At 51.0% G+C, this 57671-nt stretch carries 55 protein-coding genes and 1 pseudogene; 21 read left to right on the top strand and 35 right to left on the bottom strand.

Annotation, left to right across the window (positions count from 1 at the left end; genetic code table 11):
- Nucleotides 1-43 precede the first annotated feature (43 nt).
- The 18 genes from BMX68_RS01925 to BMX68_RS01840 form a co-directional block, all read right to left on the bottom strand.
- The gene (locus BMX68_RS01925; RefSeq protein WP_017134317.1) at nt 44-1282 is read right to left on the bottom strand and encodes an OprD family porin; all 1239 of its coding nucleotides are present in this window, start codon (nt 1280-1282) and stop codon (nt 44-46) included.
- Between the two features lie 398 nt (nt 1283-1680).
- Entirely contained in the window at nt 1681-2640 is a 960-nt protein-coding gene (locus tag BMX68_RS01920; protein WP_017134318.1) for a LysR family transcriptional regulator, read from the bottom strand.
- 281 nt (nt 2641-2921) lie between these two features.
- The gene (locus BMX68_RS01915; protein WP_017134319.1) at nt 2922-3917 is read right to left on the bottom strand and encodes an amidohydrolase family protein; all 996 of its coding nucleotides are present in this window, start codon (nt 3915-3917) and stop codon (nt 2922-2924) included.
- Complete coding sequence (locus tag BMX68_RS01910; RefSeq protein WP_017134320.1) at nt 3914-4471, bottom strand: 3-hydroxyanthranilate 3,4-dioxygenase; 558 nt, start codon at nt 4469-4471, stop codon at nt 3914-3916. The genes BMX68_RS01915 and BMX68_RS01910 overlap by 4 nt, the downstream gene beginning before the upstream one ends.
- The gene (locus tag BMX68_RS01905) at nt 4471-4902 is read right to left on the bottom strand and encodes a RidA family protein (protein WP_017134321.1); all 432 of its coding nucleotides are present in this window, start codon (nt 4900-4902) and stop codon (nt 4471-4473) included. Before BMX68_RS01905 ends, BMX68_RS01910 begins: the two co-directional genes overlap by 1 nt.
- Nucleotides 4899-5678 carry a 2-keto-4-pentenoate hydratase gene (locus BMX68_RS01900; protein WP_017134322.1) on the bottom strand — a complete coding sequence of 260 codons (780 nt, stop codon included), beginning with the start codon at nt 5676-5678 and terminating at the stop codon, nt 4899-4901. The genes BMX68_RS01905 and BMX68_RS01900 overlap by 4 nt, the downstream gene beginning before the upstream one ends.
- Complete coding sequence (dmpG, locus tag BMX68_RS01895; RefSeq protein WP_208599960.1) at nt 5675-6709, bottom strand: 4-hydroxy-2-oxovalerate aldolase; 1035 nt, start codon at nt 6707-6709, stop codon at nt 5675-5677. The genes BMX68_RS01900 and dmpG overlap by 4 nt, the downstream gene beginning before the upstream one ends.
- Nucleotides 6696-7658: an acetaldehyde dehydrogenase (acetylating) gene (locus BMX68_RS01890; RefSeq protein WP_017134324.1), complete on the bottom strand. Its 963-nt coding sequence runs from the start codon at nt 7656-7658 to the stop codon at nt 6696-6698. Before BMX68_RS01890 ends, dmpG begins: the two co-directional genes overlap by 14 nt.
- 6 nt (nt 7659-7664) lie before the next feature.
- Complete coding sequence (locus tag BMX68_RS01885) at nt 7665-8456, bottom strand: 2-keto-4-pentenoate hydratase (protein ID WP_017134325.1); 792 nt, start codon at nt 8454-8456, stop codon at nt 7665-7667.
- Between the two features lie 10 nt (nt 8457-8466).
- Nucleotides 8467-8859 carry a RidA family protein gene (locus tag BMX68_RS01880; protein ID WP_060783876.1) on the bottom strand — a complete coding sequence of 131 codons (393 nt, stop codon included), beginning with the start codon at nt 8857-8859 and terminating at the stop codon, nt 8467-8469.
- Nucleotides 8860-8868: 9 nt separating this feature from the next.
- Nucleotides 8869-10371: a 2-hydroxymuconic semialdehyde dehydrogenase gene (locus BMX68_RS01875; protein ID WP_051000691.1), complete on the bottom strand. Its 1503-nt coding sequence runs from the start codon at nt 10369-10371 to the stop codon at nt 8869-8871.
- Nucleotides 10372-10628: 257 nt separating this feature from the next.
- The gene (locus tag BMX68_RS01870) at nt 10629-11339 is read right to left on the bottom strand and encodes an ABC transporter ATP-binding protein (protein ID WP_060783878.1); all 711 of its coding nucleotides are present in this window, start codon (nt 11337-11339) and stop codon (nt 10629-10631) included.
- Nucleotides 11336-12088: an ABC transporter ATP-binding protein gene (locus BMX68_RS01865; protein ID WP_017134330.1), complete on the bottom strand. Its 753-nt coding sequence runs from the start codon at nt 12086-12088 to the stop codon at nt 11336-11338. The genes BMX68_RS01870 and BMX68_RS01865 overlap by 4 nt, the downstream gene beginning before the upstream one ends.
- On the bottom strand, nt 12085-13038 hold the full coding sequence (locus BMX68_RS01860; protein WP_039792961.1) for a branched-chain amino acid ABC transporter permease: 954 nt from the start codon (nt 13036-13038) through the stop codon (nt 12085-12087). The genes BMX68_RS01865 and BMX68_RS01860 overlap by 4 nt, the downstream gene beginning before the upstream one ends.
- A 4-nt stretch (nt 13039-13042) precedes the next feature.
- Nucleotides 13043-13960 (bottom strand): branched-chain amino acid ABC transporter permease, encoded by a 918-nt coding sequence (locus BMX68_RS01855; RefSeq protein WP_026013460.1) that lies wholly within the window; start codon nt 13958-13960, stop codon nt 13043-13045.
- Entirely contained in the window at nt 13957-14562 is a 606-nt protein-coding gene (locus BMX68_RS01850; RefSeq protein WP_017134333.1) for an NADPH-dependent FMN reductase, read from the bottom strand. Before BMX68_RS01850 ends, BMX68_RS01855 begins: the two co-directional genes overlap by 4 nt.
- A 77-nt stretch (nt 14563-14639) precedes the next feature.
- Nucleotides 14640-15800 carry an ABC transporter substrate-binding protein gene (locus BMX68_RS01845; protein ID WP_074861807.1) on the bottom strand — a complete coding sequence of 387 codons (1161 nt, stop codon included), beginning with the start codon at nt 15798-15800 and terminating at the stop codon, nt 14640-14642.
- A 47-nt stretch (nt 15801-15847) separates the two neighbouring features.
- Nucleotides 15848-16393: a 4-hydroxylaminobenzoate lyase gene (locus BMX68_RS01840; RefSeq protein ID WP_017134335.1), complete on the bottom strand. Its 546-nt coding sequence runs from the start codon at nt 16391-16393 to the stop codon at nt 15848-15850.
- Between the two features lie 417 nt (nt 16394-16810).
- Between BMX68_RS01840 and BMX68_RS01835 the strand changes: the two genes are divergently transcribed.
- From BMX68_RS01835 to BMX68_RS26690, 3 genes and pseudogenes are all read left to right on the top strand, one after another.
- Nucleotides 16811-17461: a flavin reductase family protein gene (locus tag BMX68_RS01835; RefSeq protein ID WP_074861850.1), complete on the top strand. Its 651-nt coding sequence runs from the start codon at nt 16811-16813 to the stop codon at nt 17459-17461.
- A 358-nt stretch (nt 17462-17819) separates the two neighbouring features.
- Nucleotides 17820-18536, top strand: a pseudogene (locus BMX68_RS26695) (cache domain-containing protein); the annotation flags it as partial.
- Nucleotides 18534-19394, top strand: coding sequence for a methyl-accepting chemotaxis protein (locus BMX68_RS26690; RefSeq protein ID WP_439896036.1), 861 nt, complete (start codon nt 18534-18536; stop codon nt 19392-19394). The pseudogene BMX68_RS26695 and the gene BMX68_RS26690, both read left to right, overlap by 3 nt.
- Before the next feature lie 254 nt (nt 19395-19648).
- Here the strand turns inward: BMX68_RS26690 and BMX68_RS01825 are convergent, their stop codons facing one another.
- Together BMX68_RS01825 and BMX68_RS01820 are read right to left on the bottom strand one after the other, a co-directional pair.
- Nucleotides 19649-19933 carry a cytochrome c maturation protein CcmE domain-containing protein gene (locus BMX68_RS01825; protein ID WP_017134338.1) on the bottom strand — a complete coding sequence of 95 codons (285 nt, stop codon included), beginning with the start codon at nt 19931-19933 and terminating at the stop codon, nt 19649-19651.
- Nucleotides 19934-20475: 542 nt separating this feature from the next.
- Nucleotides 20476-20904 carry a c-type cytochrome gene (locus tag BMX68_RS01820; RefSeq protein WP_017134339.1) on the bottom strand — a complete coding sequence of 143 codons (429 nt, stop codon included), beginning with the start codon at nt 20902-20904 and terminating at the stop codon, nt 20476-20478.
- A gap of 375 nt (nt 20905-21279) precedes the next feature.
- Between BMX68_RS01820 and BMX68_RS01815 the strand changes: the two genes are divergently transcribed.
- The 3 genes from BMX68_RS01815 to BMX68_RS26195 all read left to right on the top strand — a co-directional run bounded on the left by BMX68_RS01815 (nt 21280) and on the right by BMX68_RS26195 (nt 23889).
- Nucleotides 21280-21891: a cytochrome P460 family protein gene (locus BMX68_RS01815; protein WP_074861804.1), complete on the top strand. Its 612-nt coding sequence runs from the start codon at nt 21280-21282 to the stop codon at nt 21889-21891.
- A 410-nt stretch (nt 21892-22301) separates the two neighbouring features.
- Nucleotides 22302-22976 (top strand): peroxiredoxin-like family protein, encoded by a 675-nt coding sequence (locus tag BMX68_RS01810; protein ID WP_060783881.1) that lies wholly within the window; start codon nt 22302-22304, stop codon nt 22974-22976.
- A 34-nt stretch (nt 22977-23010) separates the two neighbouring features.
- Complete coding sequence (locus BMX68_RS26195; protein ID WP_244159599.1) at nt 23011-23889, top strand: helix-turn-helix domain-containing protein; 879 nt, start codon at nt 23011-23013, stop codon at nt 23887-23889.
- Between the two features lie 77 nt (nt 23890-23966).
- On the opposite strand, the gene BMX68_RS01800 is transcribed toward BMX68_RS26195, so the two are convergent.
- Complete coding sequence (locus BMX68_RS01800; protein WP_017134341.1) at nt 23967-24500, bottom strand: carboxymuconolactone decarboxylase family protein; 534 nt, start codon at nt 24498-24500, stop codon at nt 23967-23969.
- 118 nt (nt 24501-24618) lie between these two features.
- On the opposite strand from BMX68_RS01800, the gene BMX68_RS01795 reads away from it, so the two are divergent.
- Together BMX68_RS01795 and BMX68_RS01790 are read left to right on the top strand one after the other, a co-directional pair.
- Nucleotides 24619-25593, top strand: a complete 975-nt coding sequence (locus tag BMX68_RS01795) for an AraC family transcriptional regulator (protein ID WP_017134342.1) — start codon at nt 24619-24621, stop codon at nt 25591-25593.
- 710 nt (nt 25594-26303) lie between these two features.
- Complete coding sequence (locus BMX68_RS01790; protein ID WP_060783882.1) at nt 26304-26840, top strand: YkgB family protein; 537 nt, start codon at nt 26304-26306, stop codon at nt 26838-26840.
- 63 nt (nt 26841-26903) lie between these two features.
- On the opposite strand, the gene BMX68_RS01785 is transcribed toward BMX68_RS01790, so the two are convergent.
- Nucleotides 26904-27818 carry a LysR family transcriptional regulator gene (locus BMX68_RS01785; RefSeq protein WP_039792942.1) on the bottom strand — a complete coding sequence of 305 codons (915 nt, stop codon included), beginning with the start codon at nt 27816-27818 and terminating at the stop codon, nt 26904-26906.
- Nucleotides 27819-28136: 318 nt separating this feature from the next.
- On the opposite strand from BMX68_RS01785, the gene BMX68_RS01780 reads away from it, so the two are divergent.
- The 4 genes from BMX68_RS01780 (at nt 28137) to BMX68_RS01760 (ending at nt 32437) form a co-directional block, all read left to right on the top strand.
- On the top strand, nt 28137-28703 hold the full coding sequence (locus BMX68_RS01780; RefSeq protein WP_039792943.1) for a carboxymuconolactone decarboxylase family protein: 567 nt from the start codon (nt 28137-28139) through the stop codon (nt 28701-28703).
- 482 nt (nt 28704-29185) lie between these two features.
- Nucleotides 29186-30073, top strand: coding sequence for a helix-turn-helix domain-containing protein (locus BMX68_RS26190; RefSeq protein WP_244159600.1), 888 nt, complete (start codon nt 29186-29188; stop codon nt 30071-30073).
- A gap of 166 nt (nt 30074-30239) precedes the next feature.
- Nucleotides 30240-30869, top strand: coding sequence for a cytochrome P460 family protein (locus tag BMX68_RS01765; protein WP_082712668.1), 630 nt, complete (start codon nt 30240-30242; stop codon nt 30867-30869).
- Nucleotides 30870-31468: 599 nt separating this feature from the next.
- Complete coding sequence (locus tag BMX68_RS01760; RefSeq protein WP_081503079.1) at nt 31469-32437, top strand: YeeE/YedE thiosulfate transporter family protein; 969 nt, start codon at nt 31469-31471, stop codon at nt 32435-32437.
- A gap of 96 nt (nt 32438-32533) precedes the next feature.
- On the opposite strand, the gene secB is transcribed toward BMX68_RS01760, so the two are convergent.
- From secB to BMX68_RS01740, 4 genes are all read right to left on the bottom strand, one after another.
- Nucleotides 32534-32986 carry a protein-export chaperone SecB gene (gene secB / locus BMX68_RS01755; protein ID WP_017134347.1) on the bottom strand — a complete coding sequence of 151 codons (453 nt, stop codon included), beginning with the start codon at nt 32984-32986 and terminating at the stop codon, nt 32534-32536.
- Nucleotides 32987-33106: 120 nt separating this feature from the next.
- Nucleotides 33107-33607 (bottom strand): acetone carboxylase subunit gamma, encoded by a 501-nt coding sequence (locus BMX68_RS01750; protein WP_017134348.1) that lies wholly within the window; start codon nt 33605-33607, stop codon nt 33107-33109.
- A gap of 75 nt (nt 33608-33682) precedes the next feature.
- Nucleotides 33683-35920 (bottom strand): hydantoinase B/oxoprolinase family protein, encoded by a 2238-nt coding sequence (locus BMX68_RS01745; protein WP_248672873.1) that lies wholly within the window; start codon nt 35918-35920, stop codon nt 33683-33685.
- A 121-nt stretch (nt 35921-36041) separates the two neighbouring features.
- A complete protein-coding gene (locus BMX68_RS01740; RefSeq protein ID WP_017134350.1) occupies nt 36042-38183 on the bottom strand; it encodes a hydantoinase/oxoprolinase family protein in 2142 nt (713 codons plus the stop codon).
- 387 nt (nt 38184-38570) lie between these two features.
- On the opposite strand from BMX68_RS01740, the gene BMX68_RS01735 reads away from it, so the two are divergent.
- Together BMX68_RS01735 and BMX68_RS01730 are read left to right on the top strand one after the other, a co-directional pair.
- Nucleotides 38571-40538, top strand: a complete 1968-nt coding sequence (locus BMX68_RS01735) for a sigma-54-dependent Fis family transcriptional regulator (protein WP_017134351.1) — start codon at nt 38571-38573, stop codon at nt 40536-40538.
- Nucleotides 40539-41159: 621 nt separating this feature from the next.
- Nucleotides 41160-42881 carry a methyl-accepting chemotaxis protein gene (locus tag BMX68_RS01730; RefSeq protein ID WP_017134352.1) on the top strand — a complete coding sequence of 574 codons (1722 nt, stop codon included), beginning with the start codon at nt 41160-41162 and terminating at the stop codon, nt 42879-42881.
- A gap of 83 nt (nt 42882-42964) precedes the next feature.
- Here the strand turns inward: BMX68_RS01730 and BMX68_RS01725 are convergent, their stop codons facing one another.
- The 5 genes from BMX68_RS01725 to BMX68_RS26110 all read right to left on the bottom strand — a co-directional run bounded on the left by BMX68_RS01725 (nt 42965) and on the right by BMX68_RS26110 (nt 46358).
- Nucleotides 42965-43435: a pyridoxamine 5'-phosphate oxidase family protein gene (locus BMX68_RS01725; RefSeq protein ID WP_017134353.1), complete on the bottom strand. Its 471-nt coding sequence runs from the start codon at nt 43433-43435 to the stop codon at nt 42965-42967.
- Nucleotides 43428-44054 carry an FMN-dependent NADH-azoreductase gene (locus tag BMX68_RS01720; RefSeq protein WP_017134354.1) on the bottom strand — a complete coding sequence of 209 codons (627 nt, stop codon included), beginning with the start codon at nt 44052-44054 and terminating at the stop codon, nt 43428-43430. Before BMX68_RS01720 ends, BMX68_RS01725 begins: the two co-directional genes overlap by 8 nt.
- Before the next feature lie 317 nt (nt 44055-44371).
- Nucleotides 44372-44917, bottom strand: a complete 546-nt coding sequence (locus BMX68_RS01715) for a carboxymuconolactone decarboxylase family protein (RefSeq protein WP_026013463.1) — start codon at nt 44915-44917, stop codon at nt 44372-44374.
- A 34-nt stretch (nt 44918-44951) separates the two neighbouring features.
- Nucleotides 44952-45569, bottom strand: coding sequence for a nitroreductase family protein (locus BMX68_RS01710; RefSeq protein ID WP_017134356.1), 618 nt, complete (start codon nt 45567-45569; stop codon nt 44952-44954).
- A gap of 591 nt (nt 45570-46160) precedes the next feature.
- Entirely contained in the window at nt 46161-46358 is a 198-nt protein-coding gene (locus tag BMX68_RS26110) for a hypothetical protein (RefSeq protein ID WP_211208531.1), read from the bottom strand.
- A gap of 41 nt (nt 46359-46399) precedes the next feature.
- On the opposite strand from BMX68_RS26110, the gene pdxR reads away from it, so the two are divergent.
- Nucleotides 46400-47881: a MocR-like pyridoxine biosynthesis transcription factor PdxR gene (gene pdxR, locus BMX68_RS01705; RefSeq protein WP_369678875.1), complete on the top strand. Its 1482-nt coding sequence runs from the start codon at nt 46400-46402 to the stop codon at nt 47879-47881.
- 21 nt (nt 47882-47902) lie between these two features.
- Here the strand turns inward: pdxR and BMX68_RS01700 are convergent, their stop codons facing one another.
- A complete protein-coding gene (locus BMX68_RS01700; RefSeq protein WP_244159601.1) occupies nt 47903-48652 on the bottom strand; it encodes an IclR family transcriptional regulator domain-containing protein in 750 nt (249 codons plus the stop codon).
- Between the two features lie 173 nt (nt 48653-48825).
- On the opposite strand from BMX68_RS01700, the gene BMX68_RS01695 reads away from it, so the two are divergent.
- The 6 genes from BMX68_RS01695 (at nt 48826) to BMX68_RS01670 (ending at nt 55637) form a co-directional block, all read left to right on the top strand.
- Nucleotides 48826-50085, top strand: coding sequence for an aromatic ring-hydroxylating dioxygenase subunit alpha (locus tag BMX68_RS01695; RefSeq protein WP_017134359.1), 1260 nt, complete (start codon nt 48826-48828; stop codon nt 50083-50085).
- A gap of 14 nt (nt 50086-50099) precedes the next feature.
- Nucleotides 50100-50570, top strand: a complete 471-nt coding sequence (locus BMX68_RS01690) for an aromatic-ring-hydroxylating dioxygenase subunit beta (RefSeq protein WP_017134360.1) — start codon at nt 50100-50102, stop codon at nt 50568-50570.
- On the top strand, nt 50567-51565 hold the full coding sequence (locus BMX68_RS01685; protein WP_017134361.1) for a PdxA family dehydrogenase: 999 nt from the start codon (nt 50567-50569) through the stop codon (nt 51563-51565). Before BMX68_RS01690 ends, BMX68_RS01685 begins: the two co-directional genes overlap by 4 nt.
- Nucleotides 51562-52572, top strand: a complete 1011-nt coding sequence (locus tag BMX68_RS01680) for a 2Fe-2S iron-sulfur cluster-binding protein (protein ID WP_017134362.1) — start codon at nt 51562-51564, stop codon at nt 52570-52572. Before BMX68_RS01685 ends, BMX68_RS01680 begins: the two co-directional genes overlap by 4 nt.
- A 67-nt stretch (nt 52573-52639) precedes the next feature.
- Nucleotides 52640-53977 (top strand): MFS transporter, encoded by a 1338-nt coding sequence (locus BMX68_RS01675; protein WP_017134363.1) that lies wholly within the window; start codon nt 52640-52642, stop codon nt 53975-53977.
- A 226-nt stretch (nt 53978-54203) separates the two neighbouring features.
- Entirely contained in the window at nt 54204-55637 is a 1434-nt protein-coding gene (locus BMX68_RS01670; RefSeq protein ID WP_026013466.1) for an alginate export family protein, read from the top strand.
- A gap of 175 nt (nt 55638-55812) precedes the next feature.
- Here BMX68_RS01670 and BMX68_RS25270 read toward each other — a convergent pair whose 3' ends face one another.
- The 3 genes from BMX68_RS25270 to BMX68_RS01655 form a co-directional block, all read right to left on the bottom strand.
- Complete coding sequence (locus BMX68_RS25270) at nt 55813-55995, bottom strand: hypothetical protein (protein WP_143063218.1); 183 nt, start codon at nt 55993-55995, stop codon at nt 55813-55815.
- A 179-nt stretch (nt 55996-56174) separates the two neighbouring features.
- Nucleotides 56175-56657 carry a hypothetical protein gene (locus BMX68_RS01660; protein WP_017134365.1) on the bottom strand — a complete coding sequence of 161 codons (483 nt, stop codon included), beginning with the start codon at nt 56655-56657 and terminating at the stop codon, nt 56175-56177.
- Nucleotides 56658-56786: 129 nt separating this feature from the next.
- Nucleotides 56787-57323 carry a carboxymuconolactone decarboxylase family protein gene (locus tag BMX68_RS01655; protein ID WP_017134366.1) on the bottom strand — a complete coding sequence of 179 codons (537 nt, stop codon included), beginning with the start codon at nt 57321-57323 and terminating at the stop codon, nt 56787-56789.
- Nucleotides 57324-57671: the final 348 nt, after the last annotated feature.

Genomic DNA, 57671 nt, shown 5'->3' with positions numbered 1-57671 from the left:
AAAACGGCTGTGTCAACAGCCGTTTTTTAGTATCAGCGATGAATCAAAAGATACTTAGAGGATATTCAATTATGAGTCGAACTTCGTCAATCTTGCCACCGCGGTCGGAGCTTCGGTAGCTCGCATTTCGCAAACGGAAACTGAGATTCTTAGTTGTCCCCTCTTGCACCACGTATTTGGTATCAATGTCCCGCTCCCACGCATGGCCGTTGTTCGTCGCCGCCGTGTCGAAGCCATATCCTTTTACATAACGAGTCATGAATGACAAACCGGGAACCCCATAAGATGCCAGGTTCAAATCATAACGTGCTTGCCAAGATTTCTCATCTTGATAGTTAAAATCGCTATACTGCACAGAGTTAGCAACATATACGGTACTCAAGCCATCGATGCCGTAAGCATAATCACCACGCCCGGATACCTGTTGGCGAGAAATCATAAAACGATGTGCACCTAAAGTATAAGCAGCTGCCAAACTCCAGATGCGGTTATTCAGCTCACCAGCCCGCTCATCACCAACACTATTGGAGTCATAAATATTAAAATCAAAGTTAAAAGATTGGACTTTAGTCAGCGGCAAATTATAGTTCAAATTACCGTAGTATTTACGCCAATAATCATCGACCTTTTGATAAAATAAACTACTGGACCACTGATCGTTAAACTTGTAGACACCACCCAGGTAATCGAGACTAGTCAGCCTGGCGCTATCCGTCTTACTATCATTACGATTATTGAGACCGGTGAAATGCCCGGTCGACAAGGTCAGATTTTTTATTTCATTACTAGTTACTGCCAAACCCGTTGCTGATTCTGGTAACAAGCGTGCGTCCGATGTCGACAAAATTGGCAGTGACATAAACTGGTTGCCGTATTTCAATACACTGTTTGAAAACTGCACTTTAAGCGCGCCACCCAATTTTGAATATTCGTCTTTCGCTCCGTCTTTATCTTGCTCCAACAACCCGGTTCCACCACCCTTGCGGCCATCACCCGTATCTAGCTTCAAACCGAGTTGGCCGATCACATCGACACCAAAACCGACCGTCCCCTGAGTGAAGCCTGACTGATAAGTGCCGATAAAGCCCTGACCCCACTCCTCCCCATAACTCTGCGGAGCCTTAGATTGTCGAAAGTCTCGATTCATGTACATATTTCGAACATTGATTACTGCCTTTGAATCCTCGACAAATCCCTTCGCATCCGATTGCTGGCTGGCGAATCCCGACTCAACGGGCATTACCAACATCAAAGCGACTACGTGTATTATTTTTATGCGCATAGTGTGCTCCATTAAAAGCCAATACTCAGCTTCGATGGCGGAGTTAATTATTATTGTGATACGCGCAGCAAAAGCCGCTCGCCCACAACTACTAGTTATTATTGTGAAGCTGTTTGACGCATGGACCTAATTCAGAAAGCAGCTCAACATTACCGCAACAGCCCTGATTACGGGCGCCGCAGCCAGGCCAAGTAATTCTTAAATAGATACACAGCACCTTTTTATAACATTCAAATTTCAAGAGCCAATCATTATATCACCATCGACTATTACCATTAGCAATACCCAGCAACATCGAAAAACAGATTGGCAACATCAAAATTAAAAGCGCGGAGAGCAGCGATAGCGAGTAGGCTCGCTATCGCTCCGAGGGGAAGAAATTTTATGTGGTGATGGCGCTACTCAAAAATTTCTTTAGACGATTCACGCAAGCATTTGATAAAATTTTTACACGCAGGATTGACATCTTTATCAGCCCGTATTGAAAACCCGACCTCACCAAAATTAGCCGTCGTCGTCATATCCAGAATAACCAACAAACCTGTTTTTACAAATTGCAGTGCCGCCGCTCGAGGCATCAATGCAATCATGTCGGTCTCCAACAGCAATCCTATGTTGGTCAAAATAGAAAGAGAATTAACATGATGAGCCGGAAAGCCTAAGCCGGAGTCGCGGAAAAATTTCTCCACGGCATTGTACGAAGGCGATTCATGAAGGGGAAAAATCCACTCTTCATCCATCAATTCGCCTATGTTCAACCCTTTTCGCTCTGCCAAGACGTGCCCCTTACCCACGACAGCACAGAAAGACTCATTAAATAAAACTTCATGCTTGAGCGGAAAAGCATGGGTCAAAGGCAACTCTTGTTCTGGGAGGAGCCCGACAACGATATCAAGATCCCCGGTAGCCAGGGAAGGAAACATCTGCGCTGTTGTTCCTTCTCGAATCGTAACCACCACCCCCGGCGTCGCCTTACGCAGCTTTACGATAGCCCGAGGCAGAAGTTTTGCTGAAGCAGAGATAAGAGTGCCCACGATCACATGCCCTGCCTCTCCGGTGCGAAAAGCATTAACCTCTTCAGTCATGTAGCGGGCTTCAGCGATCAACGACTTGACACGGCGACCGAGCATGACGCCGAACTCTGTAGGTGTTACACCGCGATTGGAGCGCTCAAACAACGGTGCGCCAAAAAATGACTCGAGGTCATAAATAGCCTTGGTGATGGCAGGCTGGGTTAACCCCATCGAATTCGCCGCTCTTACAAACGATCCAGATTCCAACACCAACTCAAATATCATGAGTTGGTTGAATTTTAGCTTTCGGCTCAGCGTGATTGTCGATATGGGTGAAGTCTCCATAACACTCCTTAACACAAAATCAGTGCCAACATCGAAGGCCCCCTAAATTTAGCTTAGCACGAAATCGCGAAAAAACAGCCACGCTGAAAAAAGACCAATCTATTCCGGCAGGATGCCTGCCTCCAACGCGCAATCATAGAATAATCGATCCTGGCCAACACACCACAAATAACAGAACTCGTCTAAAAAACTTAAACAGCGTTGCGAACAGCAAAATCTGCCTATGTCTTATATCAGCTAAATTATTGCAAACACTGTGAATTGGCAGGATGGTAAAATATTCAGATATTGATATTAAAAAACTTTCTGGCATTTTCCGACATGATTTTGTTCTTGGCACGCTGGTCAAAATCACTGTTCAAAATCAAGTCACCAATCTTCTGTTCGCCAAGCGGAAACGGATAGTCAGACCCGAGCATCACCCGATCCTCGCCCATTACGCCTACCAGCAACTCAAGCGCACCTGGATTAAAGACCGCGCTGTCAACAAAGAAACGATCGACATATTCAGAGGGTAGTCGAGGGCAATCCTCGCGCACGATATCACGGTGTCGCCAAGCGTTATCTACTCGCCCAAGCAGAAAGGCAAAACTGCCGCCACCATGTCCAAAACAGATCTTGAGTGTTTTGGGGATTCGCTCAAATGCCCCCGACAAGATCAAGGAGAGGATAGCCAGTTGGGTTTCCGCGGGCATGGCTACCAACCACGGCAGCATCCATTTTTTCATTCTCTGCCCACCCATCATGTCCCATGGATGAACAAGAATTGGAATATTTTCATTGGCACAATGTGTCAAGAAAGATTCAAGTGTCGCATCGTCCAGATCTTTGTCGCCTAAATGGTTACCGATTTGTATCCCTAAGTGTCCGGTACTCATTGCGCGACTCGCCTCCTTGCATGCCAGATCAAGATCTTGCAGCGGTACTTGCGCGAGGACTTTAATACGTCGAGGGTTATGCTCGGCAAATTCCAGAGCAAAATCATTCATTCGCTCCGACCATTGCGCGGCCTTATTAGCCTCCCATGTATAGCCGAACATCACAGGAGTAGCACAGGTCACCTGCACATCCACGCCCTGGGCGTCCATTTCCTCAATTCGAAAAGCTGGATCCCACAGGGCTTGATAGACAGGGCGAAAATTGTTTCTTCCCATCATGATCGAGCCCGTGTCACCTTTGGCGCTGACTTGCAACCACGGTGCATGATCGGCATCGAACTTTGCGGCCTCTTGCTCCGAGATACGGGGGAAGAAGTGGGAGTGCATATCGATTTTCATGCGTTATCTCCCCGTGCGACAGTTTTCAGCGCCGCCTTTGCGGGATGGACCTGACCACATTGAGAACACTTGCGCAAATCGATGTTATTATAAAAGACATCAAATAATGGCGGCAAATCGCTGACAATACTTTTGAGCTGAACCTCAACCCGATAAACCAGGCTATTGCAGTTCAGGCAATACCACTCAAAACCGTCAATAACACCTTCGGGGCGCTGGCGCTCAATGACCATGCAGCGGCTTGCTGGTTCTGGACGTTGCGGTGAATGCCGCAAATGAGGAGGCAGTAAAAAGATGTCACCTTCTTTCAGTTCAATACGATCCAGTTGACCACGATCCATGATGTTCAAGTAAGCGTTGCCCTTGAACTGATAGAAAAATTCCTCCATCGGATCATCATGGAAATCAGTACGAAAGTTTGGCCCACCCACAACCGTGACAATAAAATCGGAATCTTGCCAAACCTGTTGATTCCCCACAGGTGGTTTCAACAAATCGGAATGGTCATCGAGCCAGCGTTGAAAATTCAATGGTTTGCCATATGTCAACATCATCAACTCCCCTCTTTTGACAACGGTTTATAGGCAACTGCTTTTATTTCGATAAGCAGATGTGGATGGGGCAACTGGTGTACGGCTACCGTTGTACGAGTGGGTCCTTCGTAGTCAAAATATGTGCCGTAAACTTCGTTATAACCCGCGAAATCATTCATGTTAACCAAGAAGGTCGATATCTCAACCACATCGTCCAGGGTTGCTCCAACACTGGCGAGAATGTCCCGAATGTTTTCGATAACCGCGCGGGTTTGCGCCACGATATCGAGGCGCGTGGTGCCCATCTCATCCACCTCGACGCCAACCAGTGAATTGTCCGGACGCCGGGAGCTGGTGCCTGAAACAAAGAGAAAATCACCCGCGCGCTTGATGTGGGGAAACTTTCCTCGTGGCAAGGCTTTGCCTTCCACCAATTTTGCCTCAGTACTCATGCTGGTGCCCTCGTGTAAAACTCAACTCGCCCCAAACCACTGACTTCAGCGCTGATATGGGTACCGGGCGTCAATGCTTGGGCGGCAGTGGCCGCACCCGCCATGATCAGCGATCCGGCCGGAAGGACCATTTGCGCACGAGCAGCCAGGCGCGAAGCCTGAACGACACTGCGCAGCGGATTGCCGAGAATGGCACCGGTACTGCCGATCTGCTGGGCCATCCCATTGAAACGCAACGCCACCCCAAGGTTCGCCAGGTTTGTGACGTCGCTCGACATGGCGCCGACGACCAAGCCTGCGGAGGAGCAGTTATCGGCCACTACATCTTCCAGGGTGAACTTGAAATTACGGTAGCGGGAATCAATGATCTCAATCGCCGGGGCAACGCCCTCAAGATAGGAACTGGCTTCCAGTAATGTCAGCGGACGATCGATGTCGCGCTTGGTCAAAAAGCACACTTCTGGTTCAGCCCGAGGATGAATGAAGTCAGCCAGATCAATGACCGCACCTTCCTCATACAGCATCGCGTCGGTCAGCAACCCCCAAATAAGGCTATCGACCCCCATCTGGATCATCTTCGCCCGGCTGGTAAACCCCAGTTTGATTCCCACCGGGCGCTCGCCCCGCGCATGACGCAAGGCAATGGACGCCCTTTGAATCAAATAGGCATCGTCCAAATTAAAACCGTGGGTTGGAGTCAATGGATCGACTTCCTCGTGGAGTCTCGCCGCGTTATCAAGCACGGTCGAAATGGCGTGGATATCCAGCGTACTCATACCTTGCCCCTCGTTTGATTCAACAAATCCAACGCGACGTCGACGATCATGTCTTCCTGGCCGCCCACCATTCGCCGCCTTCCCAACTCAACCAAAATATCGACAGCCGGCACGCCATAACGTACCGAGGCTGCTTCGGCATGACGCAAGAAACTCGAATAAACGCCGGCATATCCCAGGGCAAGAGTTTCGCGATCCACGCGTACTGGACGATCTTGCAATGGGCGCACCAAATCGTCGGCGGCATCCATCAACGTGAACAACTCGGTACCGTGGTTCCAGCCCAGCTTTTCGATAGCCGCAATGAACACTTCCAGCGGTGCATTGCCGGCGCCAGCGCCCATACCCGCCAAGGAGGCATCGATGCGATCACAACCGTTTTCCACCGCGACGATCGAATTGGCGACCCCCAGCGACAAGTTATGGTGCGCATGCATACCGGTTTGCGTCGAAGAGTCGAGTACGTCCTTAAACGCCTGGAAGCGCTCAGCAATACCTTGCATCGTAAGCGCACCGCCCGAGTCCACCACGTACACACATTGCGCACCGTAGCTTTCCATCAGTTTTGCCTGCTCGGCGAGTTGTCGGGGCGTCGCCATGTGCGACATCATCAAGAAGCCGACGGTATCCATGCCCAACTTGCGAGCGTGTTCGATGTGTTGCCGGGAGATGTCGGCTTCAGTGCAGTGCGTCGCGACTCTGACAGTGCGTACACCCGCCTTGAAAGCCGCATCCAGGTCGTGCAGGGTGCCAATACCCGGCAGCAGCAACGTGGCGAGTTTGGCGTGTTCGAGTACCGAAGCAGTGGCTTCGATCCACTCCAAGTCACTGTGGGCACCAAAACCGTAGTTGAAGCTGGAACCGGCAAGCCCATCGCCGTGGGCCACCTCGATGCTGTCGACGTTGGCTGCGTCGAGAGCCTTGGCAATCGCTATCACTTGATCCAACGTATACTGATGACGGATAGCGTGCATGCCATCGCGCAGAGTAACGTCCTGGATGAATATCTTCTTGGTGTTATTCATGGTTATTCCCCTGCCCTACCGCCAGCATTCTTGCAGCCATCTGGTCGGCGGCGGCGAGCGCGGCTGACGTCATGATGTCGAGATTGCCTGCATAAGCGGGTAAGTAATGCGCCGCGCCCTCAACTTCGAGAAACACAGACACCTTGATTCCCGACACCCGGCCAACCCCCGGAATGTTGATCGGTCGATCGGCCGGGATCGTATCGAACTGCACATCCTGCTTCATCCGATAACCCGGTACGTAGGCCGCCACTCCTTTGACCATTTGCTCGATCGATTGACGGATCGCGTCGGTATCAGCATCGGCTTCGGCTAGACATAAAACGGTATCGCGCATCATCAACGGCGGCTCGGCCGGGTTAAGCACGATGATCGCCTTGCCATGCCCGGCACCACCCACGCTGACAATGGCTTGCGAGGTGGTTTCGGTGAACTCATCGATATTGGCGCGAGTACCGGGGCCGGCGGACTTACTGGCAATCGAGGCGATGATTTCCGCATAGCGAACCCGTGACACCCGCGATACCGCACGCACGATAGGAATCGTCGCCTGGCCACCGCAGGTCACCATGTTGATGTTTGGGCTCGACAAGTGATCGGCCAGATTGACCACCGGGATCACATACGGGCCTATGGCCGCCGGGGTTAGATCGATGACCTTAATGCCGTGCTGCTGAAGAACTTCGTTGTGCTTGGCATGAGCGCCAGCCGAGGTCGCGTCAAACACGATACGAATCCGCTCGAAGCCCGGCAGGTTGACCAAACCCGTGATGCCTTCATGCGTGGTCGCAACGCCCATGCGCGCGGCACGCGCCAAACCATCGGAAGCCGCATCGATCCCAACCATCGCCCCCATCGCCAGGTGCTTGGAATTGCGCAGTACCTTGATCATCAAATCGGTGCCGATGTTGCCGGACCCAATGATCGCAACGTTCAGTCGAGTGTTCTGATCCACGTTCGATTACTCCTTCGCACGGGCGAAGGAGGCGCGCACGCGACCCAGCCCTTGGATATTGGCTTCGAAACTATCGCCAGGGGCGGCGGCAATCATCGGACCGAGCGCGCCGGTCATGATGATGTCTCCGGGTTGCAGCGGCTGACCCAGGCGGACCATGGTGTCAGCCAGCCATATCGCTGCCAGCAGTGGGTTGCCCATGCAAGCGGCCCCCATACCCACGCTGACTTGATCGCCACGCCGCTCCATCAGCATTCCACAGCCGACAACATCGAACGCATCCAATTTCACCGGTCGCGAGCCCAGCACGAACAAGCCGCTGGAAGCGTTGTCAGCAATGGTGTCAGCGAGCTTGATGTCCCAGTTAGCCACGCGACTGCCGACAATCTCGATCGCGGGAAGCGCGAAGGCGGTGGCGCGGAGGATATCGGCTATGGTGTGTTTTTCATGCTCCAATGGCTGCTCGATCACCAGCGCGATTTCCGCTTCGACCTTTGCCTGCAGCACCCGGCCGAAGGCGACATCCTCACCATCGGCCAGGCACATGTCGGCGAACAGCATGCCGAAGTCAGGCTGATCAACACCCAACTGCTGCTGGACAACCTTGGAGGTGAGACCTATTTTGCGACCGACCTGACGGCGGCCTTCTTTGAGCCAGCGCGCCGTATTGAGTTGTTGCACCGCGTATGCCAGTTCAACATTGTCAGCGCCGATCAAATCGCGCACAGGCTCACAGGGAATTGCATCCACCTGCGCCTGCCATAACCGGGCCGCGGCGAGTTCGATATTATGGTTCATGGCTTCTCGATCACTGTGATGATTTAACGAAAGAAAACTCGATTTCCACACTGGCTCCCAGGGGCAAAGCACTAACGCCGACGCTGGTTCTTGCCGGAGGAAGCTGGCCATGGCTAAAAAATGCTTCCCAGGCGGCATTGATCTGGGCAAACGCATCAAAGCGAGTGGTGTAGATACGAGCGATGAGCAAGTCGTCCAACGTCAATCCGTAATCAGGTAATGCACGGCGCAAATTGTCGAGAATGCGGCTGGCCTGCACCCCAGGATCGCCATCAACCAATTGGCCAGTGGCGGGGTCCAGGGCAATCATTCCAGACACTTGATAAGTGTCGCCAATCGCCACGCAGGGCGAATAATGAAAGCGCGGGGCGGCAATGGCGCTCGATTTCAGGATTTGACGCATACCTGCCCCTTAAATTTTTATGCAGATGTTGGCAATGTCGGAGTAGAAATCCATCGAGAAACGACCACCTTCACGACCCAATCCTGACAATTTCACACCACCAAATGGCGTGCGAAGATCTCGCAAGTACCAGGTATTTACCCAGACCAGACCGACATGGATTTGGCGTGAAACACGGTGTGCACGGGAAAGATGAGTGGTCCAGATGGCACAGGCGAGGCCGTAATCACTGTCGTTGACACGATTGATAACTTCGTCTTCTTCGTCGAATGGCGAGATGTGACAGACCGGGCCAAAAATCTCTTCGGTCACGCAGCGGGCCTTGTCCGAAAGCCCTGTCCAAATCGTCGGCTGAACATAGGCACCCTGGTCGCGCTCGTCGTTGAAGATGGGAATCCCGCCACCCGTAACGACGGTAGCGCCTTCCTCGACCGCCAAACGGTAGTAGGAAAGCACCTTGTCGCGATGCCCATGGGAAATCAGCGGCCCCATGCTCACGCCGTCCTGGTCCGGGTAGCCCACGACCAACCGCTCGGTTTCAACCTTGAGCCTAGAGACAAACTCATCAAAGATCGAACGATGTACATACACACGTTCGGAACACAGGCAAACCTGCCCGGAGTTGGTAAAGGAAGAACGCAATACCCCCGCGATGGCGGCATCCATATCAGCGTCGGCAAAGACTACCGCAGCGTTTTTGCCGCCCAACTCGAAAGAGACCTCCTTCACCCCATCGGCCACCGCCTTCATAATGGTCGCCCCCGTCTTGGACTCACCGGTAAAGGTCAATGCACTGATCCCGGGGTGCCGAGTCAGAAACTCACCCGCCGAATCTTTGCCAAAACCGTGAATCAAGTTAAATACCCCCGGGGGCACGCCAGCGTCATGCATCACTTCAGCCAACAAAGTAGCCGAAGAAGGTGACTCTTCGGATGGCTTTGCAACAACAACGTTACCGCAAGCCAACGCCGGCGCGACCTTCCAGGTAAATAACAACAATGGAAGGTTCCAAGGAGAAATAACCCCAATTACCCCCAGTGGTTTGCGCACGGTATAGTTCAACGCGCCGGCACCATCTGCTGTCGACATTTCAAACAAATCGGTATGGCTGGTTTTCGCCAAGTCGGCAAAAGTTCGAAAATTGGCAATCGCACGAGGAATATCGAGCGTTCGCGCTTGATGAACCGGGCGCCCGGTATCAGCAACCTCTGCGGCGACAAACTCCTCGAAACGCGCCTCGATGCCATCGGCAATCTTATGAATCAACGCCGCGCGACTCTCAACGCTAAGCTTCCCCCACGGACCTTTCAGCGCATTTCGCGCAGCAATAACCGCTTCGTCGACTTGTTTGGCATCGGCTTCGAACACATTAGAAATGAGCTTTCCGTTAACCGGATTAATATTGGCAAAACTTGTCGCTGAAGTGACAAAGTTGCCATCAATGTAATTAAGAAGTTGACTTGGCACACCAGCAAATTCGGCACGCCATACTTGATTCGGTAAGGTACTCATAGTTTCCTGCTCTGATGTGGTTGCAAGATGACTTTATTTTATCGAAGTTGGCTAAAAGCAAAATTCAAAAGATAGCGATCATTTATTAGCGAAAGTAATACCAGAAAAAACGGCGAAGCAAGCCCAGGAGCAACCCTCTGACTCACTCCGCCAAAACAGAACTGTCTAGGCTCTTTACGAAATGCTTTCAAGCGAAGGCCAGACAAGGTGAAAACAGACGAGCAAGCACGCTTGACGGGGAGTCTGATGCCTGAGTGTCAAACCCCCAGGTATCTCTGCCACAGACCTTGATCGAGGCTCAGCTCCTTTGAAGAGCCCTGCCAGGCGACCTGGCCTTTTTCGATAATGGTGTGATGATCGGCCAGAGCAATGAGTTTTTCGATATACTTATCGATCACCAAAACGGTTTGTCCGCTTTTTTTCAATGCGTGAAGACAGGTCCAGATCTCATCCCGGATCAGTGGAGCCAACCCCTCGGTAGCTTCGTCGAGAATCAACAAATGAGGATTGGTCATCAGTGCGCGACCGATGGCTAACATTTGCTGTTCACCACCCGACAATTGCCCACCCATATTCCGTTCGCGCTCTGCCAGTCGAGGGAAAAAGTTGTAAATTTTTTCCAGCGTCCACGGCTCCGACGTCTTGTTTCGATTGCAGGCAAAAGCGACCAGGTTCTCTCTCACCGTGAGGTTGGGAAAGATGTGGCGTCCTTCCGGTACGACCGCGATCCCCTTTCGCCCAACGACGTCGGCGGGTTTGCGCTCTATGAGCTCACCGCGAAACCGGATCGTTCCAGAATGGATCGGCGTCAAACCCAAAATAGATCGAACACTGGTGGTTTTACCCATGCCATTGCGTCCAAGAAGGGTCGAGACCTCTCCTTCGCGAATCTGCAAACTTACACCAAACAGAACCTGGCTTTGGCCATACGATGTTTCTACGTTGGTGACTTCAAGGATCGCACTCATACCGCCTCCTCCCCCAGGTAAGCTCGCTTCACTTCAGGGTCTTCTCGCACATCGCACGGCACACCAGAGGCAATGACATTTCCGTAGACTAGCGCCGACATTCGGTCAGCCAACCGGAAAACCGCGGCCATATCGTGCTCGATAAGCAGCACGGTCGATTTACCTTTTAGCGCCATGAGCAAATCCACCATTCTCTCCGAGTCTTCAGGCCCCATTCCGGCCATGGGTTCGTCGAGCAATAACAGCTTTGGTCGTGTACCCAGTGTGATTCCCAATTCCAACTGCCTTTGTTCTCCATGAGCCAGACTGCCGGCGATGATTTTGGCTCTGGATGCCAGGCCAACTTCTTGCAGGATCGCATAGGCCTCGTCGAACAACTGAGTCTCGGAAATTGCCGAGCGCCAAAAGCGAAAACTACTGCCACTGCGCGCTTGAACCGCCAACGCTACGTTATCCAGCACTGTCAGTTTTTTAAAAACACTGGTGATCTGATAGGACCTGGCCAGACCAGCCGCAACGCGCCGGTGCATGGACATGCCCATGATATTGACCCCATCAAACACCATGCTGCCCTCATCAGAATTCAGTGCTCCAGATATCTGATGAATCAGCGTGGTTTTACCCGCACCGTTAGGACCAATAAGTGCGTGAATTTCACCTTGATGGACAGTCAGGTTGGCGCCGTTGGTGGCGACCAACCCGCCAAAGCGCTTAACGAGATTACGCACTTCCAGCAGCGGCTGCTTCATGGCGATACCTTCCTGCTGAACAGACCAGCGATACCTGTTGGTGCGAACAACACGACAATCAGTAGAATGGCTCCCAATGGCAATTGCCAGTGGATCGTGTAATTGGACAATGTCTCCTCCAATATCAACAACATTGCCGCACCGAAGACCCCACCATACAGATAGCCCACTCCCCCCATGATTACCATGACCATCAGGGTTCCGGATTGTGTCCAAAGCATAAGGTTCGGGCTGATAAAGCCGTTCTGATTGGCAACCAGGGCTCCAGCCAATCCCGCCAGGGCACCAGACAACGTAAAGGCCACCAGCTTGTAGCGAAACACGGCATAGCCAATCGACTCCATGCGCGATTCATTTTCCCGTATTGATTGCAAAACCCGGCCGAATCGCGCGTTTACCAATCGCTGCATGGCGAACATCACCACGACGCTAATCGACAATACGACGTAGTAAAAACTCACATCTGACGAAAGATCAGGTCCCAGCGCCAGAGTCGAACGACCTGGTAACGACATGCCGTCATCCCCCCCAAAAGCCGTCAACGACTGAGAGATGTAGTACAGCATCTGCGCAAACGAAAGGGTAATCATGATGAAATAGACACCGCGAGTCCGTAGCGAAATCCATCCGATGAGCCATGCACACGCCGCGCTCAGAGCAACGGCACCTGGCCAGGCAATCCACGCGGAGCTGGTTCCCATATCCATCAAGATAGCGACCGTGTAAGCCCCGATCCCGAAAAACCCGGCATGGCCGAAGGCAACTAACCCGCCGAACCCCAACACTAGATTGAGGCTCGTCGCGGCCAGCGCGAAGATCATGATTCGCGTAGCAAATGTCATGTAGAACGTCTGATCAAAAACGCTGGCCAGCCAAGGCAAGACTAGCAAGCAAAGCAGAACGACGGCCGCCACGCCTAACCGTATGCTGTGGTGGAGAGTCGAGTACATAGGATCACCCACGAGCAGGAAACAGGCCTTGTGGCTTCCAGAACAGAACGGCAGCCATAAGGACATAAATGATGATTGAAGCCATCGCCGCGCCAATCGAGGAGGTCACCGCTGGCGATAGGAACTTGCCGAGCAACAGGGGAAGCAATGAGCGGCTCAACGTATCGACGGCGCCTATCAGCAGCGCACCGACGAATGCCCCTCTAATGGACCCGATGCCCCCGATAACGACCACCACGAAGGCCAGAATCAAGATGCTTTCACCCATGCCCACCTGTACTGCCAACAAGGGTCCAAGCATTGCGCCCGCCAATGCACAAAGCGCGGCACCGACACCGAACACCACGGTGAACAACACCTTGATGTTCACCCCCATGGTGGTAGCCATTTCTCGGTTCGACGCACCGGCGCGGACCCACATGCCCAACCGGGTTTTTGCTACCAGCAAGTACATGGAAATTGCGACCACCAACCCCACGGCAATAATCATCAACCGCTGCGCGGAATAATGTAGACCGGCAATCAACTCAATCGGACGTGAAAAAGCCGCCGGGGCGTTGAGCGCAATCGGTTGTACCCCCCAAATCATCCGCACAGCCTCGTTACAGATGAGGATCAGGGCAAAGGTGGCCAGTACCTGAGACAGGTGATCTCGCCGATACAGCCTTCGGAACAAGCTTATCTCCAACACCATGCCAATGATCGCCGTGCCCACCAGCGCAACGGGTACGCCGATAAAATAAGAACCACTGGCATCGGCGACGGTAGCAGTCAGGTAAGCACCAATCATGTACAGTGAGCCATGGGCCAGGTTGATCATGTCCATGATCCCAAACACCAAGGTCAATCCGGCCGCGAGCAAGAAAAGCATGAGCCCGAACTGCAGCCCGTTCAGTGCTTCCTCAATCACTAATGTGCTCATGGCTCGACCCCGGAAACGTCGACAGTTGATCGCAACTTCGTACTGAGTCCGATCAGGTTCGACGTAAACTGATGAACCAGTCTTCCGACATTGACATCGACAAAGGCATCCTGGGAATCGAATGCATTTTGTGCCGTTGGCAGCGCAACGTCTTCACTCAAAACAATAGCACCCAGTTTTGCCATGATACCGCGCAAATCGATGATCCCGCGCAAGCCACCGAAGGGGCTGAGTGAAGCTGACATCAAGCCAACCGCTTTACCGCGAAACGGTGCTAGACCGTCGACGCCGTTGGCGGGCCGAGAGCACCAATCCAAGGTATTTTTTAGCAACGCGGTAACTGAGCCATTGTACTCAGGCGAAGCAATCAACAACCCGTCATGAGTCAGCAGCAATTCGCGCAAAGTTTGAGCGTTTTCCGGCACACCCGACTCAGCCTCCAAGTCACCGTCGTAAATGGGTAACGGGAATTTTCGCAAGTCGATATGAGTGACCTGAGCGCCATGCTCCAACGTCGCAGCGACAGCGAGATTCAATAATTTAACGTTCAATGAAGCTCTTCGGACACTACCGGAAAATGCTAATATTTTTATAGGTTTCATGAAATTATTTCCGTTCAGTTAAAGCTGACGAGCAAAGGCACAAAAAATACTAAAATCAATACTCACCCCAACAGAACTTACAATTTGCAGCCACCTACATAGGCGTCGGAGTGATTATCGAAAATTGTTTCAACAGTTTTGTTAGTGACAGTTCCAGCACTATCCTTTTTAACCTCACGTAGATAAAAGCTATCCATTGGGAACTGATTGGTATTAAATTTAAAATTACCACGTAGTGACTTGAAATCGGTCGTCATCAGGGCAGCATGCAATGCCTCTTTATCTGACAAATTCCCTTTTACATCCTTAACGGCGCTATCAAGAAGGCGTACTACGTCATAACCTTGAAAGGCATACATGGTTGGAATACGACCGTAGGTTTTTTTGAAATCGGCCACAAAAGCTTCATTTTGTGGGTTTTTCAGATCCCATGCCCAGTGCGAGGCATTTTTCAAACCGACCATCTGCTCGCCAACCGCAGTAACAACATCTTCATCCGCCGAGTGCCCCGTGGAGAAGTAAGGAATCTCTTTATCCAACCCGGCACCAACATACTGTTTGATAAAGTTAATGCTCATTCCACTTGGCAAAAAGAAGAACACGGCGTCTGGCTTGCTCGAGCGAATTTGAGCAAGCTCCGAGGCGAAATCGAGCTGCCCCAACTTTACATAAACCTCTGAGCTAATCTCGCCTTTGAAGAAGCGCTTGAACCCCTCCAGGTTTTCCTTGCCGCCGGTATAGTTGGGTGCAAGAATAAAAACTTTTTTGTAGTTTTTATTACTCATATAGCTACCCGCCGCTTCACTTTGCCCATCATTTTGCCAGGACAAACCAAAAAAATATTTATTGCATCGCTCACCAGCAAGTGCTGCCGGCCCAGCCGCGGCGCTGATATAAAAAGTCTTTGCTGCGAATGCAGATGGTCCCACAGCCAGCATAACGTTCGAATAAACAATCCCGGTCAAAAAGTCGACTTTGTCCCGTTTGATCATCTTATCAGCTAATTGTTTACCAACATCAGGGCTGGCCTGATCATCCCCCTCTACAACCTCGACCGGCAAACCGCCGATCTTGTTCCCATTATTTTTTAGCGCCAGGTTAAAACCGTCTCGAATTTCAAGACCAAAGCCGGCAATTGGCCCGGACAACGTACTGATAAACCCAACCTTGACACTATCAGCCGCCTGAACAGAAAAGGTCAACACAGAAAGTAACGCAAACGCAGTGAGCTTTTTCATCTTCTTTCCTTATTATATGAGTATTATCAGGAAGTTAAATAAAGCCTCTAATTGCAATACGGATCAACGTATTCAATTTCCCCACCAGGAAGAAAGAACAACATGGTAACTTTTCCGCCCTCGACCGTTGGAAAGTGTCGGCTACCGGGCTCGAAGACTTTCCAACCTGCACCACCTCCACAAAAAGTAGCGCCCTCGTCCACGGGACCGATCATATTGATCTCGCCCCGTGGATGAATGTGGAAGTTGCCCAACACATTTTTCAACATGCCGCTTTCCACGCTGTAGCCATTTGGATTGTCTGTTGCCTTAGCTAACTGGCCACGACAGTAATCCGGCCCATCAATTTGCGCGTAGCAGGCCCATCCTTCGCCTATGCCTACACGCAACAACCTCAACAGATTTAAATAAGCCTCGGAAGTCGCACCAAATTTCTCATTAAGCTCCACCTCCAGCTGTTTATCCAGCGGCTTGCCTTTTAGAAATAATAATAACGAAGCGACAGCCTTCATCATTTCAGGCTTGCTCGGGCCAGAAGGCAAAACCGCACCTTTCTCCTGTGTTGCGAGCTGTGCATTCGGGGCTTTTGACATAATGACTCCTTGCAAAGGTAGGGACACAACCAAGCAATCGGTGGACCTCACACACCTGGCTCTACCCGACTGACAAGATAAATTACCTGGCGAAATCGAGTCTATGGCGTAAAAAAAAACACGACAATTCAAGATGTCGTGACCATGCATTACCATCGGTAATACCAGACCCATATTTTAAACGAAAACGCACCAAAATCGTCGCAAATGTGCAAACATGAACGCTATTGATGCATTTCTTCTTCGCTTCGTCTTTCCTTTCCTCGACATCACGCCCCCTGGTATTACCGATAGCTATATCAGTTTGCCAATTTCTCATTTGAGCCCGGGACGGCCACCGGATAAAATCCCTTACAGTTGCTCTACCCATAAAATAAAATGATCGCGATGCGCGAGACAACGAACCGGGAGATACGCATGACGCACATTGCCATGTCAAAGCTTACCAATATGCAAAAATATTGGTTAATTACCGGAAGTGTGGGTCCTCGCCCTATCGCACTTGTAACTAGTTTGAACAGTGAAGGGCTGTGCAACGCAGCTCCTTACAGCGCATTCAACTACATGGGCGAAGATCCACCCTTGTTTGTGATTGCAGTGGACCATTATGGTGAGGAAAGCCATCGCCAAGGCGAACAAAAGGATACACTAAGAAATATCATCGAGCGTGAGCAGTTCGTGGTCAACATGGTTGACGAAAGCATCGCCGAGAGAATGGTTTTATGTGGTACTGACTTCCCCTCTCATATTTCAGAAGCACAATCCGTCGGCTTTGATTTGACTCCGTCCACCGCAATCGATGTGCCTCGCATTAGCGACGCACCCATTGCATGGGAATGCAAGCTCTACAAAATCATAGAATTCTCAAAGCAGCGCTCCATTGTATTCGGCGAAATCGTAGCGATGTATTTTCGGGACGATCTAATTGATGAAGAAAAACTCAGGGTACGTGTAGACCTTTTTCAACCCTATGGACGATTGGGCGGCCCGAACTATTGCCGAACGACCGACCGGGTTCGCCTCACCGTTCCAACATTTTTACCCTCTTCCGGAAAACCAAGAGAGTAATTTTCAGATTCTTCCTAATTCGGTTTTAGTTTATAAAAAACCTTAGCCTGCTTTATTGACGATTGTTATTTGCGGGCTCTTAAGGCTTTAGGCTGATATTTGTTAAATTGGCAGACCTTAAGGCTGATTGTTTCGTTAAGTGTGTCGTACTGCAAAATAACCGCATTTAATAGGTGCAACGGCGCCCCATTCCGTTGCCTCGCTACTACGCTCATTGCGAAGCAGTTTATTCCTGCGCCTCCGGGTGTTTTCTAGCTGTTAAGTAACACCTAAAAAGGACAAGAAAGGAGCTTTTTCGGTGATTATTCTGCGTAATGTCCCTATCAGCCGTCGCTTATGGTTGATCCTGTTAACCTCCATGCTGATGTTGATTGCGTTGTCAGCGTTGATGCTCTACCAGATCCGCGACGACCTATTCAATGCCAAGACATTGAAAACTCATCATGTAGTTGAGACGGTCAGCGGCATCCTGCGCTATTATCATGCAAAGGAAATCTCCGGTGAACTGACCCGAGAAGAGGCACAGAAGCAGGCCAGTATCATGGTAAATGGCCTGCGCTACAATCAGACGGATTATTTTGTGCTCCTGGATCTACAGGGCACGATGCTTATGCATCCGACCAATCCCAAACTCCAAGGCGTCAACATGCTTGAAACCAAGGATCCAGAAGGGAGACTCTACATTCGGGAGATGGTCGATCTGGCTAAGTATAAAGGACAAGGAAAAGTTGACTATTTCTGGCCAAAACCTGGCTCTGATGAGCCATTGCCAAAAGTCTCGTATGTAGAATTGTTTAAGCCGTGGGGGTGGATTATCACCTCCGGCGCTTATGTCAATGATGTGTTACTCGAGTTTCGCGGAAAAATTATCAACGCATTAGGAAACTTAGCGATAGTCGGTATCTTGCTAGCGGTCTTGGTAACCCTTATCTCGCGCAGCATCTCCCTACCATTGACCGCGATAGTTGACGCCATGGCGAACATCGCCACCGGCGATGCCGATTTGACCCGCAATTTAGACAACAAAGGACACGACGAGCTAACTGCTCTTGGGCAGCACTTCAATTCCTTCATGGGTAATCTGAACAGGGTCATCAGTCAAACCCGTCAGGTCGCTGGCGCACTGGATCACGCCTCTCTCTCACTTGGCGATGTCGCGAGCACAGGTCAACGACAAAGCCAACAACAGTCACAGCAAATGGAACAAGTGGCTACCGCTATCAACGAAGTTTCTTATGCTGTACAAGATGTCGCCAAAGGCGCCAAACACGCTGCCAACGAAGTGCTCCAGGCAGAGGAGCAAGCCTTACAAGGCCAACACAGTATCGAGTCTAGCTTGCACCAAACCGATCGACTGTCTGAAACGATTGACCAAGCGGTCGTGGTAATTCAAAGACTGGATCAAGAAAGCTCACAGATTGGTCGAGTCTTAGAGGTCATTCGAGCGATTGCCGAGCAAACCAATCTACTGGCCCTGAACGCGGCGATTGAAGCTGCCCGCGCCGGAGAGCAAGGTCGCGGCTTTGCTGTTGTAGCGGATGAAGTCCGGCTATTGGCGCAGCGTACTCAGACCTCGACCGCTGAAATTCAGTTCATGATCGAGCAACTGCAAAACAATTCCCAAGCAGCGGTAAAAGCAATCAACGCCAGCAGCATGGCATCCCAAAAAACAGTTGAGCTAGCCCGCCTAGCGGGACAGAACCTGAATCAGATTACGTCTTCACTGCGCAACATCAGCGGTCTTAACGCGTCCATCGCCGGCGCTACCTTACAACAATCCCAGGTGGTTGACGAAATCAATAAGAGTGTTACCCAAGCAGCGTCGTTGGCTCATGATGGCGCGGCGCTGGCCGATCGATCCAACGAAGCAAGTCGTCATTTAGAACAGCTGAAGGGTGACTTAAATCAGCTACTAGGTCGCTTCCGCGTTTGATGATAGATCCACCACAACTCGAGCATAATGCCGATACAAGGAATACCCCATCAATGATCGCCTACGGACTCGACTAAACTCCTCGGGTGGCACTGAGACGACTGCTAAACATAGCGGCCATGGCGACTACAGGCATCCCGACATAGTCCATGCCACCGGACTAAGCCCTCCAGCAGCACCATGGCTTGCACACCGGTAAAGCACAGGGCGAGTACTATCGTCAGACGATCAAGTTCAGAACTAATTAATTATCTCTACTTCGCCGGCATGTTATATGTGTTCTGTAAAGACTGGCCGCTTTTTTTTAATGCTTTGGAGACGTCGGGCGCGTCGGTCGAGCGATGCGGCGATCCTACCTCAACCGCTCCCCCAGCACGAAGCCGTGTATTCTCGGGAACCTCACCATTAGCTATTTGAGTAGGTGTGTAAAAGAGGCTGATGTTTTCCCGCAAGGCGCTCATTACCACGGTGGAAGCCGTGCTGATCCCGGCAAGCATACTAAGAAAGAAAATCAACCGTAATTTATGGAGCTGACTCATTTGCTATCCTCCCGTCGTACTCGACAAAACTACCGATGCAAGTAGCGCCGATGCATGAAAAATGTCAGCAAGACATTAATAATAAGCACTAGAAACCAGATACCATCAACAGCCCATACAAACTGAAGTTCTCACCCCGATGAAGCGCGCTTAATTATTCGACCAACTATTTGATGCAGATATATTGATCATGCCAACTGTCGCATTAGCCGTGTATTCTAAAACGGCCATGAGCGCCAGATTGACTGACTCCAAATAGCCTCGGTGACCAGCGCAACAGCGATTATCCGCGCTCCACTCGAGGCGACACATTGCACAGCAGTATCAGCAATGCGTGGGCGCTGCGAAGGGCATATAGCAGCCACAGGCATCATAAAACGCCTCTGGAGAGCAACTCGACGAAATCGACCAAATGCCCTAGCTATGTACCTACGTTATAGGTGTAGGACATTCTTCCCATGTGAATGTCCTCCCCGTTGAATCGTCGCAAACATTTCCAAGCATGATTTATGAGTAAACCATTCAGCATATCGCAGGTTAATTCATTTACCACTAAACGTAGCAATATAGGCAATCACGTCTCGGCGAGCCTGCTCGTCACTAACTTTAATGGTCATTTTTGTAGTAACCGAATCATCATGCACGACACCTCTAATATAGCCTTGCGGATCGGCAAGCCATTTGAATATTTTATCTTTATCCCAGCTCATTCCTGCCTGGGCCGCTTTTTGTAATCCGGTATCATAAGAAAAATCAGAAAGCGATCCCATTTTCCGATTGACCACACCGGTTAAATTCGGGCCGATTCCATTGGCCGCTGTAGGCCCGACCTGATGGCAAACAGAGCATTGTTGAAAAACGGCCTCACCACGCTTGGCATCACCCTCCTCAGCGAACAAAGGCGTAACAAAAGCAAGCGCTAGTAGCCCTGCCAAAAATCTTGGAGAGCAATTCGTCAAGATAGATTTCATATAAGGCTCCGATGCTAGTTTAAATTTATCACTTCTATCAGGCTTTCGGTAAATATCGAATCTAAATTGCTACATAGGCAACAGGCACACTTAAATCCAACCAATGCAAAAAAAGCGCGCCAAAGATCTACACGTGACCATCCTGAGTGAATGGGACAATAATAGATCTCCTGACCTTTGTTCACACACGCAACAAGCATGATTCTAGGAACGCCGGCCTCCAGTGTCCAGCCAATGCAGCCAACGAATGGCAAAGTCCGCACGTTTTTGAAAGCGATGCATCAGATCGTACACTAACATGATGATCGCATCACTACTGAACGTTTTCGCTTCTAAGATTAGAGATCTCAGCTCTTGCCTACTGGAGACAACATAATGAAAAGCCTGATAACTAACATGACTACCGCGATAGTGATAACGGCGTTTGCCGGATTATACGCTACTGCCGCGCAATCCGCAGGCTACCCGGACATAAAAATTGGCCCAACCTTCAACGATAAAGGTCAGTTGGTGCAGCCAAAGAATTTCCGGCAATGGGTTTTTCTCGGAGCCCCCATTACCCCAAACGGGCTAAACAACGGGAAGGCGGGATTTCCTGAGTATCATAATGTTTACGTAGAGCCTGCGGCTTTCGAGCAGTATCGAAAAACCGGGACCTGGCCAGAAGGTACGATGATGGTGAAGGAGCTGCACCTGACTCAAAAAGGCCAATTACCGGATGGATCAAGTGTTGAACCATCGGGTAGAGGTTATTTCCCCGGTGGAGGCCCAAGTGGGTTAGACGTCTCCGTCAAAGACAGTAAACGCTTTGCAAAAACAAAAAATTGGGGCTATTTCAACTTCGGCCATCACGCCCCTCCCTACTCCGCAGCGTCTACAGAGTCACCGAAAGAAGCCTGCGCCGGATGCCATATCGATAACGCCAAGGAAGATATGGTATACATCCAATTCTACAAGCCGATCCTGACCCCTCTTCCTCTTCCTTAATTAACAACATATATTTTACGGACAAAGCCTTATTTATAAAATAAATAAGGCTTTTCGGCGACTGGCCAAATAAATCAATTCCATTGATATCAACCTGCAGCATGGACAAGTGAAGATATAAGGAAAAGCAAAGTAAACTTATTTTATTATTCCATACACTGCTCACCCCCCCCCCAACATCTCACCGATTGATTGCGGAAAGCAAAATCCGCACCAATCGCAGCAGTTTTCATGGCAAATAAAAAACCGCACGTTTTTGGAATAAACTTATGCTACCATGATCTACGGTAATTCACGCGTTTGAAAAATAAACATTTTGGTGATAACACAAACTGCAATTCGAGAAATTTTTCCCTAAAAATTTGTATAATCAATAAATTTTAAAGAAATTAAAAAACTAAGGAAAATTGATGGTGTTGTACACGCCCCCGGTTAATTTTCTAACGGGAAATCAGAACCCGCCTGCTGCCAAGGGTCAGGAAATTTTACGAAATTCGATTGTGGAGTTGTGTGAATCAAAAATTGCAACACATGCAATCAAGGCGGGACTCCGTGCGCCTGATTTCACATTATTCGACATGGAGGGAAGCGAAGTAAATTCGCTTGATCTTACTCGAAAAGGGCCTGTTGTTATTGTCTTTTTAAGAGGACTATGGTGCTGGTATTCATATACGACCCTCATTGCTCTAGAAACAATCCATACGGCGCTAAGTGATAGAGGAGTGTCAGTCATTGCCATATCACCACAACTACATTTCTCCCAAGTAGATGTAGACAGAAAACAAGCTTTCAACTTTCCACTGCTGTGCGATTCTCGCAGTCGAATCGCCCAGGAGTTTCAGGTTGCATGGCGGCTATCGGTGTCTCTTAAAAAAACCTATCTCCAACTTGGAGCAGACCTCGATAAATTGAATGGAGCAGATTGTGAGCTGCTACCCATGACATCGTTCTATATTATCGATAGACAAGGGACTATTGTGTATTCAGACGTCAACCCGAATTATGTACAACTAATGAGCATGAATGAAATCTTATTAGTACTGGACAATATGCCGCAGCCTCGCAAAAGCCGCGCGATAGAATAGCTGCCTACCCTTTTCAGCTAAAGCGAGATAATAAATGCAACACCAAAGGCTGATCCAATCGAACAATTCAAGACGTTACCGCCCTATTGTGTTGGTCAGTGCACGTATTTTAAATTGCGAACCTTCAGGTAATTATGTTTCAAACACCGGGCGTTTTACCATAGTTATATTTCTTAGCGATAACGGACGCCTGGTATTTAGTAACTCTTCAGCCAGCATCAACGTCGAGGCCAAGATTGGTACCACAGTGCTGATCGGGAACACTGAAAAAGAGCAGACCATGTCCTGGACTGCCCCTAATAAGCTGCTCGAGATAGCTATTGAAGATAGATTTGTTTCAGATGTGATAGCAGCAGTTACACCGAGTAAAACTGCGCTCTCAGACGTTATCGGAGTTTATGGCCCGGAAGCAGGATTCGGTGCCCTCGCTAAACGTTTAGCATGCAAAATGTTGGGGAATCAAAAAACCAGTGCAAGCTTAGTGGCAGATGGATATTATTGTGCGCCTACGGCACGTTTTCTGATTGCAATGATGGTTAACATTCGAAACAACATAAATCAGGATAAATCGAATAAGAAGAGGCTCTCTCTACCAGAGAACATCTTGAAAGAAATTGTCGATCATATCGAAAATGAAATATCAACTGCAATAAGTGTTTCTGAAATGGCCGAAATTGCCGCCCAAAGTAGATTTCACTTCGCCCGCACATTTCGAGCGAGCACTGGTAGCTCTCCGCACTCCTATATCTTGGACAGTAGAATTCGCCGCGCAGAATTTTTACTATCTGAAACTAACGTCAGCCTCTCACAGATCGCCAACGACTCGGGTTTCAATTCACAATCCCATTTCACAACAACATTCAAGAAACGAATAGGCTTAACACCTGGAAAATACCGCGATCTTCATCGCTGAGCACAAGACTACATGACTGGAAGTACCATCACAGTATTAATTATAAAAATAGCAAACTTAGGACACCATTAAACCGATCAAAATTCAGGGTAATCTATCTCTGTATCATTAATTCGATTTACGGTACTGATGAATATCGTTGATGCAATCGCCAGGGACATCTCGATAATTTGGCGCTCAGAATATCCTGCGGCAATTATCGACTCCACACTCTGCGAATTAAGCGCCCCCTTGCTACTAAAAATCGTTCGGACAAATTCAACGAGGGCATCACGACGAAAATCACCGGTGCTACTACCTTCTCGAATGTTTGAAGTAATCTCGTGCGAAAGGCCAAAAAAATGAGCTTTTAGACTATGAGCCGCGATGCAGTAACGGCAACCCGTCCACTCACTCACCACCAGGCGAATAATCTCTAAATCAGCATCAGAAATATCGCTCTTAGCGACCACTTCATCTATACGCAGCACCGCGTCCAATCCCTCCGGACTATGCGTTCCGATAGTTAAATAAGCATTAGGAATCATACCTGCGGCTCTTTTAATAGATGCGAAGGTTTCTGCCAGCAATCCGCTAGCTTCAGTCGGATCCATGGTGGTCAAGCGCGACATCGAATACTCCTACTGAATAAAGCAATTAACCTCAGTGCATGAGAGACTGTATAGCCTAACCCTGGACGCCTGTCATGTTAATGCTATAATTAACCGAATTCATGCTCGAGCGTCTCGAATGGACATTTTAAGCAGATTGCTTCTTCTGATGCCGGCAAGCGGTACGCTGGACATTCGGTGCCATTTCAGTCCTCCCTGGAGACTCGATTACGCCGCCAGCGGACCGCGCGAGATCCCTTATCACATACTCTTGCGGGGCACCGCTCAAGTCGACGACGGCGAGCATCCCGTCTTATTTATGCAAGCAGGCGACATTTTACTCATCCCTTCGGGTGTCTCCCATGTTTTATATGAAGGGGGCAGAGCCTTATCGACGACTGGCAAGTCGCATCGTGAACGCGGTCTTAGAATTATAACTAATGAGAGCGATGCTAAACCTGTAAACATGCTCTGTGGGCGCTTTATTTTACCATTATCTCCACGACAAATGATAAAGGACAACTTGCCTCGACAGCTAATTATTCGGGGAATTTGCGATCCTAATAACTTCACCCACTCAACGGAAGAACAAGTCGCACGTACCCGACTCGCCCGATTAGTAACGTTAATGCATGAAGAAGCAATAGAACACAGTTCTGGTAGTGAGTCGATAATTAATCACCTGTCCGGGGCGCTTTTTGGTATGACCTTACGCCTGGCGAGTGAAGGTGCCGAACCGCTAACCGGGTTGTTACGTCTAGTGCAACGCCCAAGGCTTCAGCCAGCTTTTACAGCAATGTTTGAAGATTACTCCAAGACATGGACGATGTCAGAATTAGCATCTTTGTGCCTGATGTCGAGGTCGACCTTTGCGAGACAATTTGGTGAGGCAGTTGGCAGGTCCGCTAATGATATGCTCGTAGAAATACGCATGATGAAGGCAAGCAAGCAGCTCGCGCAGACATCGAACTCAATCTCTAAAATAGCTCAAGACACTGGATACAAATCGGATGCGGCCTTCCAAAGGGCGTTCAAAAACCACATAGGGATGACGCCGGGCAAATGGCGCGTACAATCGAGGCTGCTCACCACTCAAAGCTCAGAGACACCATGAACCCCGATCAAGCCCAATCGACTTTGATTCAACCGACCCCAACGAACGTTAAAGTGATTGCCTGGCCCCTCGCTCCCGGTAGCCTGTTTGGTTAGTCAATTTCGGCGCGACAAGTCCCCTGATCCGCGTTGCTGTCCCTCGCCATAGCAAGCTATAACGGGTCATGGCACATTGGCCATGGACTTGTGCCAGCCGAACTTGGGCCAACCAACTGACTGTACAGACCATTAGCGTAGCTCGATGCATTAGACGTCCAATCAAAAAAAGCACGATTTCGAAACAAACCTGTAAACAAACAAGCTAATGTTTGTCCCCGCTCTCAAGTGAAGCATGAATTACGACTTTACATTTCAAGCAATTTTAGCGGTGGCCTCTTTGAAGGAGCTCCTTTGATCATCCCTTAGGTGGGACGCACGTTCGCTGGTTTATGCGTCCACCTTTTTTTAAAATTTAATTTTTTGCGAAAATTAAAATTAAACACATAAATATTTTTTACCATTTCTGCCTACTTTATATAAAGTTCGAGGCTCTTTCTTAGCGTGGGTACAAGTCCTATGGCTAAAATTAACTAGGGATTATCCAAGCTCACAAACACCCCGAGCTTTAATTTTATGCGAGAGGAAAAATGACTACGAGATATTGAAGTAACCGATATTCACATTTCCCCCATGATTAATAAGAAATATTTATGCTTTTTTTGAGGAGACACCATGAACACCCGACCGCTTTCGCATATCGATAAGATTGAAAACCTTCTTATAATCAACAATTCTTTAGGCGTGCTAATCACTCGAACAGGATGGTATGCCGCCTTTGCCGCACTAACGGTAATCTATTTATGGTTCGGCGGTATGAAATTTACCGAGTATGAGGCGAACGGTATTTACGGTTTTGTAAGTCATAGTCCAGTGTTATCTTGGATGTATAATTTCATGAGTATCATGGGATTCTCCTATTTCCTAGGGATTCTTGAGATTGCGATTGGACTATTAATTTCAGCCAGATGCATATCTCCTAAACTATCACTTATTGGCGGAATTCTATCAGTTGGACTATTTGTAACGACACTTACATTTATGCTCACGACTCCAGTGGTGTTTGAGCCGGCACTGGGCTTCCCTGCCATATCAGTTGTTCCCGGTCAATTTCTACTAAAAGACGTCGGCTTGTTGGCTTTATCCATATTGGTAATCGGAAATTCGCTGACAGCCATAGAGAGCCAGCGATATAAAATGCGTCACAAGTAATCGAGTTGAGCAAGATTTAAATACTTAAGAACATCAAGAATACATGGCTCCCCATAACAACATTTAGGGGGGCCATGCTTTACCACTCTGTTCTTGCTTTTGGAATTCCGAGACCAAGTGGGTGACAAAGGAACGTGCGACAGTTTTCGATGCGGCGCCTGCCGGAAACAAAGCATAGAGTTTAATATCGCCCATATCCCAGTTCTCAAGCACGCGAATCAATACACCCGACTCTAGTTCCGCTTTACACGACCAGAGCCCTGTAGACATAATACCGACGCCACTAACAGCCGCAGCCATGGCTGCTTCATACGCATTAGCCGTCATTCTCCGTTCAATACTGATTGATACAGCCTTACCATTGTGCGAAAAAAACCAGGTACCTGCTCTCGACGAAGAAGGCTCAGCGATAATTGAATGTGCCATCAGTTCAACAGGCGAGTTCGGCACTCCTCGGAGCAAAAGATACTTGGGAGAAGCAACTAAAATCTTAGGAGTACTGCTGACAAGCCGCATTGATGTTGTGACATTTTCAGGCACATCTACCTGGAGGGTGAGGTCTACACGCTCTCTTAGCGCATCTCGGTTAGGCTGATCTGCAACCAGATCGACGCTTAGCGCTGGATGAGCATCAAGGAACTCTGATAATTTCGGTACAACCTCTCTGAGAGACACACCGGAGTGTATTCCAAGTCTCAGCCGGCCATGATGCTGTGTTCCGCCACGAGTGGCAAGATTTGCTTCATCAAAAGCCGCCAGTATGGGCTCTATGTTTGCCAAGTAAGCTTCACCTGCCGGAGTAAGCATTACTGCACGCGTCGTTCGAACCAGCAACTTCGCTCCCAGGTCATGCTCTAAAGCAGCAATTATCCGCGAAGCTGAGGACTGAGAAATACCTAGCTCTCGACCAGCGCGGGAGAAACTGCCTGAATAAGCGACACGGACGAATAAACGAAATGGAAAAAGATATTCACTCATGCAAAATCCGAATTTATGTTATCTGCGTTAGGTGGCTAGTCTATTAAGCAATAATAGCCGATTATCCTAGATACAGTCAGCAATAAAAACGCACAAAGCCAAATGATAATTTATATCTGAGCGCAGCTTCGAGCACGTCTTGCTTGCCTTGTAATAATTTACTGATCATTTGCAAGCATTGAGATCTGCTTTGACTGTGTTGAAATGCACCACCGACTAATGCCTTTCGATGCATCTATCTGAGCCAAGTAATAGCAAACACGCATACCTTGTGAGCAGCTAGTAGTTACCACATCGTCAGACCAAGGGAAAGTTCCAATGTCTCGCTTGTCAACCATTCATCCATCTTCAGCTTCTGGCATCGCCTCCGAAATCTACACCTCCATAAAAAAAGCGGCAGGCATGGTACCTAATGTTTATGCAACTATTGGAACGCATAGCCCAACAGGTTTAAAAGCCATACTTGAGCTCGATGAAATAATAGAGAAAGGTACGCTTTCAAAAATAGAAATAGAAGCAATTAGGCTCACAGTCGGTGTAAACGCCGGTTGCGACTATTGTATTACTGCGCATACGTTTTTGGCGCAATTCGCCGGTCTATCGCAAGACACTATAAAAAAAATAAAAATAGCACAACCAACCAACATCGAAAAATTTGATACACTACTTGACTTCACCAGAACGCTAATAAGCTCAAAGGGAGTGATTAGTTTCCGCAGTATTCAAGAGCTTTTTAACGTTGGTTACACCGAAAAAAATCTAATAGAGATCTGCTTTGTTATCACGTCCACAAAATTCACCAGCCTGGTAAACAGAATAAACAATACCATCATTGACTTCCCTCACGCTGAGAGCAAAGATGAGATCATGCAAAATCAATCATAAAAATAGCAAGTTTTTGAAATAGCCTTACTCTTGATTGGGCTAACTTAGTTAAATCGGAGACAAGCACATCCTATCAATCCAAAAAAACCTACTATACTGATAAAACAACCGGTCTTTCCCGACCACTGATCGTATAGGTTATGCTTGCACCGTTATCTCGCTGATGTGGGCGTGTTCTCCGGCGCGCTCTAGGGCTTTCAAGCAAACGTGGAAACAACAGAAGGTTTCACGCCAATTGGAGCAAGCAAATGACTCACCTTTTAGTAGAAAAAATCACATCTTTCCTACAGGTGACGATCAGGGGCATAGTAGCTCAAGCGTTGCGTTCAGGCCACTTAGAGGCTCTCCTCAGCTTATTCTCCCGACTCTTATACAACGATCAGAAAACCGTATCGTTTTGTGATCAATTAGAAAAGATAGACATCTAATAATAGCTATTCACGGACTAATAGCCGACAGCTAAAAGTATTTCAGAGGCTAATATGACGGTACTACTTCCTCCTCGCTCCGACTCAACCTCTATCACAACTCAAATATACACAATTGTCAGCGCCAGGTCATTAAAACAAAAAGGAAATCAACGGTACTCGTCTCGTCGCGGACAAATGACGATAATAATTTTTCTCACCTCTAATGGTTCACTATCGCTTACCGAATTGGAACGTCACAAGGAGGTGGAAATAAAGTATGGCACATGCCTTGTGCTAAAAGGCGCGGAAAACAGCCAAATCATCACATGGGAAACTCCGAATAGCTTTGTAGAGATAATGATTGATGACTACTTTCTATTACGAACCCTTGAAACTTTACAGCTAAACTTAACTTGCCTTAAAAATATAGTCCTTCATTACGGCCCAGAATCAGGCTTTGGTTGTGTTGCACGTCGTGTAGTTGAAAAGATCGGAGATGGAATTAATACCTGCGCCAGCCTGGTTAGGAACGGTCTTCACTGCCCAGCCGCAGCCCGATTTATTATTGCAATGATATTAAAAGGCAAAAAAAACACTGCACTTAATTTTGAAATAGAACTGCCAAAGTCGTGCCTGCCAGAACCTAGGTTCGTTAAGGTAGCCGAATATATCGAGCAACGTATTGGTTCTTCAATCCATGTTGGAGAACTTGCAAGTATTGCCGCACAGAGCCATTTTCATTTTACACGCACATTTAAAGCCCGGACAGGGCAATCCCCTCATGCTTATATTCTGCAACATAGGGTACGACGTGCCGAACATATGTTGGCTGAATCGAACCTTACCCTGGCACAAATTTCCCAAGAATGCGGCTTCAGTTCACAATCGCACTTTAGCACGGCTTTTAAACAACATGTTGGAATAACACCAGGACAATACCGAGATCTTTGGTGCAATTAAACTTGGTGTCGTTCAAGACTTACGTCTTAAAAAAGCACGATTTTGAAATGACAGGAGATGATTATCAACTAAAATTTATGAGCGATTAGCTCTATGCACGCGTGAAACGCTCAATGCAGCTTGCAGCTTGTCGTAAAATTCATTAATTCCGAAGCAGGTTATTAAAATGATTGCCAATAAAATCAGAGTCGTAACCGTACTCACGGCCTTGCTGGTTTCTACGCTTCCAGCCATATCGCTAGCAGAGTCAATGGCTAAACCTTCAAATATTCACTCCACAACTTATTCACAAACCTACAAAAATTATGTAGATAAAAATGGAAATATAAAGGTACCGAAAGATTATAGAACGGAATTTGTATTTCTTGGTTCCTTCGCAGTACCTGGTGGAGATTCATTGGGGGGCTTAAAACAGCTCCACCAAGTGTATGTTGATCGCGACTCGATTGAATATTATCGCTCCCACGGGGATTTTCCCGATGGCGCTATGCTAATCAAAGAACTACAAGGCACCACGGCAGCCGACCTGACGACAGGCCATGCTTCATTTTGGAATCAAGGAGAAGGTTGGTTTGTGATGATAAAAGACACAAAAGGTCGCTACAAAGACAGCGGAATATGGACTGATGGCTGGGGTTGGGCGTTAATTGCTCAAGAGGCTCCATCCGTCACTACCAACAAAGATACAAGTACATGCATCGCTTGCCATACCCCTGTAAAGAAAACTGACTGGGTACATGTATGGGCATATCCTCTTCTCAACGCACATGACAAGATCTCGACACTCAACAACTAAAAACACAATATAATTCATTCACAGGGCAAGCCTATCAGACTCGGAATGTTGAAAAGCCGGCCCTTCAGTGAACCCCCTAAAAGCTAATGAGTATTGCATTGAGTTTACTGAGGGAATGCCGTGTTGACAGCTTATGCAGACATTATACTCCAATAAATAAGCCGAGCGCGGATTTATAGCGAAGATAACCTTTACTATCCGCGCTCACCACGGCTTCAGATTTTAGAAATTACAGGGAACAAGAAGATTACCCAGCCACTTTCACATAAGATACTTTCTACAAATTTTATACCCTATAAAAATAAAACAATAGCCAACAACACTCTACCACTCAGAATTTTCATCGCACTTCATTTAGATTAACATTTTATATTACAGACTTTTTTTAAACTTCTTAAAAAGTCTCACGATCTTTAGACTCTTCCCCAAAAACGCATAAATTTTTTACAATTTCTTTGAGAAGAAGAAAAATCTGAACTATAGTAATCACAGACCAACGGAAAATTTTTTCGTTTCAACACAACAAACAACTAACTGATACTTTATCTTACAACTGCAAATCGTTCAACCTCCTATTAACTTAATTAGAATTAACGAAATTGTCATACTCTATCAGTACCATCGTTATCAGCTCAGCCCTTGCTTTCATCATGGGCTTTGCCATAAGACGTGGCGATATTTGTGCGGTAGCTGCAGTCGGCCATTGGATGAAACATAAGCAAACCAGCCACCTTCGGGCGTTTATTACAGCCGCGGCATGGGCAGGAGCTCTGCTTTTACCAAGTGTTTGGTTTTTCCCAAGTGTTGTTAACCTCTCCCCCACTTATAAACCTTCTGAGATCACCTTCGTCGCTGGAGCACTTTTCGGCTTTGGCGCTTTTCTAAATCGTTCGTGCGTGTTTGGCACGATTGCTCATCTGGCTAATGGCGAAACTGACTATATTGGGACGCTTATTGGTATGTTTATCGGCGCACTCCTGGCTCAAGTGGTTCCATTCCCCCCCAGCAGTCCTCTCTATTTAGTAAATCTGTCGACACCTAACGTGTTAACTATTTGTATATGGGCGGCATTTATCGCAATTGCTTTTCATGATATTGATTTAAAGCATCGCTTCATTGCATCGAATAATAACATGACTCCTTCCGGTAGCGCCTGGAGCCCTTTTTTTTCGATGTCTGTGATCGGTGCCGCCGGGGGGTTGCTCCACGCGATAATCGGCAACTGGGGATATCTGACGGTGCTTTCCCACAGTGCCGCCAAACTGATCAACCCAGCTCAACCTGATGTCGCTCTCCAGGTGTTTACCGCTACGGGATCGCTCATTTTGGGGGCCATCGTGGCAGCGAGAAAGACCCGCAAACTAATAGTCCGAAAACCCCAACCCTTACCTTTTTTTCGAAAGCTCGCGGGAGGCTCGTTGATGAGTTTTTCCGCGGAAATCATCCCAGGTGGTAACGAGACTTTACTGCTGCACGGTATTCCATCACTCGCCCCCCACGCTCTTATCGCTTATGCAGCGATGCTTGTTGCGGTAATCGGACTATTTAAGCTTAGTCACAGCGCTTAGTGGCCTGTGTGGTTATTTCGTGCAAACCCTAAGCGCTCTGCAATCTGTCTACCCGACACCCATCCATGAACAACCGCCAAAGCAATATTTTCCGGCTTAAGCACGGGCTCTGTTTTTTTCCGTATAGAGCGCGTCGAAGTTGACGGGGGCCAGCATCAGCGGTGGGAAACACCCCTTCAACATTATGGTGTCGAGGGCCTCGCGGATATAAGGAAACATGATCATAGGACAGGCGCAATTGAGGGCTTCATCCAGTTTCTGCTCGGGTAAGCCCTTGATGATAAACAATGCGGCCTGGTCGATCTCGACCAAGAAAGCCAGAAGGCTATCGTTTTTTGCGGTGATCGATATGGACAGCACCACTTCATAGAGGTCGTCGCCGATCGATTCGTAGCTGACATTCAGATCCAGGCTGACCTCAGGCTTCCAGTTCTGCTTGAAAACCTTTGCCGCATTCGGCGCTTCAAAAGATGAGTTTTTAATATAGATTTTTTGTAACGCGAAAAACACCTGTTCGGTCTTATGGGTATTTTTATCTTTGTCCAACATAATCCGCCTCATAATTTCTTCAGCATTTCAATTTATTAAGCTGGCTTGCCATGGAAGGAATCTGCGCAATACCCCAACCGGAGCCCCGGTCGGGGTATCAATCAGCGTGACGGACGCCGGTCAGGCGTTCACTGGCGCCGGCAGATCCAGCCAATCAAACAAGGATTTCAAATCCGGCTGGAGGTCGTGAATGACCGGATACCAAGGAGTGGGCGCCTCGACATCGTGCATCACCCCACAACTTGGACAATAGTACTCGCGGTAAACTTGCCAACTGGTGTCTGGCGCCATCAGCGCAGGATAGACCTCCTGCATCTTTTCTTTACTGTCACGCACGTAGATCAATGCATTGAGCTTCCAGTTTTTCCGGTAATCGCCATACTCATAACCGCATGAGCATTTGCTGACAAGTTTCTTATCTTTCGGTGTTTCCGCAAGAAAAAGGTGAGGACCGAGGGGTATGATGATCTTATCGTCCCAAGATACCTGTTCCTGTAACACGGCGATGTAATTAGCGTAACGTTCCTTGTCCTTAGGTAAAGACAACATGCGGTGCAAAGTATCCCAGTCCAAGTCCCCTTTGACCAAATCAGACACTTGTTTTTTGGTATAGGTTGACATAATCAGTCTCTCTTTTGTTTTTTGAATTGTGAGATGTCATTGATAAGGATGCTCGGGCACCCTCTTCGCAGACAATCACTGTTCGGTCATGATCACGGGGTGAACATCGGGCAGTTCGCTCAGATCCATATGGTGTTCAGCACCAAACATAGAGATACCGAGATCTTTCTCTTTCAGCGCCCATGCGGTCGGCAACTCCCAAAACGCTTTGAATTCGCCAAGGAACTTCTCCGACAAAGCAAAGCTGGAAGCGAACATCTGCTGGACCTGGACCGATGCCTCCTTATCCAGAATCTTCTGACGCTCCTGTTTCATCCATTGCTGGGTCGGTTGGCCCCGGGTAATTCTTTCCTGGCGGATCGCCTGGCGCCGTGCCACTGTCTTCTTTTCATCGACCATCCAGTCGCCGGCTTCGTTCTGAGAGATCACTACGCCATAAACCTTTTGAGCAAATTCAGGCAGCACGAAGTTCTGGTTGAGATCGTCGGCGACCGCCGTCGGATCGCGATCCAGGGGATCACCAAAGCCAGGGCCGCCACGCAGGTAATTGAGGTAGAGATCACCATTTTTGAAGATTGTTTCAGTAGTGATGCACTGCTTATCACGCTTAACCTGCGCACCGGCGTCGAGATGTTTCTCGAATTCGCAGGCGCTGGGATCGCGATCCTTACCAAGAGGCAGTGATTTTCCCGCTTTGATGCGATCCAAAAGGCCAGTGTCATGGGCTTCGAAGCGGTAACCGGTGGCGGCCGGATATCCCCCCATCAGCCCCCAGTCGCTGTTCATATAACCGTTGCCCATAAAGAACATGGTCCAATCGGCGGAGCCCCAGACCATACGCAAGGTTTCAAATCCAAGACCGCCGCGGTATTTACCATACCCGCCGGTATTGGTCTTGATGGTCCGTCCCATATAGAGCAGCGGTTCGGCCAGCTCCCAGATCTCGATATCGCCCATGTCCCCTTCGGGGTTCCAAATCGCCGCCGCGTGATTCAGGCCATCCTTGACGGCGCAGGCGCCCGTGCCACAGGCTGCGGTTTCGAAGCTGTTGACGGCGTGGATCTCGCCTTCTTGGTTGATACCGCCGCCCTGCAGCCAGTTACAGGGGTTGGAGTTGCCCGCGTTGACCTCCTCCAGATAGCCACGACCGAAATACGTTCGGCTCACACCACGCCACAGGGAGCTCCAGGAGGAGACCAGGAAGTGCCAGGCATCGGCGTGGGCGGTACGGCGGTCGTCAGGATTGGTCCAGGTACCTTTGGGCATGCGGAACTCGGTGGCGTAACGGGCACCGTCATTGATCCGTTCAGTGGGGACCAGGGTTTGGGTCATCATGACCCAGATGCCACTGGTGAATGCCACCGGGTTGGCATTGTAGGTGTGCCAGCCCCAACGGCTGCAGCCCTCGAAATCGAGGCGCCAGGTAGCATCGGGTTTGACCGTGATTTCGCACGGGGCGTGCATGATGGTATTGAGCTTGGCGAAAGGCGGGACGACCACATCTTCATGCATGTAGGGCACATCGACAAAGGCGACGGTGCGGATCTTGCCGGGAATGGTCATCGCCTTGATCCGGCTGATGAGCCCGCGACGGCCATCCTCGATTACTTCGGTGGTAAATTTTTCATAGGCCGCGATACCTTCTTCGCGAACCGTTTCCTCGACCAGATTGCGGATCATGTGGCAGCCAGCGATACGGGTCTTCTCGTCCAGGATCCAATACTTTGGCGTGCGCACATTGCGCTGGCTCTCATGGAGCCAATCGCGCAGCGGCGTGTCGTTGATACCGGTCTTGCGACAGGTGATCTGCACCCCGTCACCGAAGCGCTGGACTTGACCGTTGGACATCGAACCAGGCCCCACCGCACCCACATCGATGACGTGGGTCACGCCGCCCACCCAGCCAATCAGCAGGCCTTCATGGAAAATCGGCACGATGGTGGCGATATCGCAAGGATGCACGTTACCGATCTGGCAATCGTTGTTGGTGAACATGTCACCTGGGTTGATTCCAGGATTGGATTCCCAGTTATTCTGAATCATGTATTTGATGGCGGCGCCCATGGTGCCCACATGAATAATGATTCCCGTAGAGGTGGCGATACAGTCGCCTGCCACGTTATAGAGGGTAAAGCACAGTTCTCCTTCTTGCTCGACGATGGGCGATGCCGCAATCTTCTTGGCTACTTCGCGGGAATTGACTAACCCCGCACGGAGCTTGGAAAAAATCCGCTCATAACCGATGGGGTCCGATTCTTTAAACTCCAGCCGTGTCAGACCGTTGTAGTGCCCTGTTCTTTCCGTGCGCTGCAAAATCAGATTGCGATGCTCATTGAGCGTCAGTCCGCTATCCAGCAGTTTTCCCGCCTGGACAAAGGTTTCTTGAATAGTCATGAGAGATCCTCAACACGTTATATTTATAATCGGCTGGTCATTAGCATTCGATCAGATGGAACAGACGGTTCACATCCAGGAACGTCTCGAATCCCGGCGGAATCACATAGGTGGTGGCATCGGATTCGATGACCGCCGGGCCTTTTATTTCGTTACCGGGCTTAAGCTTTTCCATATGATAGATAGCGGCGTCGACCCACTTTTTTTCGTAATAGAAAGGTCGGGTACCCAGGTGTGATTCAAGCGACGGAGTAGGACCGGCTCCCGGTTCCTCGGGAATATTGGGTTTCTTGGTTTCCACGGAACCGCGCATGATGGCGCCGGTGATCCCGTAACCCAATTCCGGCGATCTCGCGGCGTCGGCGTAGACCCGCGCGTAGGTATCGTTGAACGACTGCACCAGATCGTCCCAGTCCTCGGCACCGGAGAGCGCCGCCACCGGCGAATCGATTTCCAAATCGTTCAACTGCCCCAGATATTGCATGGAGTAACCAGGGCTCAGAGTGACCTCCTCATCTTTGAAACCATTGATCCGAAACTCTTCCAACACCTTGGCGCGCAGTTCGTCCCAGGCTGCCTGCAGGGTGGTGGTGGCTGCGGTGATATCTGCAGTGGTGGACTTCTCGTTGATACCGATGTCGACACTCTTGTCGTAGCGATATTCGAAATCGGCGGTCGCGCAGCCGAAGGCAGAAAAACCGGCCGCCCAAGCGGGCACGATGGTTTCCTTGAAACCCAGTCCCTTGGTATAGCCGTAGGCATGCACGGGACCGCCGCCGCCATAGGAGAAGCAGACGAAGTCAGAGGGGTTGTAGCCCTTCCCCGTGATCATGGCACGCAGATGCTGGCGTAGGGATAGATCCAGCAGCTCGATGACTCCGGCGGCAGCATCCTCGACCGAGAGCCCCAGGGGATCGGCGATCTGACGTTTGATTTCGCGCCGCGCCCGCTCGACATCCAGTTTCAAGACCCCACCGAGGAAGTTCTTGGGATTCAGATAACCCAGGATGATGTGACAGTCGGTCACCGAGACGGTATCCAGACCGCCCTCCGGCCAACAGGTACCGACCTTATAGCCCGCACTGTCTGGCCCCAGCTTGATCGCATTGGCATGGGGATCGATACGCACGAAGCTCCCCGCGCCGGCACCGATGGAGTCCATCGCTACCAATGGCAGAGAAAGCACCAGGCGCGCCATATCCCCGTCTTTATGGATGGCGAAGTTGTTCTTGGTGATCAGCGCCATGTCGAAGCTGGTCCCGCCAATATCGGAACAGGCGATATTCTCGTAACCGAGTTTTTCGCCCAGAAACTTGGCCCCGATTACCCCGCCAATCGGCCCCGACACCAAGGAGCGCGCCAACTCCTTGGCTTTCCAACTGATGGTGCCACCGTGGCTGGCCATGACCCGCAGATCGAACTGGCCGCCAATATCCTTCATGCTGTTGCTGATGGTCCCCAAGGTGGTACGCGAAGGCTCAGCCGCATAAGCCTCAAGGATGGTGGTGTTGGTGCGGTGGCTTTCCTTGCGCATCGGGTAATAGTCCACGGAGGCAAACACCGGAATCTCGACCCCCATCTCCCGGACAACCTCCTTACAGACATCACGGACGGCCTTTTCGTGATCGCCATTCAGATAGGAACTCAGCAGACTGATAACGATCGTCTTACAGCCCTGCTCGATCAACTCGCGCGCGGCCTCCCGGGCTTCCTGCAGGCGCACCGGAATCACCACATTGCCCTTGGAATCGATCCGTTCGGTGACGCCACGAGTGTCCTTGATGCTCACCAGGGGTTCGTCATAACGATGGGTGTTGAGGTGAATACGATCCTCGAAGGCATAACCCAGATAGCTTTGGATGGCTCGTCCCATGCGGTGAAAATCTTCAAATCCCTTGCTGACGATCAGCCCGGTGCGCAACCCTTTGCGTCCCACGACACGATTGAGCATGGCGGTTCCCGAGAAGACGCAGGTCACCATTTCGGGGAAAACATCCTCGACCGTTCTATTCCAATGTCCTAGAGCATCCTTGCTGGACTCCAGCACCGCCTGGGATTCATTGATGTTACTCTGCGCCTTACCTACGACAAACGTTCCATCGGCTCGCACAAAAAAGGTATCGGTCATAGTGCCACCGGCATCGATACCGAGGACTTCTACTGGATTCGCTAATTGGTTCAAGATTATATCCTCATTATTCTTATTGCTGATTGCTGACGCCGTTTGCCCAGTCCTGACCAGGCGCAACACATTAGGTCATCCAAACCCATCGGCCCGGGCAACCGCTTAAATACATAGCATCGGTTATGCCAACAAAACATAAGCTAATAAAAACAATGGGAAACATTCACCACCTAAAAAAAAGACAACTCTGGTGAAGGCTATTGCGTTCGAAAGTCGGTCGCCTATCGACCGCTAATCGAACTCTTTCGGATAGTTGTGTTGAAGTGAGAAAAAACTGTGCATCATCGACGCGTGCCTGGTGTGAGCCAGCAATTGTAAATAGATCAAAGTGGGTTCAAGATAAGCGCGGCCTCTTTAATAAATAAAATAAAAGCGGTGACATTCATGAAACAAGACGTGCCATTACACGGATCGGTGGCTGTCGAACAGCCCGGGCGTATCGCCCATGCACGCGAAAGGTTACTGAGCATCGGCGCCCTTCCCGACGATACCGTTCGCTCGGTGATCAAAGCCTCGTGGCAACGCTGTGTCTCCAAGGAAGTGAATCCTCTAGTGGCCAAGCAAGCCATCGACCTTGAAAGTGCGCAATTAGAGAAGATCCAGGCGGCGAATCGGGAGCTGATCTGTGCCTCGGAAACCATCATGCGCGATGCCCATGATCTCTTGGCCCAATCCGGCACCATCATGCACCTGGTGGCCCCCTCGGGAGTGATCCTGCGTAGCCATGGCGACCCCCAGACTCTTGAGTTGGCCAATCAATTCCGGCTCGTACCCGGCGCCAACTGGGACGAGGGTGCCGCGGGAACCAATGCCATAGGGACGGCGTTGCGTATCGGCTCCCCGGTGCAGGTGCACGCCTATGAACATTTCTGTGAAAACATCAGCAATTGGACCTGCTCTGCCGCCGTCATCTGGGATCCCTTCGAAAACAAGGTACTGGGCGCGGTCAATATCTCCGGGCTCAAAAGCACCCAGCACGACTACTGCCTGGCCCTGGCCGTCTCCGGTGCTCACCGTATCGAGGGGCAGTTGGCTCACCTGCAGCTCTCCAAGCGCGAACTTTTGCTGGGCGAAACCCTGGGACGCTTCACGGCCCCCAGCAATGACGGCCTGTTGCTGATGGACCTGGAGGGACGACTGGTGCGCAGCAATGGGCACGCCGAACGCGTGCTGGCGGCGCGCGGCATCAAACTCAACCTGACCCCTTACAGCCCCGTCCTCTTCCTGAATGGAGAGGGGCGTCTGGCCACACAGGCGGAACGGGTTCTACCGCAGCTGGCGCGCGAATGGATCGAACCGGTCCGTCACCGTGGCGAAACGATTGGCTACTTTGCCGTGATCCCCTTCCCCAGACCACGCACTACGCAGGTGGAGATGGGCGACAAGCGTGCTCGGGAGACCACCCGTCCCGCAGGTTTTTCCCGTCTGATCGGCCAAAGCCCGCTGTTTCTCAAAACCGTACAACAGGCGGAGCGCCTGGCCAAGGCGCCCATTTCCATTTTACTGCAGGGCGAGACCGGCGTCGGCAAGGAGCTGTTTGCTAACGCTATGCACGAGGCCGGTCCCCACGGCGAAGGCGCCTTCATCGCCCTTAATTGCGGTGGCCTGTCCCGTGATCTGCTGGCGGGGGAGTTGTTCGGCTACGTGGAGGGGGCCTTCACCGGCGCCCGGCGCGGCGGAATGACCGGCAAGATCGAAGCCGCCAATGAGGGCACTTTGTTTCTCGATGAGATAGGCGAAATGCCGCTGGACCTGCAGCCCTTGTTCCTGCGGGTGCTACAGGAATCGGAAGTCTGTCGGGTCGGTGAAACCCGCCCGCGCAAAGTGAACTTTCGCCTGATCGCCGCCACCAATCGCGACCTGAGCGAAGAGGTCGCCAAGGGGCGCTTTCGGATGGACCTCTATTACCGCATTTCGTCCATGACGCTGACCCTGCCCGCCCTGCGGCAACGGCGTGGGGATACGACCCTGCTGGCCGAGCATATCCTGGCTCGGTTGGTCGAACAGCATGGTGGTGTACCCAAGCGACTGAGCTCGGATTTACAGGCCGCGCTCGAAGGCCATTCCTGGCCCGGCAATATTCGCGAGCTGAGCAATCTGGTGACGGCTGCCTATTTCCTCACCGATAGCGAGGAACTGACTCCAGCCAATCTGCCGGTGAGCTTTGGTGCTTCGGCCACCCGGGTTGAGGACGGCTGTGATCATCCTCTGGAGTCAGCCGAGAAAGCGGTCATCGCCCAGGCCATTCACGAGCAGGGCGGCAACCTGACCCGCGCGGCCAAGGCGTTGAATATCGCCAAGAGTACCCTCTATAGCAAACTGAAGAAATACGACCTTCCTCGCCCTGACTGACGCATTAAGTGTGTGCAATAAAGGGCGCAGTGATTAAAAAGAAATCACTACGCCCCGGCTAGCATCGCGAAAGGAACAAAAAATGGAACGCATGGCATTTTCTGCAAAGTGCCCGCCTTGGATTTTCATGCGCTAGATATGGTGAAGCAACTATGAGGAGATAAAGATTGCTTCAGTTCGGGTCATAACCAGACCATGCTTAAAGCCATTCGCGGATAAATTCGAGAGCACGAAAAACATAACTTATCTCATCTAAATCATTGAAAATTCGCAAGTTTTCGAAATAAACAAAATAGATCGCGTGCTAATCTTCGATCCGCATTACAACTAGACATTCGGCATCTACGACCCGTGCAGCAAGTGCCATAAAATGAGTTAACGCACAAAATTAATTAATCGAGAACTCCAGAATAACTCAAAATTTCTTTACAAAGATCGACTTAAAAACTTTAGCCAAATAACAAAGGAGACAATATCCGCCTCCAAATGCTTAATTTTTTTGCACTCTTTCGCTGAACCCCGCTACTCAGCGAATTGGGTGATTTCGCTAGATTTTCTTATTTCTATTGCCCCTACTTAATCCTAATCAGGATTAACTTGATCTCAGCAAGGAGAGCCAATTTGTCCATTCAACGCCTTTTTACACTGATCTTTGGCACCATGATTGTCAGCACAACAGCCCTTGGCTTGCTTGTACTGTCGATGATTAGTAATCAAAGACATCTCAGCGAGCGCGAGGAAAACCGCTATCAGTCCTACTTGCTCGCGGATGAGTTACGACAGAGCTCCGATGATTTAAGCCGCATGGCCCGCACCTTTGCTGTCACCGGAGAAAACCGCTACGCCCAGCTGTACCATCAGATCTTGTCCATCAGGAATGGGCAGCAACCTCGTCCCTCCAATTACAGCTACCCATACATCGACTTCCTGGCTGCTGGCCAGAAAGTCGATAGTGGGCTCGATCCTTCGACGACGTTATTGGAGCTAATGCGTCGACAGGGAATGAGCGAAGCAGAATTGGCTAAGCTTAAAGAGGCTGAGCATGCGTCAAATGAATTAGCCAGCCTTGAGTCTCAGGCAATGGATGCCGCCTCCGGGTCAAACGGCACAGCGCCTGACCTGAGTGCGTCTACTCATTTGGTCTACAGCCCTCGCTACGATGCGGAAAAGGCACGTATTATGGCGCCGGTTAAAGAATTCTTTGTCTTGCTTAACAAGCGGACTCAATTAGAAGTAGATGGCTTGCGCTCTACCGGCTCCGTCTATATGAGCGCGGTAAGCATGATGGTTCTCTTGCTGATTATCATTGCAATAATCGGCATCATCACTATACGACGCAAAGTTGGCGGCGCTCTTTCGCGCCTCTCCGGGGAGGCCAGACGGGTAGCCGAAGGCGATCTCAATACCCATTTAGATGCACGCAACACCGGAGAGTTTGGGGTTCTTTCTCATGCATTTGGGCAGATGGTTGCCAAGCTACGTGAAGTGGTACACAACGTGGTGCACTCCAGCCGCCAGCTCAGCGTCTCTGCTGAACAACTCACCAGTACCACGCGCAGTACACTGGAAAATATCAGACAGCAAGAGCTGCACACTGCAGAGGTGGCAACAGCCATTACGGAAATGGCCGCTACGGTGCAGGAAGTTGCGCGCCACTCGGCCCAAACGGCTGAGGCCGCCCAAAAAGCGGACAGTTCAGCCGCAAGCGGTCGTGAAGTCGTAGAGCAAATGATGTCCACTATCCAACAGCTATCTGGTGATATTGGCAAAGCCGCTGAAGTGGTTCAGGCCTTGGCCGCAGATACTTCGAGTATCGGCGGTATACTTGATGTCATCCGCAGTATCGCCGATCAGACCAATCTGCTGGCTCTGAACGCCGCTATTGAGGCTGCCAGGGCTGGAGAACAAGGCCGAGGCTTTGCCGTTGTAGCAGATGAAGTACGTAACCTTGCCAAACGTACTCAGGATTCGACTCAGGAAATCCAGGATATGATCCTGCGCTTACAAGAAGGCGCCAAACAAGCGGTAGGCGTCATGGATCAGAGTCGTAGTCAAGCGGAGGCAGGCTCCCGTCAAGCTGACAATGCCGGTCAGGCTCTTGAAAGCATCACCCACGCCAATCGAGTGATCAGTGATATGGCTGTTCAGATCGCCAGCGCGGCTGAAGAACAGGCTGTTGTGGCTCACGACATCAGTCAACGAATCGAGCAGATTCGGGAGCTGGCTAGCCATAACGCCGCAGGCTCCGATCAAGTTAGTATTGCCAGTGAAGGTGTCTCTCGTCTCGCGCAAGGTCTGAATGCCCAGGTCAGCCATTTTAATCTCGGGCATGCCAGCCTTTAAAATTCTGGCTGGAACGATCAACACTCCAGTGGCCCGTGTGGTTAGTCCCATGAGTCAATTTCGGCGCAACCCGCCCATGGCCACTAGTCTGTCATAGGCTTCACACCGTACTTCTGATGGTAGGTGCTGCTAATTTCGTCCTGACTTCGAGGAGGATTGGCTAGGACATGGGCTGGAGACAGCAACGGAGCAATCGAAGTGGTCTCAATTTTGACAACGTGATCAACAGGATACTCCGGGCCATTGGTCGCTCGAATCCAGTTAGCGATCACCAAAGACTCGTCATTGTCTGGTGCAAGTATCAACGCGCGGCCCTTGAATCGGTAACCGCGCCTCTGAAAGATGTCGACTACGTTAATTTCAACGGCAGGATTGCGCTTCAAGTTCAGTATCGTTTGGGGTGATGCAATATCGGCGAAGTAGAGAACACCGTTGGTGACAGTCAGAGACGCTTTCGGTGAAAGATTGGGCGTTCCGTCTTCGTTGACTGTCGCGACGAACGACAGTATCGCCTGCTTGATGATCGTCTCCATGTCGGCAGTAATTTCAATCATAGATATGGAACCTCTCCAGGGCCGTAAGGTCGAGCGCCGCGAGCGCCTTGCTTCTCGCTAATAGGGCTTGCTCTCGATCAAGAAACGCCGTGGCCTGCACGGGAAGAAATTGCAAGGTCTTGAGCCCAACGCAACCCAGCACCGCCGATAGATACGGCGTGAGAAAATCGGGCTGATTGGCTCGCTCACCGGTAAAAACGCCACCGGAAGCAATGCCGATAAACACTGGGCGGTCGCGGAGCATTCCCATCTTCCCGGCCGGCGTCGAGGTGAACGTGCGACCGGCGCGAAGGATTTGGTCGATCCATGCTTTGAGGACCGACGGAACGGTTAAGTTGTTCATGGGTGTTCCGATGACAATCACATCAGCCGTTTCCACCTCCTGAATGAGCGTCTCGGAAAGTTCCAGCGAGCCCCTCGGTGGGGTCGCCAAGGTGGCCGGCGACGACAGGGCAGTCGCGTAGTCGGGAGAAGCATGCGGTAGGGGGTCAGCGGCAAAATCGCGCCGACTGATGCTCGCGTCAGGCGTAACCTCAAGGAGCTTATTGACGATCGCCGCTGAAAGCTGACGGCTTTGCGATTCTGGACGCGAGCTACAATCAATATGGAGGATGTTCATGCGAGCGATCCCAATGGTTTTACGAAGCCGATCACAACTATCTTCATCATTTACTCTCCTCGGTCAGTTGGTGTCACTTCGAGCCCGCGCTACGCTGCCCGATGCGAACATCATCTCAGCGGCGGACACTTTGTCCGCCGTCGACATGCCGGATCTCTCTACTGATATTGTTTCGCTTCAAGACCGGTTATCAGCACACACAAGTAGCCCAGACGCTTTCCCAAGCGTCTGTCCTGGGGGCATCTGGGCTTTCTCGGCGTGCCCGCATCGACCAGCTCCAGGCCACCAGGAGATGGTCGATGCAACCGGGCAGGAAGTCAGATCGCGCCAGCGGGAGTGACGGCAGGAAAATCCTTCTCAGGATCGAACACGTTATTGAAGAAATTTGTAAGAGAGTACATAGCCACCAGCGCGATAATCTCCATGACATTCGCATCCGTGTAGCCTGCATCGCGGACGGCTTTCAGATCAGCGTCACTGACCTTGCCACGAGTCTCGATGACTTTGCGCGCAAACTGGAGGGCAGCGGCGCGTTTCGGATCGGTGGCATTGCCCTTGCGAGCGAGAATGATTTCGTCCGCCGGCAGTTTGGCCATATGCTCGGCCGTAAAGCTGTGAACCGTCAGGCAGTAGTTGCAACCATTCGCTTCGGAGACCGCGAGGCCAATACTGTCACGCGTCTTCACATCGAGTGCTTTGCTCAAGGAGCCGAGCAGCGTAGCCCATGAGTTGAACGCGATTGGACTTTGCGCGAAAGTCATCATCATGTTTGGAGTGAACCCGATGTTCTTGGTAAAAGCATCGAGAGTCGCTTTCGAATCAGGCGGCACTTGTTCCGGTTTTACAGCTGCACTTCTAGGCATTGTAGTCTCCGTAAGCTACTGATTTTACTGATGGTTAAATGATATCCAGTACTTCATCCAGCGGACGGCGCGGCTTCTGTGCCCAATTTCCTGGACGCTCCACACCTACAGACAACAGCATCACTGGCACTTCATTTTCGGCCAGTCCGAACTCACGGACTACCCCTTCGGCATCGAAACCGATCATCGGTGTCGAACCCAGGCCCATCGAGCGCGCGGCATAAATGATCGCCGATGCACCGAAGGTGCCCGTGCGCATTGCCTCGTCGCGCTGGCGCTGCGGATGCTCTAAATACAAACCGCGCGCGGGAGCTTCCCACTCCGAAACCATTGTTGCGGGCATGACACCCGCTTCGACCAACGGTGCCAGGCGTTCCGGTATCACGCTGGAGTCAGCCAGTTGGCCGCAGATGATGAAGGTAACGGAGGCTTCGGTGATCGCGGGCTGATTCCAAGCGATCGGACTCAACCGCGCTTTGGCTTCAGGGGAGCGTACCGCGATGAAGCGCCAGTTCTGCAGGTGGAAAGATGTCGGTGCGGTGGTGCCGATTCTCACCAACTCGCGAATTTGGTCGTCGCTCAAAGTGGCGGCGGAGTCGTAGTATTTCGCGGCGCTACGACTCACGATACATTCGATGACGGCGTTGGTCATGATGATTCCTATAGCTGAAGGGGTAAGTTGAGGTACAAGAGGCCTTTCGCTCTATGCGTACCTGGTTTCGTTCGAGATGTTGGGCTGCATTTTCTCCTCTGCTTCTGGTGGTCGCTGTACGAATGAATCGCTTGCAGTTGGCACATCGAGTTAGCAAAACAGGCAGCGATCTCGTCCTTAATTTACTGTCAGTGGCGAACATTTCACCTGAGTAATAGGGCAGCATCATGACATGCCTGAAACTACGCTGACGACACACTGCACACGGATCTGAGCTCTAAAAATGATGGTATCGCAAGTTTTGAACAGATCTCACGAGGCATCAAGACCGTCTATCTAATAGCTAATAGGCGACTCCATAGCCAGGCACAAGTTGTAGCACACCTGCTCGCTGGCCGCTTTCTATTGCTATTGATGATGAATATCACTAAAAATTTTGCAGATTGGGTTTTGCTCTCATTCCGGCTTACAGAATGGCTCGCCTCGAGGACTGCGACCCGCTCTCACCAGCGCGGCACGCACGCACCTCATCGTCATTAACCTTTTACCCAACTAAATCCGATACCGCCTGTGCATAAATAAAAGCGAACTTCACGTGCATGTAGGTAACGAGCCTGCGCCTGGAGGATGTCCGACGTCCATGGCACCGGTCGATTTTCCCGGCAAATTGGCAATTATTTGTTCAAAATCCGACTGCACGATATCGCCAGATTCATGAGCAAAGGAACCCGCTCTGATAAAGATTGCAACTGTTACGAAAAATGCAGTCAGAATCAGACGAATGATCATGTCGGGCTGCTTTGTCTTGGTCTTTCTATCTTGTACCGTCGATGGTACGAATAGAAGAACCAAGATCTTCCACTTTTATGTGTACTAAGAATATGAACTCAGACCTGCAAATCCAGCTCGATCGGACAGCAAAACTGTCTTTGTCAGAACAAATTCGTATAAGTATTAGCAGGGCAATAGAGTCGGGGCTGCTCACACCAGGCACTCGATTACCTTCATGGCAAGATCTTGCCGCGCACCTGGGTGTCGCGCGCGGTACAGTTCAAGCGGCGTATGAACGGTTATCCGACGCTCAGATGATCGAAACATTCGGAGCAAAGGGCACGCGCGTGGCACCACGGCCCCGTGCGGCAGTGGCTCAATCGGAACCACTGGAACCTGGAACCTTTATGAAAGCCTATGAGCGGATGAACACCGGGCCTGCGATCTTTCAGCTCGGTATTCCAGCGTTTGAAGGCCTACCGGAAAAGCTGTTCGCACGCGCACGCTCGTCCAATCTATTGAAGGCAGAATCCTTCTCGTCACTGGTCTATCCCGATCCCAGGGGGGAGTTCGAACTGCGTCGGGAGATCGCGGGTTATCTGTCCATCGCCAGAAACCTCCACTGTTCCCCCGAACAGGTATTTGTCACGTCAGGATACAGTGCCGGCTTAGGGCTTGCGCTGCGGGTGTTAGGTTTGGATGGTAAGAAGGTCTGGATGGAAGAGCCCGGATTCTTCCTTACCCGCAAGGGATTGGAGCTCGCTCGTTTGAATACCATTGCGATTCCGGTGGACGCAGAAGGCCTCGACGTCGGCTACGGAATCAAGAACGCCGGGGATGCAGCGTTAGCCGTCCTGACACCCGGTCAGCAAGCGCCCCTGGGTTCGACTTTGTCTTTGAGGCGAAGGCTTCAACTACTGGAATGGGCGGTCTCGAACAACGCCTGGATCATCGAAGATGACTACCTCAGCGAGCTGCAGCTAGAAGGCAGGGCAGCCCCTGCCCTGGCCTCCCTGGACGAGAGCAAACGGGTTATCCACATAGGTTCTTTCAGCAAGACGGTGAGCCCGGGGTTGCGCCTGGGATTTGTGGTGGCACCGCCCGAACTGGTTACCGCATTCTCAGAGATGGTCGCAGCACTTGCTCCCGCGCCCTCACCCGTGGTTCAACTCGCCACGGCCCAGTTTATGCACGACGGTCACTACATTCGGCGTGTCCGTCGCCTCAAGCGATTATATTCCGCTCAGCGTGACGCGTTATGCGAGCAGCTGCGAATGCGCGATGCAGAGTGGGTCAAGGCAGGCCTGGCGATACTGCTCAAACTCCCCGATAGTATGCCTGACGCACAAATCGCTCGGGAAGCAATGGCCTTTGGCATGGCACCCTCCCCTTTGTCATCGTGGTTCGCGACTCCGTCCGGGCGCTCATCCGGCCTGTTGCTCGGGGTTGCCACCGCGCCCGAGCCGTACCTCGCCACGTCGTGCCATCAACTGTTTGAGATCATCGAGCAATATCGCCAGCCCCGTGTCCCAAGCAGTTGAGCGGCATCTCGAACCAGCGCGTTACAGCATGCACCCGAGCAAGGCAGCATGATGCTGGAGCACCGGGAGACACTGCTCACGTAACTCCTCAAGGGATAAACGTGCCGCGAAGGTACTCATGCTCATGGCCGCAACCACTTTGTCTTGAGCGTTCCTCACAGGCACCGCCATGGAACGCATGCCTAACTCCAACTCCTCATCGGTAAAGGCAACTCCCTCGACACGCGCCCGCCGGATCCGTTCCACGATCACTGACGGGTCGACAATCATGTAAGCGGTGGTCGGCGGTGGAGAAGTCGCAAGATAGCGCTCAATCGCTTCATCGCTCAAACCTGCCAGCAATACTTGTCCGGTGGCCGAACCGTAGGCCGGCAACCGTGCACCTAGCCGTACACCGGTGCTCACCACTTTCGCCGTCTCGGCACGAGCAACAAATACCGACCAGCCATCTTCCAGCACCGCCAGTGAGATCGACTCTCCCAGCGCTTCGCGCGCCGAGGTCAGATAGGGTTGGGCCAACTGCGGCAATGGCGCCGCGTCGAGATAGGCCGTGCCAAGACGCAGGAATCTCGGAGTCGGCCAGAAATGCTTGCCGTCATGGCTCAAGTAACCCAACTCCACCAGTGTGAGCAAGCACCGTCGAGCCGCTGCGCGGGTGGTATCGGTCAGTCGCGCCGCATCGGTCACGGTTAATTGCGAGTGCTCCCTACCGAACACTTCGATGATTGCAAGGCCTTTGGCCAAGCCCGACATACCTTCGGGTGCGCGCACGAGCGCGCCATCTGCTGATGTATTTTTCTTGACAATCATGATTCACAAGGTCTCTAATTGTTCGAGAAATGAAACAATGTTCGCTATTCGAACAAAAATAAAACCTCACGTCAATAGTCATTGCAGAAAAAACCATTTTTTCTGCAATCACGAGGACCTGATCGGGAGCAATGATGAATATTATTACCGACCGCGAACCTGAGAATTTGGCCTGGCCTGATGGCCTGACCCGCGTACCTTATTGGGCTTTTCAGAGCGATGCCGTTTACAAGGAAGAACAAACCCGACTCTTCCAGGGACCGCACTGGAATTACCTGTGCCTGGAAGCTGAAGTCCCTGAGATCGGTGACTACAAGACCAGCTTTATCGGCGAAACTTCAATCATCGTCACCCGTGACAACGATGGTGAACTCTACGCCTTCGAGAACCGTTGCGCACACCGTGGCGCCCTGCTCGCCCTGGACGACAGCGGTAAGGCCAAGGATTTCACCTGCGTCTATCACGCCTGGAGTTATAACCTGCAAGGCGATCTGACTGGAGTCGCCTTTAAGGATGGCATCAAGGGCCGTAGCGGCATGGCGCCTTCATTTTGCATGGAAGAACATGGCCCGCGTAAATTGCGGGTGGCAACCGTTCATGGCTTGATATTCGGCAGCTTCTCGGATGACGTACCCGATATCGAAGAGTATCTAGGCGAGGAAATCCTCAGCCGCGTGGAGCGTGTGCTCAGTGGGCGCAAGCCTGTTGTCCTTGGCCGCTACACGCAAATGCTGCCCAACAATTGGAAACTGTACATCGAGAACGTCAAGGACTCGTATCACGCCAGCATCCTGCATCTGTTCTTCACCACCTTTGAAATCAACCGGCTATCCCAGCGTGGCGCGATCATTGTCGACGAGAGCGGCGGACATCACGTCAGCTATTCGGCCATCGATCGAGAAGCTGAACGTCAGGCAGAACGCGACGCTTCCTATGCCCAGCAAAGCATTCGCTCCGATAGCGCTTATCAATTGCAAGACCCGTCGCTGCTCGAGGGTTTCAGTGAAGTCGGCGATGACGTCACCTTACAAATCCTTTCGATCTTCCCTTGCTTCGTCTTGCAACAAATCCAGAACTCGATTGCAGTCCGTCAAGTGCTTCCACGCGGCGTGGAAAGCACTCAACTCAACTGGACGTACCTGGGCTTCGAAGACGACACCCCTGAACAACGCCTGACTCGCCTCAAGCAGGCCAACCTCGTTGGGCCGGCGGGCTACATATCCATGGAAGACGGCTGTGTCGGCGGTTTCGTCCAACGCGGCATCGTCGGCGCCTCCAACCATACCGCCGTGCTGGAAATGGGCGGGACTGACGCCGAGTCAAGTGATAGCCGGATTACCGAGGCTTCTATTCGCGGCTTCTGGAAAGCTTATCGCGCGGCCATGGATCTATAAGAGGGGAACCGTTTGTGACACAGACTATTTTTACACTGATTAGCCAGACCCAGGCTTTATATGCCCGCTGCATCGATGAAGGTCCGCTCGAGGCGTGGCCGGACTTCTTCCTCGAGAAGTGTCTGTATACCGTAACCACTGCCGACAATTATCGCCAGGGCCTGCCAGCCGGCATGATCTGGGCGAACAATCGCGGCATGTTGGTCGACCGGATTTCCGCCTTACGCGAAGCCAACATCTACGAGCGCCACAGTTATCGCCATATGCTCAATCAGCCGGTGATTCTGGAGCAAAAAGATAATCTGGTACGTAGCGAGACTGCCTTTATTGTGCTGCGCATCATGCGTGACGGTAGCACCGATAATTTCGTCTCCGGCCGCTATATCGACTGCTACCGGATCGAAGGCGATACCGCCATGCTGGCTGAACGAACCGTAGTGTGCGACAGCTCGCGAATCCACACCCTGCTGGCGCTGCCACTATGAGCAGACCCGCACAGCGAATTCTGCTGAGTATCGGCGACCCCAACGGCATTGGACCGGAAATCGCCGTCAAGTCTGTCGTCGCGCTGCAGAATGATCCTGAACTCAATCCGGTCATCGTCGGCGATCGCTTTGTTGTCGAGCATTATGTACAGGGCACGGGCCTTCGCATCGAAGAAACCGACGGAAGCGCTGCACCAGCCACAGGTGTCCTGCACCTGCTGGCGGTGCCAAACCTCTCACCCGATGCTTTCTTGCCTGGACAGGTAAGCGCCGGTGCGGGGGCAGCCACCGTGGCTTATTTATCCGCCGCCGTCGCGTGCCTCGGCCAGGGTCGGGCACGCGGTATTGTCGCGTGCCCACATTCCGAGACGGCGATAAACGCTGCGGGCATTACATTTTCAGGCTATCCGAACTTGCTGGCGAGACTGGTCGGGGTCGAATCCGATCGTGTGTTCCTGATGTTGATCGGTGCAGGACTGCGCATCGTCCATGCCACCTTGCATGAACGACTGGCTGACTCGCTAGCCCGACTGACGCCGGACCTTGTGGTTGGCGCAGGTCGGGCCGCGGTGACTGCATTGCAGGCGCTGGGTATTGCCAAGCCGAGAATCGGCGTGTTCGGCATCAACCCCCATGCCGGGGAAAACGGACTGTTCGGCCAGGATGACGAACAGATAAACGTCCCGGCAATCGAACGCCTGCGCCAGATGGGAATCGACGCCCATGGACCGGTCGGTGCCGATTTGATGCTGGGCCAGGATGGCTATGACGCCTTCATCGCCATGTATCACGATCAGGGTCATATCCCGATCAAACTGCTGGCTGGACGCACCGCCTCAGCCTTGTCCATAGGCGCTGGCCTGATCTTTTCCAGCGTCGGCCACGGCTCGGCGTTCGATATCGCAGGCAAAGACATGGCCGATCCGCAAGCTGTCATCCGTGCGCTGCGCCTGGTCGGCGGTACGGCATTTTCCACTCAGGGGGCCTTGGCATGACATTCGATGTAACCGTCTCGGGGACGGACATTACCTTCCCCTGCGCCCCTGATGAAACGGTACTGGACGCCGCCGAGCGCGCCGGTTATGCAATCCCCTACTCTTGCCGTAAAGGGGTGTGTTCAACCTGCGAAGGGGGTCTTGCCACCGGTGAATTGCAAGTGCGCGGTAAGGGCCTGACACGCGGACCGGCCACGGGCGTGTTGTTGTGCCAGGCAAGGCCTTGCTCGTCAGTGGAAATCAGCCCCAAACGTATCGTTCAACGCGCCGCGCCAGTACGCAAGGTGATCAGTGCCAAAGTTCATCGCATCACCCGGCCAAACACCGATGTGGTCGTGTTGAATCTGCGCTTCCCTTCGGGTGTCCGGGCCAAGTTCCAAGCCGGCCAATACCTGAAAGTGCTGATGGAGGATGGCGACAGCCGTAACTACTCCATGGCCAACGCACCCCATGAAAGCGATGGTGTGCAGCTGCATATCCGCCATGTGCCTGGGGGACGTTTTTCCGAGGGCGTTCTGGCACGACTGGAAAAAGGCGACGTGCTTAAGGTGGAGTTGCCCTATGGAGACTTTTCGCTGGACGAAGCGGTCGATCATCCCGTCATCTTACTGGGCACGGGCACAGGTATGGCACCGCTCAAGTCCATCATCGAAGACCAGATCAAGCGTGGAGGTTCAAGACCCCTGCATCTGTATTGGGGCGCGCGCAACAGCCAGGATCTGTACCTTGCCGATCAGCCTGAGCTGTGGAGCAAGCGCTTGCCCGGGTTCATCTTCACACCGGTGCTTTCTGAGCCTGAACCAGGCTGGTCCGGCCGAACCGGCTGGGTACACCGAGCGGTGCTCGAGGATTACCCCGATCTGAGTGCCCATCAGGTGTATGCCTGTGGCAATCCGATCATGATCAACGCGGCACTCAGCGACCTGACCGCCGAAGGCCGATTGTCGCCCGAGGCATTTTACTGTGATGCCTTTGTACCGTCCGGAGACCTACAACCGACCCCCTAGAGGACCTCTCCAAAAGCCTGCTTAACATAAAAACAACAAGGCCAAAATGGCCGCGAGGATAAAAATAATGTTGCCAGAACCAAAGCCCTTGCAATTACCGCAATTCGTGGACGAGCGCCCAGTGAGCCGGTTTCAGTACGGGGTCATTATTTTGTGCGGACTCGTCATGTTTCTCGATGGATTCGATACTCAGGCTATCAGCTACATGGCCCCCTATATCGCCCAGGAATGGGGTTTGTCCAAACAGATGTTAGGGCCGATATTTTCGTCGTCCCTCGCTGGCCTGATGGTCGGCTATCTAATGCTAACACCGCTGTCTGAACGTTTTGGGCATAAAAAAGCCATCATTATCAGCACTATCGTCTTCAGTTTATGTACCCTGGCCTCGGTCTGGGCCACTAACGTAACCGAGTTGATGATCTTGCGCTTCATCACCGGGGTCGGTCTGGGTACGGCGGCACCCAGCGCCATTGCCATGACCGGCGAATACAGTCCCAAGCGCTTGCGGGCTACCTTCGTTCTTGCGATTTACTGTGGTTTCTCACTCGGCTTTATCGCCGCCGGGCTAGCCGCGGGTTGGTTCATTCCCCATTTCGGCTGGCGCTCACTGTTCTGGGTCGGAGCCTTGGCACCGTTGATGCTGGTACCTGTCTTGTTTCGCTTCCTGCCTGAATCCATGGTGTTCATGATCAAGAAGAAGATAGCGCCACAACACATCCTGAGGGTGTTCCGCAAAATAGACACCGACCTGGTTCAGCATGATAAACAAATATTCGTAGTCGAGGCTCTCGACCAGGGTCAACGCGGCGCCCTCGGCAGCCTGTTCACGCCTGAGCGGATCATGGGCACCGTGCTGTTATGGCTAGTGTTCACGATCAACCTCGGCGAGTTTTATGCCTTACAAAGCTGGTTGCCCTCAATCATGACCGGTCTCAACTACCCGATGAGTACCGTGGTGATGGCCACCACCCTGACCACTGTCGGCGGCATCGCGGCCGCTTTCATCACCGGCCCCTCGATGGACCGATTGGGGGCCTACAAAACCGTTGGCATCCTTTATCTGATTGGCTTCGTGTTTGTAGCATTGACCGGGCTGGCCTTCCACAGCCCCCTCTGGGTGCTGTTGAGTGCCAACTTCCTTGCCGGTTGCTGCATCAGCGGTGGACAAAAAAGCCTCATCGCCCTGGCGGCGGTTTTCTACCCTGCACCGATACGCTCGACCGGTGTCGGTTGGGCATTGGGTATCGGTCGAACCGGCGGGATTGTCGGTCCCATCGTGGTCGGTGCCGCGCTGGGTGGCGGCTGGTCGCCTTCGGCGGTCTTTTATGCCATGGCCATACCCATGTTGATTGCCGGATTGCTGGTGCTGTTTCTCGGTCACCGTTATGGCAGAGGCGCGAATTAAATCCGCCAATAAATACTAACTCGTGCCTAGCGAAATTTGCGCGAAGATGAGTACACGTTTGCCTCACTCAAAACAACACTAACTGACCCGAAGCATAGGCAGACATTTTTTCCAGTGCATCACTGCACATTGTCTGAAATTACACCGCTGCAGTTTCAACAGAATGTTGAAGCCCTTCAGCGCCTGTCTGCCTAATTTAAGAAAAATAAGAATAGGAGCCTGCACGATGATCCACCCTTCACTAAACCGTTACTCAATACCGCTATCGATTGTCATGGTTCTTAGTCACACCTATATATCGAGCGCACAAGCTACAGAACCCCAAGCTGCAGCGCTCTCGCCACTGGAATCACAACGTCCGCCCCGCTCCGGGCCGACCCGATCGCAGGAAGACTATCGTTTTCTTGATGACCCGGCGAAACGCACCGACCCGTTCGACGGATTGCGTTATCAGCGTCTATCCGATACCGCCTGGCTACAAACTGGCGCGGAACTACGTTATCGCGCCGATGCCGCAGACAAACCGGTTTTCGGCCTGCGTGGCGTAAAGGACGATTCCTATTTAATGCAGCGTGCGCAAATCCACGCGGACTTGCATTTATTCGACGACAGCCTGCGCACTTTTATTCAATTGGAAAATACCCGTGTTTTTGGCAAGGACCTGCCGAGCCCATCCGATCAAAGTCGCAACGAAATACATCAAGCCTTTATCGACGGTAATCTTCATTACCAGAGCGGCAAATTGACCACACGCGTCGGCCGTCAAGAAATGGCCTATGGCAATAACGTATTGGTCACCTACCGGGAAATTCCCAACATGCGCCTGTCGTTCGATGGCGTGCGCATGAGTTGGGCCGGAAAAAATGGCTACAAGCTGGATGCCTTTTCGATGAAGCCGCTGCTTGTGCGGCCCTCCGGCTCATTTAACGATTCAAGCAACCACCAGCAGAAATTTTATGGGCTCTACGGCACGGTTCCCCTATCCAGCGTTTTCAAGGCCGACCTCTACGCTTTCGGCCTTGAAACGGACCAACGCAAGCTAGACGGTTTCACGGGGAAAGAAGATCGCTACACCTTCGGCACGCGATTGTTTGGTGCATGGAATAAATTCGACTGGACCTGGGACTTGATGAAGCAGACAGGTCACATCGCCAACGCGGATATTGACGCATGGGGAGTGTCCAGTGACAGCGGCTATACCTTCGCCGGCCCCTGGAAGGCGCGCTTGGGTTTCCGCTTCGACGCCGCCAGTGGCGACAAGGATGGCGATCATAAGGCCGGTTCGTTCGACCCGATGTTTCCCAAGAATGCCTTTTATGGTCAGGCCAGTCTGACGACTTTATCCAACATCATACTCACAGGCCCAACGCTGAGGTTTTCGCCTTTTGACAAGGTTCGTTTCGAGCCTGGGGTATTTGCCGCGTGGCGCCAGAACACCGATGATGGTGTCTATCTACCCGGTATGGTGGCCGTTCCCGGCACCACCACCAGCAAAGGCAAACGCTTGGGCACCTTGTATCAAACCAACGTCAACTGGACGCCAACCTCCAACATCACGGTTGATCTCGACTATCTGTTCTATGACATCGGTTCGGCGATCAAGAATGCTGGAGGCAGTAACTCGCAAATCGTGGTGCTGCGTACTTCGTTTCGCTATTGAAATAAGTTAGCCAGAGGGTAAGCATGACTGAATAAAGCACAAGCCGCGAAAAGCGGCTTGTGCTTTATTCGCAACCGTCTACTTAATGCCTTTTAGATAACCAACAGCCATAAATTTTTCAGGTAAAACCATCTATGATGTGATTATATAGCAATCGCCCTGAGCCATTTTTAACTCAAACAAATCTCATTAAAAATTGGTTACGCTTTTCCGGTGGACTTCCGATCCTGAGCATGGAACCTTTCATGATCTCGGTGGCGCGTGCTATCCACTGTCGGCATTCGATACTGCGGGCGATACCACCAGTGGAAATTTGACTAAAACCCAAAAATGATCCGCCATTGATCAGCAACGTCATAATTACTATTATCCATAAATTATTGGCTTTCATAATCGTATCTCGAAAAAATGAAGATCCAACTACCAATCAAAGCGGTTGTGTTTTCAGGGAACGTATTTAATAACATGCACTTTCATTATCCTGACCACACGGGGCCGAATAGACACTTTTAATGTCCCCGAACAAATCAGAATTTTTTAGGTGCAATTGATTTCATCATAAATTTTTTGGCTTGAGGCAATGGTAACATCAAGACTACTGGAGAATAACCTAGCAAATCCAATAAGGCCGTTCTCATAAATTGAGAGATCTGTAATCAGGGTGATTCCAAGCACGATGAGTGCTCGCTGGCTGAATAAAAAAACTTCAAGCTGACAGGTTGCGTCAACTGGCACACTCGATTGAAACGTTGCAATAACCGGAGCAAGCCCTGGACGAACCGTCGAACATAGCTTCTGAAATAAAATCAAACACCCATAAACTTTGAATATTATGGTTGCATCAACCTTCACTTTCAGCCGCTGCCAATCAGTGACCTCAGATGGCAGAATTTCAGTGCACGCCTTAATACCCGAAACGTAAAGGCAGTCAGCACCTGCTTCGGAAGCAGCAATTTTAGTAAAATCGAAGCTAATGACTCCGTCGATCCTTTTCGTTGTATCAGCGACTCGACATTGCATTACCAATGCTATCCAACTTACCAAATTCTACAAAGCAAAATGGGACCTCAGTAATGAGGTCCCGTTGCGAACAAGAAACAAGGTCATCTGCGGTGCTGATTAATTTCAGACGTCCTCATTAATTGTTGCTTAGGCTGCTGTTACGCTAGGAAAATCAACATCAGTGTCAGCCATATTGTTGATGAAGTTGGTCAGAAGGAACTGTACGGCCACAGCGGTGATATCGATAATTTCTGGGTCCGTATAACCCGCAGCACGTACAGCGGCGAGTTCCTGATCAGTTACCTTGCCACGGCGTTCTACCAGAGCTTTGGCAAATGTAGCTGCAGCGGCGCGCTTTGGATCTTCCGAACGACCTTGGCGATTCAGCGCGATTTCCTCGGCCGAGCTTTTCACCAAATTAGTCGCAACGTAAGTATGTGCCCGCATGCAGTAGTGGCAATCGTTGACCTGAGTCACAGCCAAAGCAATAGCATCACGGGTTTTTACGTTCAAGGCCTTAGACATCGCACCTTGGAAACCGACGATACCGGCAAAAGTATCTGGACTGGAAGCAAGCATACGAAACATATTTGGAATAAAACCAAGTTGACCACCAATCGCATCGAGGGTGCCATGGGTGCCGGCAGGAGCTTGGTCGCGAGTTGGAATAGTAATACGTGCCATCTTTAGATCCTCTTACGTTTAGCCGTTGTTGGCGTGAGAGAAGCTTATGTTTTCACAAAGGGGATGATAATCCCTTGATATCGGGAACCACTCTCTCAAATTTCGAGATTTTATAGGCAGCATTGTGTACAGGCGGTTAGCTGCGTGTTGGAGGAGGACGCCAAGTGGCTTTTTAACTGTTCAGGGATGTAAACCTGAATCACAAATTTTTCCGATGGTGGGTGATATCTTTTATGCCTCACCCCAACAGTCACCATTCGATGCTTTCCTCGCCAACGCTGATTTTGTTGGGGAGCAAGAAGCGCGGCTTGTGAGTGCGAAGCGTCAAGGTGGGCATGATTTCGTTCT

The organism is Pseudomonas agarici (assembly GCF_900109755.1).
GTDB classification, from domain to species: Bacteria; Pseudomonadota; Gammaproteobacteria; order Pseudomonadales; family Pseudomonadaceae; genus Aquipseudomonas; species Aquipseudomonas agarici.
Note: the sequence above shows the minus strand (reverse complement) of the source record. Positions and strands in the feature narration are given on the sequence as shown.

Coding starts and splice junctions, on each gene's coding strand:
- BMX68_RS01925 (WP_017134317.1), bottom strand. CDS start 1,282: ATGCGCATAAAAATAATACACGTAGTCGCTTTGATGTTGGTAATGCCC.
- BMX68_RS01920 (WP_017134318.1), bottom strand. CDS start 2,640: ATGGAGACTTCACCCATATCGACAATCACGCTGAGCCGAAAGCTAAAA.
- BMX68_RS01915 (WP_017134319.1), bottom strand. CDS start 3,917: ATGAAAATCGATATGCACTCCCACTTCTTCCCCCGTATCTCGGAGCAA.
- BMX68_RS01910 (WP_017134320.1), bottom strand. CDS start 4,471: ATGATGTTGACATATGGCAAACCATTGAATTTTCAACGCTGGCTCGAT.
- BMX68_RS01905 (WP_017134321.1), bottom strand. CDS start 4,902: ATGAGTACTGAGGCAAAATTGGTGGAAGGCAAAGCCTTGCCACGAGGA.
- BMX68_RS01900 (WP_017134322.1), bottom strand. CDS start 5,678: ATGAGTACGCTGGATATCCACGCCATTTCGACCGTGCTTGATAACGCG.
- BMX68_RS01885 (WP_017134325.1), bottom strand. CDS start 8,456: ATGAACCATAATATCGAACTCGCCGCGGCCCGGTTATGGCAGGCGCAG.
- BMX68_RS01880 (WP_060783876.1), bottom strand. CDS start 8,859: ATGCGTCAAATCCTGAAATCGAGCGCCATTGCCGCCCCGCGCTTTCAT.
- BMX68_RS01875 (WP_051000691.1), bottom strand. CDS start 10,371: ATGAGTACCTTACCGAATCAAGTATGGCGTGCCGAATTTGCTGGTGTG.
- BMX68_RS01870 (WP_060783878.1), bottom strand. CDS start 11,339: ATGAGTGCGATCCTTGAAGTCACCAACGTAGAAACATCGTATGGCCAA.
- BMX68_RS01865 (WP_017134330.1), bottom strand. CDS start 12,088: ATGAAGCAGCCGCTGCTGGAAGTGCGTAATCTCGTTAAGCGCTTTGGC.
- BMX68_RS01860 (WP_039792961.1), bottom strand. CDS start 13,038: ATGTACTCGACTCTCCACCACAGCATACGGTTAGGCGTGGCGGCCGTC.
- BMX68_RS01855 (WP_026013460.1), bottom strand. CDS start 13,960: ATGAGCACATTAGTGATTGAGGAAGCACTGAACGGGCTGCAGTTCGGG.
- BMX68_RS01850 (WP_017134333.1), bottom strand. CDS start 14,562: ATGAAACCTATAAAAATATTAGCATTTTCCGGTAGTGTCCGAAGAGCT.
- BMX68_RS01845 (WP_074861807.1), bottom strand. CDS start 15,800: ATGAAAAAGCTCACTGCGTTTGCGTTACTTTCTGTGTTGACCTTTTCT.
- BMX68_RS01840 (WP_017134335.1), bottom strand. CDS start 16,393: ATGTCAAAAGCCCCGAATGCACAGCTCGCAACACAGGAGAAAGGTGCG.
- BMX68_RS01835 (WP_074861850.1), top strand. CDS start 16,811: ATGACGCACATTGCCATGTCAAAGCTTACCAATATGCAAAAATATTGG.
- BMX68_RS26690 (WP_439896036.1), top strand. CDS start 18,534: ATGGGTAATCTGAACAGGGTCATCAGTCAAACCCGTCAGGTCGCTGGC.
- BMX68_RS01825 (WP_017134338.1), bottom strand. CDS start 19,933: ATGAGTCAGCTCCATAAATTACGGTTGATTTTCTTTCTTAGTATGCTT.
- BMX68_RS01820 (WP_017134339.1), bottom strand. CDS start 20,904: ATGAAATCTATCTTGACGAATTGCTCTCCAAGATTTTTGGCAGGGCTA.
- BMX68_RS01815 (WP_074861804.1), top strand. CDS start 21,280: ATGAAAAGCCTGATAACTAACATGACTACCGCGATAGTGATAACGGCG.
- BMX68_RS01810 (WP_060783881.1), top strand. CDS start 22,302: ATGGTGTTGTACACGCCCCCGGTTAATTTTCTAACGGGAAATCAGAAC.
- BMX68_RS26195 (WP_244159599.1), top strand. CDS start 23,011: ATGCAACACCAAAGGCTGATCCAATCGAACAATTCAAGACGTTACCGC.
- BMX68_RS01800 (WP_017134341.1), bottom strand. CDS start 24,500: ATGTCGCGCTTGACCACCATGGATCCGACTGAAGCTAGCGGATTGCTG.
- BMX68_RS01795 (WP_017134342.1), top strand. CDS start 24,619: ATGGACATTTTAAGCAGATTGCTTCTTCTGATGCCGGCAAGCGGTACG.
- BMX68_RS01790 (WP_060783882.1), top strand. CDS start 26,304: ATGAACACCCGACCGCTTTCGCATATCGATAAGATTGAAAACCTTCTT.
- BMX68_RS01785 (WP_039792942.1), bottom strand. CDS start 27,818: ATGAGTGAATATCTTTTTCCATTTCGTTTATTCGTCCGTGTCGCTTAT.
- BMX68_RS01780 (WP_039792943.1), top strand. CDS start 28,137: ATGTCTCGCTTGTCAACCATTCATCCATCTTCAGCTTCTGGCATCGCC.
- BMX68_RS26190 (WP_244159600.1), top strand. CDS start 29,186: ATGACGGTACTACTTCCTCCTCGCTCCGACTCAACCTCTATCACAACT.
- BMX68_RS01765 (WP_082712668.1), top strand. CDS start 30,240: ATGATTGCCAATAAAATCAGAGTCGTAACCGTACTCACGGCCTTGCTG.
- secB (WP_017134347.1), bottom strand. CDS start 32,986: ATGTTGGACAAAGATAAAAATACCCATAAGACCGAACAGGTGTTTTTC.
- BMX68_RS01750 (WP_017134348.1), bottom strand. CDS start 33,607: ATGTCAACCTATACCAAAAAACAAGTGTCTGATTTGGTCAAAGGGGAC.
- BMX68_RS01735 (WP_017134351.1), top strand. CDS start 38,571: ATGAAACAAGACGTGCCATTACACGGATCGGTGGCTGTCGAACAGCCC.
- BMX68_RS01725 (WP_017134353.1), bottom strand. CDS start 43,435: ATGATTGAAATTACTGCCGACATGGAGACGATCATCAAGCAGGCGATA.
- BMX68_RS01720 (WP_017134354.1), bottom strand. CDS start 44,054: ATGAACATCCTCCATATTGATTGTAGCTCGCGTCCAGAATCGCAAAGC.
- BMX68_RS01715 (WP_026013463.1), bottom strand. CDS start 44,917: ATGCCTAGAAGTGCAGCTGTAAAACCGGAACAAGTGCCGCCTGATTCG.
- BMX68_RS01710 (WP_017134356.1), bottom strand. CDS start 45,569: ATGACCAACGCCGTCATCGAATGTATCGTGAGTCGTAGCGCCGCGAAA.
- BMX68_RS26110 (WP_211208531.1), bottom strand. CDS start 46,358: ATGATCATTCGTCTGATTCTGACTGCATTTTTCGTAACAGTTGCAATC.
- pdxR (WP_369678875.1), top strand. CDS start 46,400: ATGGTACGAATAGAAGAACCAAGATCTTCCACTTTTATGTGTACTAAG.
- BMX68_RS01695 (WP_017134359.1), top strand. CDS start 48,826: ATGAATATTATTACCGACCGCGAACCTGAGAATTTGGCCTGGCCTGAT.
- BMX68_RS01685 (WP_017134361.1), top strand. CDS start 50,567: ATGAGCAGACCCGCACAGCGAATTCTGCTGAGTATCGGCGACCCCAAC.
- BMX68_RS01680 (WP_017134362.1), top strand. CDS start 51,562: ATGACATTCGATGTAACCGTCTCGGGGACGGACATTACCTTCCCCTGC.
- BMX68_RS01675 (WP_017134363.1), top strand. CDS start 52,640: ATGTTGCCAGAACCAAAGCCCTTGCAATTACCGCAATTCGTGGACGAG.
- BMX68_RS01670 (WP_026013466.1), top strand. CDS start 54,204: ATGATCCACCCTTCACTAAACCGTTACTCAATACCGCTATCGATTGTC.
- BMX68_RS25270 (WP_143063218.1), bottom strand. CDS start 55,995: ATGACGTTGCTGATCAATGGCGGATCATTTTTGGGTTTTAGTCAAATT.
- BMX68_RS01660 (WP_017134365.1), bottom strand. CDS start 56,657: ATGCAATGTCGAGTCGCTGATACAACGAAAAGGATCGACGGAGTCATT.
- BMX68_RS01655 (WP_017134366.1), bottom strand. CDS start 57,323: ATGGCACGTATTACTATTCCAACTCGCGACCAAGCTCCTGCCGGCACC.